Origin of the sequence: Segatella copri, from assembly GCF_019127135.1 — a bacterium.
Classification (GTDB): Bacteria; Bacteroidota; Bacteroidia; order Bacteroidales; family Bacteroidaceae; genus Prevotella.
Genome location: NZ_JAHOEA010000024.1, coordinates 1 through 57,671, shown reverse-complemented (window position 1 = coordinate 57,671; position 57,671 = coordinate 1). Strand labels below are relative to the sequence as shown.

Below are 57,671 nucleotides of genomic sequence, written 5' to 3'. Positions count from 1 at the left end.
ACTTTATCTATTTCTAATATTCCAGATTTTCCTGTTGAGGACTTCTTTAAAGTACCATTCACACACCACTCTGCCATCATTAGTGGACCAAAAGAAACTTCGGCACGCTTTTATTATATTCACCGCACTGTAGAGGAACATCTTTCCGTAAAGAAACTCCGCCAACTTATAAAGGAGGATGCTTACCATAGCCAAGGACGCATGCCTAACAATTTTACCAGGACCATCAACAATCCTAGGGAAGCTCGACGTGCAGTAGAAATGTTCAAGGATGAATATCTACTTGACTTTATCAATGTAGAAGAGATTGGGGAACGCGAAAAAATAGATGTCGACGAACGAATTGTAGAACAAAGCATCGTTCAGAACATCAAGAATTTCATCATGACCTTTGGCAGAGACTTTGCTTTCATCGGCAACCAATACCATTTGGAAATCTATGGTGTTGAACAATTCCCAGACCTGCTGTTTTTCAATCGAGAATTGAACGCCATGGTTTGCATAGAGCTAAAACTTGGCGAGTTTAAAACCTCTTATCTTGGGCAACTTTTTGGCTATCTCCAAATTCTCGACGACAAGGTGCGTAAGCCACACGAGAATCCGTCTATTGGAATCATTCTTTGCCAATCAGCAAACTACTCTTATGCAGAATATGCTGTTCGAGACTACAGCAAGCCGATGGGAGTTGCTACCTACAAGACGTTGGATGACATGCCTGAAAGGTTACGCAAGGCTTTGCCTGATATGAAGAAAATGATGGACTTGCTAAAAAACAAGGAAGAATAATATCCCCCTAAACATTTGGAGATTATTAGAAGATTAAAGAATAACATTCAATAGGCGACTCTCAATTCCGGGAGCCGCCTATTTTCTTTTTCTCCTCCCCCTTTTCAAGTATTTTTTCCCTAAAACCTTGGAAGTTACGAGGAAAAGTCGTATCTTTGCATAAGAAAAGCTATAAAAAAGAAATTATGGGACATCAAGAAGATATTGTAAAAACTGAAAGTAAAATCATTGTCATCAGGGATACGCAAGTCATCCTTGACAGAGATGTTGCTGAATTGTATGGCGTAACAACCAAGGTGGTTAACCAAGCCATAAGAAACAATCCAGATAAGTTTCCTTCTGGATATGTTATCGAACTGACTAACAGCGAGAAAGAGCATGTGGTCAAAAATTTTGACCACCACGACAGCCACCGCCATTGCCATCATTGATACTTTCACTCAACTTCGCAAGTTGGCAAGAACCATAGACAAGGTGAATGAGGATGCAAAGGAGCAGGGCATTTTACCAGACAAAGCAACAGAAGGTAAGATACAAGCTGCTATGAACGAAGTCTTCGCAGATAAACATTTCAAAGAGTTAGAAAACATTCCTTTCCCAAAAGTGGAAATAGTAGGTATTGATGACTTTTTGAAATATCTCAAGAAATAATTTTATCAGGATTTAGCGTTTATTGCCTAGTTGTGGAAGAGTATTCTGCCGAGGAATAAGTTTGCTGTTAACCGGAAATAGTGTACAGGCGAATGAAGAACAGCTAACTAGCCGTACGGTTGCCAGTAGGCTGTTCTACTGGAACAGCTAGCGTAAATGCCTGTATAATTGTTGTAAGTAAGGAATAAGAAAAAACTCTTCACTCTTCACCTTTCCTTCGGAATCCCAAGTGTTTATCGGCATTCCAAGGGGTGAAGAGTTCTTGGGCACTCTTCACCCACTCTTCACCACTCTTCACCCTGGCTGGTTCAGCGGAGGATGTGTCATAAGTTTATGATTCACCCTCTTCTTGTTGTTGAAAGAGATAGGATATGTTGTTGAGACAGTCAGTATCTTCGGTCGCACAACAGCTGTTGTGCGCTTGCATAGCAGCAGATATGCGCATGCACAACAGGTGATGTGCATGCGGTGGCCAACTGTTATGCACCCAGCTGTTATCCAGACTTATGACGCACCCTCCTCAGGGATGCCTAGCGGTTTTGCGCTGCAATTTACGCCTGTTGGTCTTTGGAATCGGTGAAGAGTGGTGAAGAGTGGGTGAAGAGTCGCTGTAAACTCTTCACCACTCGGAATGCCGATAAACACAGGGGGGGGGGCGAAGGAAAGGTGAAGAGTGAAGAGTAAAAGCGTGTTCGCTTGCTGAACAAAAAAATGGGGCGCAAACTGCTTCCATGAAAGGAATCGCCTGCGCCCCTGATATTTTTGCTTATGAGTAAATGAGCACCCTAAGATTAGAACTTGTAGATAGCACCAAATGAAATGTTGCTGGCATCTACACCAAGTCCGAACAAGGTAATTCCGAGAGTCGCCTATTTTTCGTTATCCCCATCCCTACATTTTTCCCTAAAACTTTGGAAGTTATGATAAGACTTAACATCGCTCCAACAAGGATGGTAGCCAATCTGCCATCGGTGAAGGACAACTCAACATTCCACAATTGTATTGTAGATTAAGGAAAGAGAACCGGATACGATGCTTAGGAGCATATTTTTCCTTATAGACAGACAAACTTCTTCCACTCACACAATTCTCCGCCTTTACTTCTATCGGAATAATCTCATCGTTCCATTGTATAACAAATTCAATCTCCGCCCTACTGTCAGGTGACCAATAAAAGGGGACTTCCCTTCGAAGTATAGGCATGAGAGATTGTAAAATAGCATTTTCTGCCATTGCCCCTTTAAACTCTGTATAATTAGCCGTTGGACTAACAATAATACTACTCGGCAACTTGGCAAGACGGCGTAAGAGGCCACAATCGCAAGCATAAAGTTTGAATGCGCTCAAATCTTCGTATGCAGACAGAGGGAAGAGAGGTCTTGTTATGTTGTTGATACGATAAATCATACCTGCATCTTCCAACCAAAGCAGAGCATCCTCATAGTCTTTAGCTCTTGCCCCAGGCTTAACTACCTTATAAACAAACTTTCTATTTTCCTTTGCCAGTTGAGATGGTAAAGAATGCCAAATGGCATGAATTCGTGGTATTTCACGTGGCTCTGCATATTTGGCGAAATCAAGTTCGTACAAATCCAAAATATCCTGCAAGATGGCATCAACATTTTCCATACCTTGATTTTCCAACATTGCACATGCAGCATCAGGCATACCGCCACACACTAAATATCTTCGATACTCCAATTTTAATTTGTTTAGGATAATCTCCGGAAGTTTCTCTATGGCAGTTAGTTGTTCAATATATTCATAGGTATGGATATCGCTTGCACGCAAAAACTCCTTAAAAGAAAGAGGATACATGCGTACAACTCTTACTTTACCTACAGGAACTGTCATCCTTCGCTTTTTGACAGCAACCCCCAAGAGAGAACCTGCTGCCATGATATGATACTCAGGCGCATCCTCACAAAAATATTTCAAACAATTAAGTGCCTCCTCGCATTCTTGGATTTCATCAAAGATTATCAAAGTTTTTCCCGCAATGATGGGTACATCACAAAAAAGCGCTAATTCCTTGATGATTCTTTCTGGCATTTTGGTGTTTTGAAATACAGACTTCAGTTCTTCTTGCCTATCAAAATCAAACTTAGCGCAGTATTCAAAACTCTCCTTGCCAAAAGTTTCCATTGCCCATGTCTTACCTATTTGTCTTGCTCCTTGCAAAAGAATAGGCTTTCTCATTGGAGCGTCTTTCCACTCCTTAAATGTACTGATTATGTCTCTACTGATTCTCATAAATTACATTATTTAGTGCAGTTTTGTGTGATGCTAACACACTTTTCCGCACTTACCTGTGCAAATTGTTGCTTTTGAGGGCAAAGATACAAAAAAATATCGAAAATCATAAGCTCTTAATGTTTTTTTAAAAAAATCACATGATTTTCTTTGATTTTTAGGACAATCCAAATATAAAAGATGAGGAAAACGAGGATTTAGTCACAGCAACCATTCAAGATATATGTTGATGGCTGCAAAGCTATAGTAACCTTATTTGATAATATGATAACGTCTTGCACAAGATCTATTATCCAGAACAGAGGTGGAGATGCCTTTTGGGCTGTGTTATGCTGAATACATAGAGCTAATTCTTTATCACCCTCTCAACATTTTTCCGAAAAATTCTGCTAAAATATGCCGAATAGCTAAAAATGAGCGATTTACAAGTGTTTCACCTCAATAGAGGTAATGACTTGGTAATAGTTTTAACTTCTGTATTATACATAAGTTTGCATTACTTGTCAAACAACTCTTTTCGGTGACAAAGGTACAACATTTATGTGGATTGATGAAAATCATATCCATTTTTTAGATTTTATTTTCAGTTGCTGCCATATACGTAACTACTCAACACCCCTTGGATGTGTCAAATCCGCAAAATATTGATGATTTTGGCTATATTTATGCTACAAAATAGGCTATTATGTCAAATGAGTACTTGAAATTCATTTTTAGGGGCTGAGTAGTAACAAGAACATCTGAGACCTACAGAGAATGACTGCCAATCTGTGGGTAGGGATAAATTGAAAAATGCTTCCATACTGCGAAAGTACGGAAGCATTTGTATGGGGGAAAAGACAAAAGATTATTGCAGACTCTTGTCAAGGATTTCAAGAAGAATGGTAGGGTCCTCGTGGATTTGCTCAGCAGTGAGTCCTCTCTTTTCCACTTCTTCAGCGACGGCAGGATAGTCCTTGAATTTATCCTTTATCTTTTTCAACAGTTTCTTTTGAGAGTATTTTTCTCTTTTGGAATTAATTTTTTTACTTTCAAATAAGTTCCAATAGTAAACATGCTTGCCGCTATCAACCATATAGTGATATGCCCTACAGTCTAAATAAACGGTAATATTTGTCCATATACCAGTAAACGACCTGCTGTGGGTGGAATTGTCAAAAGCAAATGGTTCCATATAGCCAGTGACATGTTTTCCCTTGAAAACTTCAGTTGCCAAAAATGGAAATTTAGGGTTGTCATCTATAAGGATGAAAGTGCGTTTCTTGCCATCCTGGAGAGCATTATCCACCTCAAGGGATTTAATGTCCACGATTTTGTATTTTACATCCTTACCATTTTGTGTTTCACTGAAATAGATGTTTTTTTTCATGAAGTGGATGTCGTTCTGCAAATAGCCGTTGAGCACAGTACCGTCTTTAAGAGTCAGCACTGCCTTAGGCCATGAAACTTTCTCTTTAGGTTTCTTTGCGTTTGCTATTGTCGCAAACGAGAACACCATTAAAAAGATGATAAAAAGTAACTTTTTCATATGTACGTTTATTTAATGTTTCGATAGATATTTTTAACACTACAAAAATTTGATTACAAAAACTTTGTCATAAATCATAATCAAGAAAGTTATTCCAAAACTTCATCAAGTTTTCTGACTAATATAGTAGGGTCTTTACGAATCTCTTTCATACTTAGACCTTTGAGTATTTCCTTTATCTGAGGATAACCTTTAAAATACATTTTTAGCACAGTCTTTTGACCAATTCCTGCAATACTATTATCCATCAAATAATAGCTTCTCGCAAAGTCCTCGTCCTTGGATTTGTAATAAAACATAATGCCAAATCCGTAAATACTGCCCGATTTCACATGAGTATTTGTTCTTATGTAGTGAACATACGCTGAAATGTTTTTCCCCTTATAAACAGGATGGAGAAATACGGGATTTTTGTAGAGCTTGGGGGCTTTCTTATAAGACATTCCCAATCCCATCTGGGCATACAGAGGAATCCAATTTGTTACTTCTTTTGCCTTTTTATCATAGAATTTTATTTCTTTTACATCAGCAGAAGTATAGTCGAACTTCTCACCACTCACTTCATTCTTTATTCTAACTTCGTGAGTATTATCTACATTAAAAGACAAACTTTGAATTTTTCCTTTCACAACTTTTCCGTTGTTTAAAATAATCTCAGAAGTCTGAGCTTGAACTATTCCACAAAGAAGAATAGCAAGAAACATAAAAATCAACTTTTTCATACGCATGACTATTTAATTTTGTTTCAATTTAAATTAATTGTTTTGCTTATAAAGATAGGATGCTTTTCTTTAACTGCCAAAGAAAAAGAATATTATTAACACAATTATATAGATATATAACAAAGTTTAGCATATGATGGCAGTAATTGCAGTTGGTATACTCATTTTCTGCGACCATCGGGAGCAAAAATTCTCCACCCTCATGGTGGAGCGAGGAGTTTTGGGCTTCCCGAAACATAACCTCGCTCCCTCCTCTAAGAACAAAAGACGAGATATTTGCCTTTCGGCTTTCCATGCCCAAGGTTGCAGACCTTAATTCTCTCAATTTGCGCCAAACATCAAAGCTGCCACATTGAAAGAACAAGGTCACAGACACAAGCTACTTTGTACATGGAGTTTGCAAAGGAAAAGGTGATATTTTCAGTGTGAAACATGCCAAGTGTTTCAGTTGTGTGTTGTTGATTTCCTTTGTGAACTATGCCGAGTGTGTTATGTGTGCTGTGTGTCCTCGGTATAGTCTGCATAAATCTAATGCCATGCTAAAACACTGCGGAGGTTCGCCCAAGTGGCTGGAGGCGCAAAGCCTCCAAGGAACGTTGCTGCAACCATTTCGGAGAATAGAGCGGTTGCCAATTAATCCACAAGCACATTTTACAGCGTACCAAGTGAGGGCATGTAAAACGTTGAATTGTTGAAGATAGGTGTTATCTTTATGAGAACCAACCACTTATACCCTCAACAAACTCTCAACAAATAGCTCTACACAACAAATTACTGGGCAAAAAAGAAAGAAAGGAATGGTGTTCATGGTTTTCTCTTTTCAACATTATCTTTCTTTTGTTGAGAGATTTGTTGAGAATATGTTGAGCCGTAAATACCTGATGTTCAATACTTCTTTCATCATATTCAACAATTCAACAAAAATAAGGGGTGTTTTGTCCGTCATTTTTATGAACAGAACTCATCCCCCTACAAGTAAGAATGTCATGCTTATGCTTCAGTACTTATTCACGACAGTACGACAGCGCCAAGCCAACAAACAAGCAAGAGGACATTCAACAAAAGGCGGTTGTTCTTCTATTGAGTTGTAGGATAATGACACTACTTTTCTCTTTTGCCCCATACAATCTCTTGAAGATGGTGGCACGAAACCGAGCTGCCCCGTATGAGTTTATACGGAAGCAAAGGGCAACAATCATCGGAAAGCCATACAACGTTTGCCAAATGCCATTGGAAGTTTCCTGTTTCTGTTGGACTTCCGACACCGTCAATAAACCATCCTTGTATATTGACCTTATCACAGCATGGAGTTTCATGGCGGTGACATGAAGCATATCAACCAATTCGCCCTCGCTCATCCACAAGTCTTTCAAGTTGGACGGAATGGAAAGTTCTCCATTTCCGTCCACGGTGATTACAGTCCTTTTCATGCCATTCCCCCCATTGTCGGCATATGCCCCTTGATTCGACTTTCAAAAGCTGATATGTCATGCTCCAATTTAGTACTTGTCACCTTTGCGTAAATTTGTGTTGTGGCGATGTCCGTATGTCCCAGTATCTTGCTTACACTCTCTATCGGCATACCGTAGTTTAAAGCCAAAACTGCGAACGAATGCCGGGCTGTATGAAATGAAATTCGCTTCTTGATGCCACACATTTTTGCCACTTTCTTTATACGCTTGTTTACCATGTCAAGTGAGCCAATATTAAACAAGTGCATATCTTTTCTCAATGGCTTGTAACGTTCAATTATCTGTATGGCTGCATCTATCAGTTTAATTTTGAATGGTACGCCTGTCTTTTGACGCTGAGAAACTATCCATGGAGACCCACTTATAATGGCAACATTGTCCTCTGTAAGATTCTTGATGTCAACGAAAGAGATACCTGTCCAACAACCAAACATAAACAAGTCTCTCGCAAAAGCAAAGTTGGGATTTTCCAACTCTATTCCTGCAAATATGTCCAATTCTTCCTCTGTCAAGAACTCACGCTCCTTGTGGTCTGGGTCAACGTGGTACATGGCAAACGGATTTCTCTGTATCTTGCCGTTGTAGTGTGCTGCCGTGACGATATGCTTCAATGGTATGGAGTATATCCAAATGGTAGATTGCGTGAGTCCAATGACATTCTTCAAATACAGACAAAAATCACGGATGAACTCCTCGGTAAGCTCATTCATGGACATATCGCTGCGCTTGTACTGAAATTTGATGAACTCGGCAACGTACTTTCTTACCGTCAGATACTTGCGGTAGGTTCGGACAGCTCGGTCTTTTCCCACGCGTTGGGCAAAGGCTGCGTTCTCCTTGTCAAAAGCTCTGAGTAATGTCTCATACTCCGTACCTATGCCTTGATATGCGTTTCTCACCATTTCAGCGGTAACGAACGCCTCACGGTCGGAAAGCCGTTGGTAATGCTTAGCGATTTGAGCCTTGATGTTATCAAGCGCAAAGTTCACCTCATTGGCTTCCTTGCTTCTGCCTTTGGCTCTGTTGCCCTTGGCATCCCATATCGCCTTGGTCACGCTCAGCTTGCAACTGAACTGTGCGATAGTTCCGTTGATTGTCACACGTCCCATGATAGGGACAATTCCGTTTCTCTCCTTGCTTCCGTTTACATAGAAGACTGTCTTGAATGTACTTCTCATAATTCCTTGCTTTTTGTTCTGTGCAAAATTAAATCATGAGAGTTGCATGGCAAATTCACAACCTGTGCAGAATTGAGAAGTAAAAACCGAAGCCGTTAAAAATGCTTATTAGAGCGTTTCTTTGAGGTAATGACTTGAAAGCGTTTCTACTTCTCAAATCCGCCATTTTCGCATTTCCTCACGAATGCCACAAAAAGCCAACGACTGCCACAACCACTTGAAACTCAAAACAAAAGCTCAAATCTGCTATTTTTTGCTTTTTTAGTCATTCTTTTTCCCTAAAACCTTGGAAGTTACGAGGAAAAGTCGTATCTTTGCCAACGAATAGCAATATTGCGTCCACGACCTTATAAAGCGTAAGCAGATGGCAAGATTTATAGACCCACGTGTCGATTGGGCTTTCAAGAGGATATTTGGAAGCGAAGACACGAAAGAATGTCTGATCACATTCCTCAACGGACTGTTTGAAGACGAGTTGGTAATCAAGGACGTGACGTTTGCTAAGACCGAAAAACTTGGCTTGCGCCCCGATGACCGCGGTGTGGTCTTCGATGTCTATTGCATCACAAACGAAGGCAAGCATGTCATCGTTGAGATGCAGAAGAAAGAGCAGGAATACTTTGCCGACAGGGCATTGTATTACACGGCACGTGCCATTGTGCAGCAAGGCATCCGTGGAATCTGGGACTACCACTTGGCTCCAGTCTATACGGTATGTTTCATGGATTTCGTGTCGGATAGTCCGGTGCTAAAGAAGTTTCGTACCGACTTGGTGCTTACCGACTTGCAGACACGCCAGCGAGTGTCCGACAGGATGCGTATTGTGTACCTCCAGTTGCCATTGTTCGACAAGCGCACGGAGGCAGAGTGTATGGATATATTTGATTGTTGGATTTATATAGTGAAGAATATGAACATGTTTGAACAGATGCCATTCAGCGAGAAGTATCCAGTCTTCCGCAAGTTGGCAGAAATAGGCGACCTCCGCAAGCTCTCCCGAGAGGAACTTGAGCTTTATGACGAGGACATCAAGAATATGCGTGATATATATGCCACCAGAAAATTCGATGAAAAGAAAGGAATAGAAATAGGTATGGCGAAAGGTCGTGCTGAAGGTATGGAAAAAGAAAAGCTAGCCACAGCTCGCCGCCTTTTGTCAATGGGCCTTTCTGAAGAGCAAGTATCAACTGCCACCGAACTTCCACTGGAGGAAATCCAGAAAATGAAGGAATAAGAAGAGATTACTAGGCGGTTCTCGAACATATCGGGAGCCGCCTTTTTTGTATGCCTTTACGTTATGCAAATCGTATTAAGCCTTCTGCACGTTTTCAAGATTTTTATGATCATATTCTTTAACAGACAATGGGATGGATTTTTGCACTTGCTTGTTGAATTCGCATTCTTTGTCTTCTATGAAAGATGATGCATATATATATAATAATGTGATAACTTGTATCTTTTGGTGTAAAATATTAGGTTTATTTATACTTTGATATATGTCATGTGATTATACGACATTTGTCATCCGGCCGTACGACAAGTGTCGTATAAACGCATGACAAATGTCACGCAATCGCAAGAAAGGCTTCCTTGCATCGTTATAATTGATTCCTTGCATCGTATAAGTTGCGGCATTGTTATCATCCATCTCACCATAGCCAAGCATCGGGACGTAATTTTCATTTCCTCAGTTGGCTATGATTCCTCCTCTCACCAGCCATTTCGCAAAGAAGCGGTCACTAACCAGATAGCCAGTCGGAGTCTTACTTACCAGCTGCTTATCTACCAATGCCTTTAATGCCGTTTTCACGCTGCTCGTAGCTGGAAGATGGTGGGTGCTGATAAACTGCTGGCTCAACGGCGAAGATACCAAATGCTCACGAGCTATCGCCCCCAAAAGCATCTGCTGGTTCTCGGTTAGCCAGGCACAATAGTTCTGATAAGTCATCGCCTGCTCCTCAATCAGCTCCAGAATCACCTCATCTACCAGAGACTTCGTAATCTCGGAAGAAGCATGCTCGTAGATGCCATGCAATATCGACTGCACATACCAGGTTACACGATCAGACTGCTGATAAATATAAGAAAAGGTAGATTCATCTATCGACCTGTGCTGAGATGCCAACAGGCGATTGGCAAACTCCCGATACACCTGCTCCCCGATGCAAGGCAAAGACAACACCAGCGAACTCTGGAAGAAAGGACGGTTTGCCGACAGAAACATCTCCTGCATCATGTGCTGCTGACTGCCCGAAAACACGAAATATACATTCGGCAAGAACTGGATATAAGAACGGATCATCGCCTCAACCCCATCCTCCGGATAACTTAATATCTGCTGAAACTCATCAATGGCAATGTAGCATCGCTTTCCCGATTGCTTCAAATACTCAAAGATTCGCTTCAAACTCTCCTTCCCTTCACTCGGTTTCAAGTCTAAAGAAAAAGAAGGAATGCCTGTCAATTCATCTATCGTCAGAGTAGGACGCCAGCAGCTGAAGAATTCCTGTACCTTCCGAAGGGCTGATTGGGAAACTGTATCCAGTTTTCCGATGATTTCAGAAGCCATCAGTTGCACCATCTGCTCCAGATTCTTGGTGGCAAAGATGTCGAGATAGAAACACTTCACTTCCGCGTATTGCTCCTCCATCTGATGGAATACATGATGAATTAATCCCGTCTTACCCATACGGCGTGGGGCAACCAACGTGATGTTACGTTCATTATGCAGCGAAGAAATCATTTTCTCCGTCTCTTTCTGGCGGTCACAGAAATACTCTGCGCCCTTATAGCCATATACCACAAAAGGATTGTTCAATCTTGCCATATCTTGTTATCATTCATTATACAAACGTTCATTGCGCTTTTTACGCAACGCAAATTACGCAATAAAAAACGAGACCGCCAAATGTTTTCCAGTTTTTTAATAATAATTATCTTCTAAAGCTACATATACCTTATTATATAATAGAAGAAAAGCGCACCGGAATGCAAACGTTTGCACAAGAAAATCGCTTGATTTGCATCAATTTTTGAACAAGCTAATGAAATAAATCGTAACTTTGCCAACGTATAACAATACAACTTGCAATTAAACATAAAATAATAATCACAAAATACAATGATAATTATGAAGAAGATATACTTTACACTCATCGCCTTACTGGCAAGCATGAACATGCTGGCACAAGGTTGGCCTGCCAACTACAATGGCGTCATGCTGCAAGGATTCTCATGGGATTCTTACGACTACTCCCAATGGACTGTTTTAGAGAAGCAAGCCGATGATATGAAAGGATTCATCGACCTGGTATGGCTTCCACAAAGCGGTAAATGCATCGAAACCACAAAGGTGATGGGCTATAAGCCATATTATTATTTCAACCAGAACTCCTCATTCGGAACTGAGGCTGAACTCAGAAGTCTGATTGCCAAGTTCAAAGCCAACGGCATAGGCGCAATAGCTGATGTTGTGGTCAATCATCGCAATACAGACGGCTGGTATACCTTCCCTGCAGAAACCTACAAGGGAGTGACCTACCAGATGTTGTCTACCGATATCTGCAAGAATGATGATGGTGGAAGTACGGCAACACAGGCAAAAAAAGACGGGGTTAGCCTCAGCAATAACTATGATGAGGGAACCGACTTTGGAGCATGCCGTGATATTGACCATAAGAGCGAGAACGTACAGAAGATTATCAAGGCATATCTGAAATTCCTGAAGGAGGATATAGGATATACCGGTTTCCGCTACGACATGGTAAAGGGATTCAGTGGTTCTCACGTAGCTGACTACAATGATGCAACAGGTGTAAAATTCTCTGTGGGTGAATATTGGGATGGAAACCCTTCTATCATCAACTGGATCAACAAAACCAACAAGAAGAGCGCTGCCTTCGACTTCCAGTTCCGTTATAATGTTCGTGACGCAATAGGCATAAAAGACAATAAGATTGTTTCATCGCCAAACTGGTCGAAGTTGAAGAGCGATTACAACCTGATGCATGATGCAACCTACCGTCAGTATGCCATCACATTCGTAGAGAATCACGACATGCAATACCGTTCTAAAGATGAGCCGCTGGATCCTCTTAAGCGAGATACGCTTGCAGCCAATGCCTATATGCTCGCCATGCCGGGAACTCCTTGCGTGTTCCAGCCACACTGGAGAGCCTACAAACAGGAAATCAAGAGCATGATTGAAGCCCGCAAACTTGCAGGCATCACCAACATGAGCAATTATACCAACAAGATGGCGCAGACCACATGCTTTGCCAATGAGACTACTGGCAACAAGGCTAAGCTCATCGTGGTTGTAGGAAACAACACCAAAGCATATACTCCAGGTGCCGACTATACACAGATTCTCGAAGGATACCACTACCGTTATTATCTTTCTAAATCTGCAGAAACCGCATGGTGCAACATTCCATCAGGCGAATATGAGGCAGGATTCAAGGCTAAGCTTACAGCTGTCAGTCAGAACAGCAATGCCAAACTGGTATACACTACTGACGGCACAGACCCTACAGCCAAGAGCAAGCAGGTGGCTACAGGTAACACCATCAACATAGATGAGACCTGCACCTTGAAGGTTGGCTTGCTCAGCAACGGAACCGTAACAGGAATCCGTACCTACAATTATACCGTCAAGGCATTCGAGCCATATACCATCACTATATATGCCAATGCCGACCAGGTAACCAACTGGGGTTCAGCCATGTATTTCTACGCATGGAATTCCAGCGAAACCTTTACACAAGGCTGGCCAGGTACAGCTGTTACAGCAACCAAAACGCTGAACGGAAAGAAGTGGTACTATATGGACTTCAAGATCAAAAGCAAGGATGCTATCGTAAACATCATCTTCAATCAGGGAAATGGAACAGGCAAGAAGCAGACCGTAGACTTGAATGCCGGCAACAGCACCAAGTATTATGAGATTACCACTACACAGAGTAATGGCAAATACACCTGCAAGGATGTTACCGCCATCTGGGCACCAACAGGCATCACGGGAACCCCAACCATAAGCAATACCACAACTACAGACAATGCATGGTATACGCTAAGCGGTATGAAAATGGGTAAGAAACCTGCAGAGCATGGTGTTTACATCCATCAGGGAAAGAAAGTGATTATCAGATAAGAATACGAAAATAGAGAATAGTTGATTTTATGTTTTTAGGTTTAGGTTTGTTTTAAAGGTAGTTTTAGTACATACAAGGTTACTAGTTAGTTGTTTTAGGTTAGGAAAAAGAGGTATACCCAAGATTCGTCTTCGGGATATACCTCTTTTCTTATTTTAATTATCTTTCTTATTCTAATTATCTTTCGCGCTGGTCAGCACCCCACATCAGTTTTTCTCTCAAGGTAGAGAAATAACGCTGGTTGCGCTGCTTCACAATCTTGATGCTATGAGGAGCCTTTCGGATGATAAGGCGGGTTTCCTCCGTCATACGCTCACTACGACCATCGATGGCTACCAGATAGTTATGGCTGCGACTCTCGATATCGAGCGTGATGACAGCCGTATCGTTGATGACGATAGGACGGATGTTCAGACTGTGAGGAGCCACCGGAGTAAGACAGATGCTACCACTCTGCGGAATGATGATAGGTCCGCCATTCGAGAGATTGTATGCCGTAGAACCTGTTGGCGTAGTAACAATCAGACCATCCGCCTGATAAGTGACGAGGAATTCGCCATCTACCTGCGTACGGATGGAAATCATCGAAGCATCATCACGCTTCAGCACGGCAATATCGTTGAGGGCGAACGGATTGCCGGCAAGTATGCCCCCTTCTGCCTCCACCTGAATCACCGCATGCTCCTCTATCAGGCATTCACCGGCATAAAGACTGTCCAGAGCCGACTCTATCTCGCTAGGCAGCACATCAGCAAGGAAGCCCAACCGGCCCATATTCACACCGATGATAGGTGTACCCTTGGCTCCCACCCGGCTCGCCGCCTTCAGGAAAGTACCGTCACCACCCATAGAGATGACATAATCCACATCAAAGTTATAATCCTCGAACACCCCAGCCGCCTTCACATTGAGATGCTGGTCGCGGGTAAGAAACTCATAATAAGCATTCTCCACATAAACTTCAGCCTCCTTCTTTTCAAGATAAAGAAGGATTTTCTCTATCGAAGCCGACTTCTTAGCCTGGTATTCATTACCAAATATTGCGAATTTTAAATGTTGCTGTGCCATTTATTTTGTTATTTCAATAATTATTCTTACTTTTGCAAAGGTAATCATATTATTTGAATAACAAGACAAAAAATAAATAAATTATGGCTAAGGTATATGAATTTCTTGCCAATGGCTTCGAGGAAATCGAAGGATTGGCTCCGGTTGACATCCTCCGCAGAGGTGGTGTAGACATCAAGACAGTAAGTGTAACGGGTACAGAATGGGTAGAAACATCACATGGTGTAACCATCAAGGCTGACCTGAAGTTTGAGGATATTGCCAGCTTTGAAGATGCTGACATGCTGATGATTCCAGGCGGAATGCCAGGAAGTACAAATCTCAACAAGCACGAAGGTGTACGCCAGGCGCTCATCGCCCAGCACAAGGCTGGCAAGCGAATCGGTGCCATCTGCGCAGCCCCAATGGTTCTGGCAAGCACAGGCATTCTCGAAGGAAAGAAGGCTACCTGTTATCCTGGTTTCGAGCAATATTTCGGCGAGAACACCGAATATACCGCCACCCTCTTCCAGGAAGACGGCAACGTGATTACGGGCGAAGGTCCTGCCGCAACTCTCCCATACGCTTATAAGATATTGAGCTATTTCGTAAGCAAGGAAACTGTGGCTGCCCTGCAGGATGGCATGATGTATGATCATCTCATGAAAAGCAAATAATAACAATGAGTGAAGAAAGGCAGGATTAGAATTCTTCACTCTTCACTTTTAACTCTTCACTTAAAAAATGGATTACGTAATCATAGTAGCCGGAGGCAAGGGCCTCCGCATGGGAAGTGAGATTCCCAAACAGTTCTTGCCGGTAGCGGGCAAGCCTATCCTGATGCGCACCATAGAGCGTTTTCATGAATACGACCCTGCATTGAACATCATCCTGGTTCTGCCGGAGAGTCAGCAGGCATACTGGCACCAGCTCTGCGAGGAGCAACATTTTGATATCAAACACCAGATAGCCAATGGTGGCGACACCCGTTTCCAGTCATCCAAAAACGGACTGGCTCTCATTCCTGATGATGAAGATGGCGTAGTGGGCATTCACGATGGTGTGCGCCCATTCGTATCTAAAGAAGTCATCGAGGAATGTTTCGAGACGGCTCGCGAAGAATATGCAGCTATCCCTGTATATGCCGTAACCGACACCCTGCGCTATATTGACCAGCACGGAGGCGGAAAGAACGTGCTGCGCAGCGATTACCGCGTGGTGCAGACTCCCCAAACCTTCGACATCGGTCTGGCAAAGCAGGCTTTCAACCAGGAATACAAGGAACAGTTTACCGATGATGCTTCGGTGGTAGAAAGTCTCGGCTGCCAGGTTGCGATGGTAGAGGGTAATCGTGAGAACATCAAGATTACTACCCCATTCGACATCAAGATAGCTGAAGCTTTGCTGGGGTAAAGCGAAACAACAAGGCATAAAAAAACAAGCAGGAGATTCCTCACGGAGTCCCCTGCCTTTTTTTTATAACTATAATAAACCTATTTTAAATTATCATTAACCTAAAGTGCAAATCTCTATTTCGGGTCTACCAATAACATCTCTCAAACTCCTTCAGAAGAGTTTATACTGCTACGGCTGCACGCAACTTCAACATGCCACGATGTACCAGGTTGCGTACACTATGATAGTTCATCTGCATGATGTCGCAGATGTCCTCATATTTGCGCTGCTCTATATAATATAAGGTGAACACCTGGCGCTGGCGTGGTGTCAGCTCATTCATCAGAATCTGAACCTTACGAACATTATTGAGCGAACTTTCATCAAGGATATAAGAGTTTTCCACATCTTCTACAGTTGTAGAGATACGGATATCCTCCACCGCAGTCTCCGTCATATAGTTCTTGCGGCGAAACTCATCCAACAATCTGTTGCGGAGAGAAATGAGCAGGTAAGAGGTTACCTTTGTAACTTGTAAATCCTGGCTTTTAGAGATGAGTTTGATAAACACATCTTGTACACAATCTTTTACAAGTTCTTTGTCTGATGTAATACACAGACCATAATTGAGCAACATTTCCGCGTACATATCATATAAAGACATGAAAGCGTTCTGGTCGCCTTGGCGATAGGCAGCGAGCAACGTCTGTGCTGCTTCCTCTCTTTCTCGGATGCTATTGTAGTTTGTTTTCATCTTAGGTGTACTTTTGTTTGTTGATGGTGCAAAAGTAGCCTAAATACGGCAAACTCTAAGGAAAAATCAGGTAAATGAATGGGAAAAATTGGTATTCAGTGTATTTTTCCTCCCATTTTAAGGGTACAAATGGCTTTTTATGCGATTTTTCAGTTCTTCTATGTCTGTTTCAGACAACAAGCCCGAAATCTCGTCAAGATGAAGAAGAACATATTTTGCCTGCTCTATTTCGGCAGGAAGATACATTTTCTCAAACTTTCGAGAAGATGCCGGCCTCCCAGAGTTGGCATCCGGTTCTACGATAGGAGAACCGAATACCGACTCCAGGAAGTCGGTATTCAATAAAAGATTTCTTACAGATTCTGTTATCATCATTATTTTCATCTTCTCTACTTTTATGATATTCTACTTATTACTTCACATTCGGGCAAGAGCCGCCGGCATCCATCACCGCCTTGCCATTCTCGGGTGCCGAAGCCCCACTGTAAATGACAACCTTCTCAGGATAAGTCTGACGATACTCGCTCACACTCTTGAAGACATCATCATAGGTAACCTTGCCCGGACGAAGGCGACGCTGATACTGGCGAGGTGCCAGATTCTTGCCTCCTTCAGGAGCATAAAGTCCCTTCTGGGTATAATACCACTGTTCAATATGAATGATGTCAACCACCTTTTTCAACTCCGGATCCTGGAGGATGGCATCCTGCACATCCTTGTTGCACGACAAAGCCACCCAGACATGCTTGCCCGTCTTAGCCTCCCATTCGGCAACGGTCTGCAACCAGAACTTCGTAAAATGATAAGGGCCCGTATATTCCTCGCCAATCGACTGAATCACGTTCGGCTCATCAGCAAAGGCATCCAGCATCTTCATGATATACTGCTTATGCAGCTGGCGCATCACCGGATTATCTATATTATAGAAGTATTCAGCCATCCATACACGCTTATCACCGGCAAAAGGAACAGGTTCAGGGAACACCGTACCATTGATATTGTTGACCGGGCGCCATGGACAATCTACCCAATGGGCACCTGCCTCCAGGATATTATGCTGGAAATAGTGCTGGTTGATAACCAGCAAACCATTCTTGGCTCCCTTTTCTGCCATTTCCTTAATGCGGCTGATGTACCACGGATTCAACTTTGTAAGGTCATACTTACTCAGTCCGTCCCAAGCCGTGCCCTGTCCGCTTCTGGCAAAAGGCTGTTCATAGAACGGAGCCCAGACATCTCCATCACGGCGGCGCACACGTTCATGGTCATCACGGCGGCGGTCATACCACAAGCCGTAGTTCTGATTGAAGAGCACCACATGCTTATCACGAAGATGAGCCACCACACTATCCACACGGGTGGTAGTGCCCTGTCCCTCCATTCCCGGCACAAAACGGGTCACGGCATCGGCAATCTTAGGGAAAGCCGAGTAACGAACACGTCCGTTCCACCAAGGGGTATTCATTCTTGCACCCTTCAACAGCGTATCAGCCACCATGATCTTACCCTCCTTTATCGCGAAGACAGGCTTCCCGGCATGGGCAAGATCCGCCTTTTTCTTAGAACGTTCCTTGATTTTATCCACATCCATAGCCCTAACAGGAGAAACAGAAGCCATGAACCGGGCGCTGTCTGCTATCCACATCTGCATGGTGATGCGAGGTTTGCGAGCCTCCTCTACCATCTTCTGTGCCACATCATAGGTAGGATTGTTGCTCACATTGTTGCGTTCTCTCTCCAGTACACGACATTGGGCAGAGACATCCCTACCCAGTCGTTTCCCCAGAAGAGAGGCAAAGCGGCTCCATGGTTTGGCATGATTGTTACATTGCTGGAAATCACCAGAGCCGTTAAACTGCGCCCAACAGGCAAACACATGGTTGTTGCTGCCATCAGGAATGCTGTCGGCAAAGATTCCGGCAGCCGTACATTGGTAAGCGAGGCTGTTGGCTGTATTCCATCCGATACCGTAGCCTTCGAGACCGAGATTGCAGAACTTGATGTCGTTGCCATCGATATTCACATTATCGAAGAGCAATCCTGTACACCAAGGTCCCACTGCACCACTATAACCCAGCGATTCATAACCATCACATTGTACGAAGGCATTAGGACCCGCTGCACAGAGACCAGCCACAAAATCGTGCATGCCCTGTTCAGAATAGCAACGCTGGAACAGACATTGTTCGCCCATACAGAGGAAGGTGCGACGACGGTAGCCACCGATTTCTGAGACAGGAGCCTGAGAAATGCAATCCTCTACCGTGATACGGGAAGCATCACGCTGGGTTACTACAGCCGAACCAGCCAGATGGCGGAAATTCACCATTCTCACCCAACCATCTTTCACCTTATTAATATATACACCCTCCCAGGCATGGTTTTCATCCTTCGGATTGGTAGTATCATATTCAGAATCTATCGTGAGATTTTCTACACCCACATTCTTCAAGCGCCAGTCATTACCGGCGATGCGCTGAACGAAGCATTCCGCATCATCCTGACCGAGCGACATGGATAAAGGAGCATCCAACTGCAATCCTCCCTTTCCATCAGAAACCACACTACGGGTCCAGCGCACATCGATTTCTCCCGGATGCCAGCCCCAATAGCCCAGATCCTTGCCTGCACCGAAGTCAGCACAGCCCATCTTCTGAATCCATTCCTTGGTAGAAGGTCGGACAATCAGGATCTCATCGCCCATCTTGCAGCCGGCAGGCAGCGTCACCTTCCGCTCTCCCAACTTCCAGGGAGCAGACAGTTTCATGGGTTCGCCCAGCGTCTGCATCTGCTTTTCGCTTTCCAGATACACCACCGCCCCACGGTCTACACCTTTTTTATATAGCACCGTCTGATTGCGGTCAGTACCTCTCAGCACCACGCCCGAAGTCTGGATGCGAAGTGGCTGTGAGAGTTCGAATACGCCCTTGTCGAGCAAGACTGCACCACGAAGTCCCGTCTTCTTATCCACTTTTCTGGCAGAAACAAAGTCGATAGCTTTCTGGATGCGAGCGCTTTGGTCGCCTTCTTTCCTTTTCACGAAGACCACAACGTCCGCATTCGGAATCTCCTTTTCGCTCTGCTGGTAGCCCACGTAGCTAAAATCAAACGCGAAGGGTTGCGCAAAGATTTGCACAACCCCTACTAACGTAAATATCCATATAGAAAATAATCTTTTCATACCTCTTGTTTCATCAGAGTTTTTATAACCTTACGGAAACTGTTTATTTTTTCTTTGCCGCTTCAATACGCTTATACCAACCCTCGCGCTCCGCCTTCAGGTCATAGCCCCGTTTAGTGAGCCAGTTATTGATGCGTCCCTTGTATTTTCCGAACCAGCCATGTTTAGCCTTGGAATTTTCAGCATCAATGGCAAACTCGCGAGCTTCTTTCAACCAATTGAGAATTTGGAGTTTCTCGTTTTCTTTCAGAGAAGGAATCATCTCCAGATGAGCCTGATAGGTTTTCGGAACGACACCGAAGGTCATACCATCCTTCACCTGCTCTACCTGCTTCTCTGAGAGATAGTTTTCCAGATTGGCAGCAAATTCAAAGTGGTGCTTATAGAGTTCCGCATCACGCTCAGCCTTATTCTTGCCGAACTTCTCATAGATATCGTTCAGCAGGAAATAACGGTTACAGATGATGTGGAGCACATTCTGCTTGCTGCTTTTATCAGTCAGTTGCAGCGCATCCACGATTTTCTGCGAACGGGCGATGATGTTGCTCACATACTTGGCATCACGCCCCACGCTGTCGAGCTGTACCTGTGCTCCTGCTCCCAAAGGAAGCAAGAGCAGACAGGCTGCGCCTAACAACTTATTTCTCAAAAGTTTTTTCATATTCATGTCATGCATTAAGAAATGAGTCCGGAGAAACAACTCCGGGCATTCATTCCTGTTTTACAGGAGTTTTCCCTTCTCTGCCAAAGTATCGTGATTGTTCTTCATGTCAGTCCAATCCACCTTTTCCTTGGTGCTGATACCGTTGATATACTTCTCAATATTGGTATATCCGTCACCTGTGCAATCCTTGTTGGCATCGCTAGGATCGTTAGGATTCAGTCCGTTGGCAATCTCCCACTCATCAGGCATACCGTCGCCATCTGTATCTACATAAGGCTTTGCCTTCTTATATTTAGGGAATCCGCCAACCTGGCAGATGTCTGTGATGATACCCAACTTATAGGATTCCTTGTCCAGACGGCGGTACTTAAAACTGCCATCTTCAGCCTTCGACTTGTCAGCCAATCCCCAGAAGTCACCGTATGGATTCTTCTTAGGCAGTTTCTTTACATAGTAAGCCTGACCGGTACGAACCTCTTCTACGATGCGCTGGTCCACGATATCGCGGGAAGGAATGGTTGCACCCACACTCTCAAGCACCTTATCAAAAGTCTGATCCTTAGGAATAATGGTCATGTGTGGCATGACGAATGGTTCGTTAGAACGCATCAGCGCCTTAACATCTGCAGGTATTCCATTTGGAAGATCCTTATCAGCAATCTGAATACCGCCGTTCCAGTTGTCCTTGGTTACAGCCTCGTTGCCTTCTACGATATTTCCTTCAGCATAAATACGACCATACTGAGCCCAAGGGAAGAGTTTGTTGCTTCGGCTTTCGCTCTTCACGATACGGTAGCTGATGGCACCCTTCGGAGTAAGAGGTCCTGGCTTATAATAGTTGTTGATGAAGTTACTCATGGTTGAGAACTCACCACCATCTGCCGTACGATGTACCCAGTTGTAAACGATGTTGTTCACGAAATTGAACACACCACCCCATCCGATAGATGGGTTACGGCCTGTATTATCCGCCCAGAGGTTACGCATGAAGGTAGAATTCTCTCCACCGATTGTACTACCAAAGGCATGGTTCCATGTATCGAGTGCCTTGGCAGAGATGGTATTCTGGATGGTTACATTCACCGTAGGCACCTTGCGTTTTGGCTTACCGTCGTGCAAATCGAACATATGGCGGTAGAAAGAGATATTCTCATCCAGACCAAACTCGCAAGAGCAGTGGTCAATCATGATGTTACCTACCGGATTACCACCGAAAGAATCCTCACGATACCATACATGGGTATTACCACGGCGGAAACGCATGTGGCGAACGATAACATCATGGGTATCAACCTGGAAAGATTCACCAGAAATCATGACGCCTTCACCCGGAGCTGTCTGTCCGGCAATGGTGATATAAGGAGCACGGACGATGATTGGAGTCTTCAATACAATATTTCCCGATACGTTGAAGACGATGATGCGGGCACCACCCTGTTCGCAAGCCCAACGGAAAGAACCAGGACCAGCATCATTGAGATTGGTCACAGTCAGCACCTTGCCACCACGGCCACCGAAGGTAAACATACCGCCACCCTCAGCACCTGGGAATGCAGGAATCTTAGCCTGGCGCAAATCGTATGGACGGGAAGCCCATGGCACATAAGGACGTCCTGCCATTGCCTCTTGTTTTACAATAGGGAAAGCCACAGCCCAAGCAGAATCTGAATGGGCTGTCCATGCAGCTTGCATAGAATCAATCTTCGCCTGAGCTTCCTTTGTGATAGTAGGATACTGAGCGAAAGTTGCTGCTGGCAAGATGGTCAATGCCATCGCAGCGAAAATCTTCTTACTTCTTTGCATTGTTTTAATATTGTTTGTTCATTATATCCTAAAGACGTCTTTCCCTGCCTTTTGTCCTCAATGAACATGCGCATTTTTTCGGGAACAGGTGGCGACATTTCATCTGCAGGAACGTCTTACACCTATATATAATATAAACGAAAGTTACTTATCTATTATTTTATTGAAACAAGAAACATAAAATTTAAAAATGATGAACAGAAGATACCTACCTTTAGTTGCCGCTTCGCTGATGGCGCTTTCAAGCCAGGCGCAGCAGGTTGACTTCAACATAGCCAGCAGAAAGGCTGCTGAAGTTACTGCCCTCAATTTCACTCCCGTTGGCGTGAAGCAGGGCAATACATACCAGTTTGCTCTGGGTGGACTGGAGATTACACTCGATACTCCCGTAAAAGACCAGATTATCAAATCCAACTGGTTTAAACAGGGCATACAGTTGGGCGACCGGCTCACCAGCGATGGTATCGTAGTATATCCGTCAAAAGGCGATAATGCCCAACTCCGCATCACCATCCGAGGTCTGAAACCAGGTCATCACTCTCTCCTTGCCTATCACAACATCGTAGACGGACTTACCGGCAATATTCCTTCTATCCAGGTTTCCAGAGAGAAGGAACAGATAATCACCGTGAAGAAGGGCAAGAAGCGTATCCAGCAGAAGAGCATGACGCAGGAGATTCTGGCACAGGATATTAAGCAGACCGTAAGAGAGATGAAGGCATCGCAGAGCGGCCAGTCGTACATTGAATTTGATGTAACCAACGACCAGCCTGTAGTTATCCACTATCAGCTGCAAGGTGTTGATAACGCAAACAACACGCTCACCATCAATGGTTTGGTATTCGACAAAGCCAACCCGAAAGCCACCGCTCTCAACCCTTATCCTGCCGATGACGATCTTCATGTCAATGCAGAAGGAGGCAAGGTTGTTCTTCGCTGGCAAGCCGGCGAAGGTGCCAAGCAACACCTTATTTATATGGGACAGCGCGCCGACCAGTTGAAGAAAGTTGCCACCACGAATACTGCTTCTTACGAAGCCACCGGTCTCAGCAGCGCCAACGATTATTACTGGCGTGTAGACGAGGTAGATGCCAACGGCAAGGTTTCAGAGGGCGAAGTATGGAACTTCCGTCCACGCCGTCTCGCCTTCCCAGGTGCCGAGGGATATGGAAGATTTGCCATCGGCGGTCGTGGCGGTTCGGTTTATCATGTTACCTCTTTAGAAGATAACCCTGAGAATCCGCAGCCAGGCTCTCTCCGATACGGAATCACAAAGGTTAAGGGGCCTCGTACCATCGTCTTCGATGTTGCCGGCATCATCGACCTGAAAGACCGTCTGGTTTGTTCCGACCCATTCATCACGGTAGCCGGACAGACTGCACCCGGCAAGGGAATCCTTCTCCGTGAGCATCCTTTCGGTTTCGGATCAGAAGGCATCTTCCGCTTCATCCGTCTCCGACTGGGAAAATATCTCGATAAAAACGGCAAGACCATTACCCTCGACGGACTGGGTGCTGCAGGCTGCGACAATACCATCATCGACCACTGTTCGGTAGGCTGGACCATCGACGAGGCTTTCTCCAGCCGCAACGGCAAGAACATCTCTTTCCAGCACAACCTCATCTCCGAAGCACTCAACCAGGCTGGCCATCAGAATTATGTCAATGCCAAACATGGTTATGCCGCAACCATCGGAGGTAATGTAGGCTCGTTCCACCACAACCTGCTTGCCAACAACGAAGGAAGAAACTGGAGTATGGGTGGCGGACTGGATGGAGCCGGATATTATGCCGGAAGGCTCGACCTCTTTAATAATGTAGTATACAACTGGGGCAACCGTGCCTGCGACGGAGGAGCCCACGAAGTAAACTTCGTGGGCAACTATTACAAGATGGGACCAGCCACCAGCATGAAATATATCCTCAATGCCCAGCTGGAAGGTACCGGCCAGGGAAGTCAGGCTTACTACATGCACGATAATATCCGCCAGAACTATGTGGGCGATATGAAACAGAATGCAGGAGCTGTGGCAGGAAAGCATGGAGAACTGGTCAGCGACAAGGAAGGCGAAACCTACAAATATACCACTTCTCACGGACAGGTAGTCAACTGGAAGGTATTTACCGACAAACCATTCTTCCCATCCTATGCCAAGGTAGAAAGTGCCCGCGCTGCCTTCAAGAACGTATTGAGCGATGTGGGAGCCAACCAGCCTTGCATCGACCAGCACGACCAGCGCATGGTAGAAGAAACCTTGAACGGAACCTATAAATATGTTGGTTCCAAGACCGGCAAGAAGGGACTGATAGATGACAACCAGGATGCCGGCAACGATGCCTGGAAGGAGTTTGAAGCACTCACCGACCGTCGCCCTTCCAACTGGGATACCGACCAGGATGGAATGCCAGACTGGTGGGAGAAGCTGGCTGGTACCAACCCGTCAGCTGCCGACAACAACGAGCTGACCGATGGCGAATATACCCAGTTGGAGCGCTATCTCAACTGGCTTGCAGAACCACATTTCATCACCTCTGCAGGCAATAAGCTGACCATCGACCTGAAGCAGTATTTCGCCGGTTACAACCAGCAGCCAGTCTTCACCCTGGAGAACAGCATCCAGCCACAGGAAGGCAAGATGAAACTCAACAAGAAGGGAATCCTCACCATCAGCCTCAACAAAAAGGCTGCCGACTGCCTCATCGACATCAAGGTGAAGGCAACCGACAAAGACCAGGTAGCTTCCCTGCAACGTACTTTCCACATCGCTATTACCCAGTAGCGGTGTGGAAACACAAAAGATGATACACCAAACAATATCTAATCCCGAAGAATCAATAAAAATGAAATAAAACAACTTTCAAACTTAAGGTAAAACATGAAAAGACAAGTATTATTCTCGATGGCTTTAGTCTCAGCATTGACAGCATCGGCACAGAGAATCGACTTCAATCTGACAGGTCGTTCAGAAGCACAGGTCAATGAACCCGAGTACACAGCATGGGCAGTAAACACCTGCGAAACAGAATCGAAGGAAGTAGAAGATGCTGACGGAAATCCTATCACCATCACGCTGGCTAATGATGCCTCTTATGCAGGCAGAAGACTGAAATCATGCTGGTTTAAGAACGGACTCAGCAGTTCCAAGCTCATCGCCGACGGTTTTGCCATCTATGGTTACGAAGACGGTAACACCCCACAGATAACCGAAGGTGCCGTCCGCCTCAACATCACCCTCAAGGGGCTGAGCGCCGGCAAGCACTCTCTGATGGCTTATCATAACAACAACGATGGTTTCAATGCTCCGAAACTCGATGTATACGTCAACGGCACCAGGCAGCAGGAAGGCATCGCACAGACCAACAGAGCCCTGACTCCATCAGCCTGCGGCATGTCGTACGTAACTTTTGTAGCAGAAAAGGGAAAGGATGTCGTCATCTCTTACGTTACCACACCGGGTGCCAGCGATGACAAGAGCGGCAATTATACCACCTCGCTCACCATCAACGCCCTCATCTTCGACCGTCCGAATCCACAGACAGCAGCTACAGATCCTTATCCAGAGAACAGAGATTATCATGCCGATGCCGATAACGGATCGCTCACCATCTCCTGGACTTCAGCCGAAAAAGCCGTCAAGCACCATGTTCTGATGGGTACAGATGCCAACAGTCTTACAGAAGTAGCTACAACTACCGAGGCAAAATATACGCTCAACCAGACATCCAACCTCAACACCTATTACTGGCGAATCGACGAGGAAGATGCTGCCGGTAATGTATACGAAGGCGATGTCTGGAGTTTCCGTCCCCGTCATCTTGCCTTCCCTGGTGCAGAAGGATATGGTAAGTATGCTACGGGCGGCAGAGGTGGAAGCGTTTATCACGTAACCACACTCGAAGATAATGGCGATGATGAGAATCCGATAGAGGGTTCCTTCCGTTACGGCATCAAGAAAGCTACCGGACCGCGCACCATCGTCTTTGATGTGGCGGGCGTCATCGACCTGAAAAAACGACTCACCTGCAGCGACGAATATGTTACCATCGCCGGACAGACGGCTCCAGGCAACGGTATCATGCTCCGCGGCTGTCCTTTCGGTATGGCAAGCGAAGGCATCACCCGTTTCCTCCGCATGCGTCTGGGACATAAGGAGACCAACGGCGGTACTATCAGCGATGAAGATAAGGTGAACGGACTCGACGGTATGGGAATGGCAGGCAACGACAATGCCATCATGGACCATTGCTCTATCTCCTGGACCATCGATGAGGCATTCTCAAGCCGCAACGCCAAGAGTCTTACCCTTCAGCGCACCCTGATTTCCGAAGCGCTCAATGTGGCAGGTCATCCTAACTATAGTGCGGGTACAGCCCACGGATATGCAGCAACCATCGGCGGCGGCGAAATGTCGGCAACACTCAAGGTAGGTTCTTATCACCACAACCTGCTGGCTCATTGCGAAGGAAGAAACTGGAGTTTGAGCGGCGGACTGGATGGTGTAGGAGCTTACGATGGTCATCACGATGTATTTAATAATGTGGTTTACAACTGGGGTGGCCGTGCTACGGATGGTGGCAGCCACGAGGTGAACTTCGTGAACAACTATTATAAGATGGGACCAGCTACCACCCAGAAGAAACTGTTCCGCCTTCAGCTTGAAGGCACCGGAAGCGGTACACAGAGTGCATACGTTCATGGCAATATCCGTCAGGCTGCAGGCAATGGAGCCCTGACAGAAGATAAACTCAAAGATACCTATGTTGTCGAAACATCAAATGGTCAGGTCGTAAACTGGGAGCCATTCGTTTCGAAACCATTCTTCGATTCTCTGGCAGCTATCGAGAGTGCCAAGGCAGCCTATAAGAATGTGCTCTGCGATGTGGGAGCCAACCAGCCTTTCCTGGATAATCACGATACCCGAATGGTGAACGAGACGTTAGCCGGAACTACCACGACAGTAGGCAGTCAGAGTGGCAAGAAGGGACTTATCGACAGCGAGGAAGATAAGGGATGCGAAGGTTTCAAGGGCTTGAATATCACAGAAGCAAAGCGAGACGCCAACTGGGATACCGACCAGGACGGAATGCCAGACTGGTGGGAGGAAGTAAAAGGCGTAAGTGATGGAAATGCCGATGAAAACGCAGATGGCTACACCAATCTCGAAGAATATCTCAACTGGCTTGCCGAGCCTCACTTCACCCTCAAGCAGAGCGAAAGCGTAACCATCGACATGAAGAAATACTTTGCCGGCTACACCAACAATCCTCAGTTTGAATGCGAGGCTAAGGGTGATGCGATGAGCAAGATGAGTCATGATACGGGTGCCAACGAGGGTGAATATATCTTCACCGCCAACGAAGATTGTGGAAAGGCGCTCGTAGATTATACTGTCAAGGTAAGCGATGATGACAACATCAGCACCTATACCCGCACCTTCCATTTCTATCTGACAGATGGTTCTGCAACAGGCATTCAAAACATTCAGACCTCAACCGCAGCCGATAGCTACGAGGTATACAATGCTGCAGGTATCAAGGTGAGAAAAGGCAAGAATCTCGATTCTCTCCCATCAGGTGTTTATATCATCAAGGCATTGAAGGATGGCAAGGTAATCAGTTCGAAGAAAACTTGCATACAATAAGGCAATCTGCACCTTAGAAAGTGTATTTTTCATATAACTCAGCATCCTGAGAGATGCCCAAAAAGGGAGCGCAACCATTAGTGATGCGCTCCCTTTTATGAACGTTTCTTTTATCTTAAAATTCTAACCGAATCACATCAGATTACTTCTGAACGAACTTCTTGCCATTCTCGATAACGAGACCCTTATAAGAAGCATTCACCTGCTGGCCAGCCATATTGTAGCGAACAGACTTCTTGGCAGAAGTTGAGGTATTGATGTTGACGATGCCATTGGTTTCACCAGGTGTGAACTCAAAGCCACTGAAACCAATCTGGGTATTTTTGTTGAATATATAGTAAGTTTCGCCAGCAGTTGCTGAGAAGGTCAAATATACCCAAACTGGACGTTTACCGGCAGCTATCACATAAGCATCAGTACCCTCTGTACCCTTGGTAGCAATTTCTTTCTGATACAGCATATAACCATAAAGAGGACTATCCTCTGCTACATCATTATTGGTAGCCTGAACATAACCACTGATTTTCACATCAGAGCCAAAAGCTAAGGCTTTGGCGTCACTACCTTTTGCAACATAGACATCACGGTTACCCTTATTAGCCCAAATGCCAACCTTAAAAGTACCAGCCACCTTTGGGGTCAGAGTAATATATGTACCATTCTTAGGAAGACCTGCTGTTCCATCTGGAGTATAGTAAGAGGCGTCCCATTTGGCACGGTAGTTACCTGTAGGTTCACCATCTGTCATAATCTCTTCAAACTCAACCTTATCCAAGTTCACAGGATTACCCTTACCTTGAACATAGTAGAAAGGTGCAACAGATCCATCCTTGCTCAATGCCTGACTCTTGATACCATTCCAAGTATTGTCAACTTTTGGCGTCAACTTGCCATTTTCGAGTGCGCCGTCATTATAGCCGGCAACAGGACCTGAGGTATGAGTACCCTCCACGTTGGCAGTTGAGAACTTAACAACAGACATCGCACTGGCATCAGCATTAGCAACATAGTCGGCCTTTAATGTACCATCCTCATTGTTAACATACCAACTCTCTGTCTGAGCATTAATACTCATGGCAACAAGTGCCATAGAAATCAAAGTAAAAAATTTCTTCATAACCTTGTTTAGTTTAAATTAATACTTTTAAGTTTGTCTTTATAGTTGTTTATCCATAAGACGCAAAAGCCAGACTTTTGCACCCACGTGTTCTCATCTTTTTACCAGAAAAACAAATGAACGAGATATGAGGTAATCGAAAACGGGGTGCATTCTCTATCAAGAGAACACACCCCGCAACCTTAATATATTATGTTATGACAATATCGTCATTCCTCTTTTGACATTACTCAGCCAATGGGTCGAATTTACCATTGGCACCACCATTGTTGTAATCACCCCAACCGATGGTCTGAGGCAAAGCCTTGTTGGCGATAGATGCACTAGAAGAGAAGCCTAAGAAGTAATACTTAGGACGGAAGTTCATGTAGAGGAGATTCTTGTTAGAATCGTAACCGTCACCCTTCTGTACCTTCAACTTCAAGTTGTCCTTATACCATGTAGACAAGTTCTCGAGCTGAGTATTCAAATCATCCTCACGGAGATCAACACCCTTAGGGCGCTCTATACCAGCCTTCAACAATGGGTCAGAATTGAAGGTAGTACCACCTACACCATACTTATCAGCAACACGATACTGGATATTCTCACGACGCTGGCCGTTCAAAGCCTTGAAACCAAGCCATGTGCAGGTATTACCACCCCAACCGGTCAATGTCCATGTAGAAGGAGCACCCTCTACCTTGCCAGTACCACCATCGAAGAGCATCCAACGGCGGAGGTCATCGAAACGCTTACCCTCGTAAGCAAACTCAATCTGGCGCTCATAGAGAATCTGAGAGATACAGGTAGCCTGATCATTGTAAGCTGCAGGTGTGATACCATCATCCTCAGAATTTGCAGCTGAATAACCAGCACGCTCACGAATCTGCTTAACATATTTTACAGCCTCATCCAGATGACCAGCACCTGCTGCAACCTCAGCAAGGTTCAGGAGAACCTCAGCATAACGGAGTTCAATCAACGGAGCAGCAGAATAGAATGGAGCAGCACCCTTGGTATCAAGAGCTACGTACTTATAAAGAGGAGAAGAATTGACATCCAAATCATCACTCTTCTTACGGACATACACACCCTGACGGCTCTTCAACAGGTTGTCTGCACCATAAGAATCACCACTCTCAGGGTTACCGGCATCATTCATGCTGGTATACCATACGTAGTTCCAAAGCACATAGTTGGCACCATCAGAAGGGTTGTTCGCATCACGCTCTGACGCATTACCACTGTAAGCCCAACGGAAGCCAGGGAAAGCGAATGTACGATAGAAGCGCTTGTCACGATTCAGGAATGGAGTCTCGCTATCCAAAGTCTTCTCAGAACGTGCCAACTTGGTATAAGTATCGCAACTCTCAGGAAGTTTACCATCTGACATTGGGAACATATTAATCAGCATCTGAGAAGCATTCTTACCGCTACCACCTGTATTAGCTGGACGAATCTGACGCTCCCAGTTGTTGTTCTTCTGATTATCGAGACCATCACCTGTTACATTATTGTATAAGGTAACGAACACAGCCTCTGGATTATTACCGCCATCGGTAAACATCTTGGCAAAGGTAGAACCATTCTTATTGTCATTGTCTGTATACAAGTGATAACCACACTTGTTGATACGCTCCAAATCAGCCTTCATGGTTTCATAAGCAGTCTTCCAACGGTTTTCATCGTTAGTACGGTTGAAGAGAGGGCTACACCACAAAAGCATCAAACGACCCTTCAAAGCCAAGGCTGTACCAGTAGTTACACGGCCTTTCTCCGACCATCCAGAACCATTTTCTGTCTTGGCAGCCAACATATCAGCAGCCTTGTTCAAATCATCGAGAATAAACTCGTAAGTCTCCTTAGATGTAGCACGAGGAGTAACAGAACTTTCTAAAGGATCCTGTGTTTCCTTAACCAGAGGCACACCGCCATACCACTTGAACAAGTTGTAATAGCACCATGCACGGAAGAAATATACCTGACCGAGCAATTCATTCTTCTGTTCCTCAGAAAGAGTGCTGCCGCTGATACCCTGGATTACATCATTGACATTACGGATTCTACCATATACAGATGCCTGGATATTAGACTGGTCGCCCATGAAGAAATCAGGAACCGAATTTGTGGAACTGGTAGAGCTCAGCTCAACCTGTGGGTCTACAAAAGAGCTGAGACCACTGTATTCCTCAGTAGACTTACCTGCCTCATCCGCATTACCCATAGAAGGATATTTCCAGTTCAAATCGTTGGTTGTTGGCAAACACCAACTGTAGATATCGTTTAGACGACCATTACATCCTTCATAATAGTTGTAGATGTCTTTATTTACATTGTCGTAGTTCTTCTTTTCCTCCAGGAAGCTATCACTACAAGAGCTGAAAGCCAAGGCTGAAACCAAACCAAGACTGAATAATTTTATTGTCGTTTTCATTGTTCTTTTCTTTTTTAAGAATTATAAATCTGTCTCATTAGAATGAGAGGTTCACACCCACTGTCCACTTACGGAGGTTAGGATAGCTTCCGTATGATCCTGACATAGGATTCATGAAGTTGTCTGGATATGGATTGTAGAAATTGATGAGGTTCTGACCGGTAATATTGATACGGCAGCTGTTGATGCCGATGCTACCCAACCAGCTCTTTGGCAAAGTATAAGCCAAGGTCATGCGGTTCAGAGCCACACGTGCTGTACTTACTCTCCAGAAACTAGACGCAACTGCATTCACAGATGAATAATTCAAGTTAGGATAGTAAGCCTCACGATTCTTCTTTACTACGAGATTACCAGAGCCATCATATACATCCTCGTAAGCAAACATGTTATCTGGATTCCAGAATGAAGGCATGTTGCAATACTCCAGATTACCTGTTGGCTTCAATGCTGCACCAGGAAGTGTGGTATAACCACCCCAGCTTGCACCAATCTGAGCACTCAGAGAAAGTCCCTTCCAGTCTGCACCCAAATTCATGGTCAAACCATAGAGGTTGCTGCTGCGGTGTCCCAACTCAACCTGATCGTTGTCTACATCTACAATACCATCAGGTCCGGCATAAGTACCGGTCTCAGGATCATAAGCACCACGAACATCCTTATACATCAACATACCAGGGCGAACCTGGTCTTTGGTCATACCCATATAAGTAGAGATGTTGTACTTCGTGAAGTATTCCTCAATATCCTGGAAGCTGCGGAACATACCGATGCATTGCATACCCCAGAGACCTACGTCTGTACGGTGACCAGGAGTAATCTGGCGGTAGAGATAGTCTGTAACCCAGTCCATATTCAGCACCTTGTTATCAGACCAGCCTGTATTGATACCTATACGATACTTGAAGTCCTTACCAATCTTATCCTTCCATGTAACAGAGAGCTCACCGCCCCATGAATCCATCTCACCGATGTTGGATGCAGCACTCTGAGTACCTACGGTAGAAGGAACGGTCTGCTTGATGTTCATCAGCATCTCGCGGTTCTTCTCATAATAGTAATCGAAGGTTACAGCCAAGCGGTTGTTGAGGAACTGTGCATCGATACCTACGTTAGTCTTGTAGTCCTTATCCCAATGAACATCTGAATTTACGGCAGAATTGTTCTTGTTGATGGTGATACGGTTGCCTGATTCCTTACCGGTCTCGAATACGGTACCACGGTTGGCATCCTGTGCATAAACCTGCATCCACTGCCATGCCGCAGTATTGTCTCGACCGGTCATACCCCAAGAAGCACGGAGCTTCAGGAAGTCAACACCCTTTACCTTGTTGCGGAACCAGCTCTCTTCAGAGATTACCCAACCGGCAGAGAATGCAGGGAATGTTCCCCAATAGTTCTTTGGTGCAAACTTGGTAGATGCATCTGAACGAACCAGAGCCTCGAAGAGATACTTGTTGGCGTAGGCATAGTTGATACGGCCGATATATGAAAGGGTACCGCTCTCACTACGGGTAAACATAGTAGTCATCTCACCTGTTGCAGAGTTATACTGACCTGTAGTGAAAGGATATGGGGTCAAACGCTGTCCCTGCAAGTACTCACTCTCAGCCTCAGACTTCTCAATAGAGAACAGACCACCCAGATGATGCTGACCGAAATCGCGCTGATACTGGGCTGTGAAGTTCATCTGATAGTTATCAGTACGAACCATGGTACGAGCCAGATAATCACCATTGGCGGTTGTCACACCATTGAAGTTAGACGCTGCCAGATAATCGAAATCTGCATTATCACCGCTGGTAGGAGTATAAAGGTGGTTACCGCTACCATAGCGAGTCAACATCTGATAGAGGGTGAAGTTTGAACCATACTCATTACCCTTATCGGTATTGATACTCTTGGAATAAGAGAAGCGCAACTTCAATCCTTTCAATATCTTGCTCCAACCGAAATCATAATCAAGGCTTCCGCTGACATTCAGGTTAGAATTCATGTTCTTGCGATAGTCACCATTGTTCTGCAGAGTAGCAAAGTTGTACTGCTGATTCTGATTCTTCTGTGTATTGCTAGGACCATAAGCTAAGATATCATAGCCATTTACAGATTCTGGAATATAAGTAGGACGGGTCAAGAGGAGGTTATAGTCCTTCTCATCGCCAGATCCACCCACCTTTACCAATGGCTTTTCCTTTGTAGCATAGTCACCGCTAACAGTCAGGTTAGCACCCAACCATTTGCTTACCTTTACATCCACACCAGCACGGTAGTTCCAACGGTTATAGTTGAGTTTACCGAGGTTACCATCCTGATCAAAGTAAGAGATACCTGCAAAATAGTTCACCTTATCGGTTGCACCACTTACGTTCACGCTGTGCTTCTGGGTCATACCGGTTTCCCAATACTTATCGAGCAAATCATAGTTCAGACTCTTCATTGCTTCCAACTCATCTGCCTGGAAAAGCGCAGTAGTCGCATTAAGAGAAGTATTGGTTGGGTCGGCAGCAATAACAGCATTGTACAAGCGGCCATACTGGTAAGCATTCAGCATCTTAGGACGAGAAACCTCATCTGTGAAACCGAAAGAACCGCTATAAGAAATGCGAGGTGCACCCATCTTACCCTTCTTGGTAGTTACGAGGATAACACCATTGGCTGCACGGGCACCATAAACGGCAGCAGAAGCATCCTTCAAAACAGAGATACTTTCTACCTCTGAGGCATCCAGGTTATTGAAAGCCTCAGCACCGAGGTTCTGGTAAGTGTTACCAACCTTTACATCATTAGGATAGATATAACCATCGATAACGAAGAGAGGCTGCTGGGCTGTAGAACCAACTTCGCCCAATGAGTTGGTATCACGAATCATGATACGGGCATTCTCACCTGGACGGCTCTCACCACCACTTACGCTCAAACCATTAACCAGACCGCCCAAAGAAGAAGCCAAGCCACCATTAGCGAGGTCCTGGATTTCATCTGTTGGGATGTTGGCTACAGAACCGGTCAGGTGAGCCTTCTTCTGGGTACCGTAACCTACGACTACCACCTCCTGAAGAGTCTTGTCGTCAGCAACCAGTTTGATGGTACCACCATTGGTAGTAGCATCCTTAAAACCAATATAAGAAACGGTAACCTTGCCACCCTTAGGAACTGACAACTTATAGTTACCATCCATATCGGTAATCACAGCAGTCTTGGTACCGGCAACCTTTACGGTAGCACCGATAACAGGTTCACCGAGGTCATCGAGTACAGTACCCTGCACTACTTTATTTTGAGCCATTGCAGGCACAGCACAGGTAAGTGCCATACCAAAGGCCAATGTCTTTATATATTTACGTTTCATCTTGTTTCGAGATTAGATAGTTTAAATTATTTTCTCCAACGTGGATCACCGATTGTACTTGAAATTGCACCGGTAGCCTTGAAATTAATTCCATAGTTAGACTGGGTGAAGTCGAGTTCCTTAAATGTTTCTGAGGAAAAACCTGGATCATCCTCTGTAACCCATTTAGCCTTATCTGTTCCACTAATAGTCTTTGTTCCACCCCAAGTATTAAGCTCTTGATGATAAGTAAAAGAACAGTTATTTTGGAAGAGTTTCTCCAATCTCATACAATCATAGAACACATTGTTATCATAGGTAATCTTGTACTTAGAATTATTTGGAGTTCTATCCGCCCAATTCTTGCCATCAAAGACCTTACATATTGTGTTATCCAACATTGTCACAGAGCCACTAGCTGTAGGGAAAATTGCATCAATATCTTTATTATTAAAACGCATAAAATAGTTTTTGCTATTGCTCTTTATATTATAGATTGTACTATTTTTAATCGTAAGATTCTTTATGCATCCACCACTCCACCATGTACCACCAGAAGGTGCCACATAATTGGCAGAATAAGCACTAATTAAAGAACCATTAGAATTCTTTTTACCATCATTATCCAACTGTACCACGCAATTCAAGATTCTAAAATCTGCAATTCCCCATGTACAATTGCCTACGGCATAAAGGCAACTAGGTACATTCTTGAAGGCACACTCTGACAGTATAATAGGATCTTGAAGAATGTAGCAATCAGCGAATTTACTACTATTTCCACCTTTACCATAAACAATATTTTGCGATTCCGCAGAACAAGAAACAGGAGGATTTGTAGACATTTCTATAACGCCCCACTTGTTTTTCATTGCTGTACAATCGAAGTTCAAGTACTTCACCTTCAACTGAGCAGAAGTACGGATTACACCTTTCTCACCCATGATAACAATAGCATGATTGAGTTTATTTCCACGAAGAGTCATTTTGTTTCCTTGGAAATCTACTTCATCATTGCAAGTATACGTAGCACCAGCTTCCAATTCGAAAGCCTGCTCCTTGTCTGAGTTCTGCAAGTTTTCCTTGATAAACTCAGCAATGTCTCTATCAACTGGAATAGTCGTAGCTGGCACCAATGTATTATAAGACATCTCCGTAGCCTGGTCAGCCTCTGTATTATTCTGCTTTACATTTCCCAAAGTACGAACTGAGAACTTGTATTTAGTATCCTCAGCTAACTTAAATTGGAAAGAAGTACCATCCATGATAGTATCAACGATTACCTCTGGATTAGTTGGATCATCAACTTTATAAGCCTTACACTCATAACCACCTGCGCCATAGACTACCTTCCATGACACCTGTAATTTATCAGAGCCATCCGATGCTACTACCGTTTTTAGTGCTAGTTCTGGAGACTCTAGCTTGACGCCGGACACACCATTGTCAAACTTCTCTTTGTCATCAAAACCATCAACGGCACACGAACCCAAGAACATCGCTCCTACAGCAGCAAGTGCCAGAGAGAAGAGTCCTTTCCGCGCAATGAAATGATTTTTCTTCATAATTGTCTTTTTTAGGTTTAACTATATTTTTATTTATTTCTTTTCTAACACGATTTACACTTTTCTAATCATAAAAAAGTAGTTTTCCAGTTATTCCCCGAAACTGTTACCGCTCTTGAAATACCTGTTTTAAGTAAGCGATGTTTCTACCGAAATTATATTTCACGTCTCTTACCCTCTTTACATCACGGCTCCGCTCTACCACCAGCCAGCCGCTCCATTTCATCTTGTCAAGCGTCTTCCTGATTTTCGGAAGGTTAATTTCCGGGTCTTCCTGGAGATTTACGCTATCTGTATTGGAAGCATGTATCTGGACGATACGCTGGGCACCCAACTTCCGGAGTTCCTTGCAGATATCACGATGATGATCGGCTGCATCCTGGAAATTGTAGTAGACCTTAATCTGACTGCTGCCTACTTTCTTCAGCAGTTTCTTATCAAACTTAGCATCCATACCTGTTCTGATACCGATGGTGATACCCTCCTGCTTTGCCATCTCACCAGCTGTGCGAAGGCGAGAAACCATCTGCAGATATGCTGCACAGCCTTCCTGCTTCCAGTCTTTTCCGCTACCTCCGAGTGGAAGAAAAGCCACCTTGCTGCCAAAGAGTTTCATCGTCAGGAAACAATCTTTCAAAAGGTCTTGATAATTATCACGAGTCAGGAAACTCTGAGCGAAGAAACCACTCATCGCCATAGAAGGAACAGCTACGCCATACTGACGGGCTGCAGCCTGAAACTTTTCTGCCTGTTGTGGTTCTCTAAGCTGGTTATCAAATAACACGCGTTTACCCAATCCGCCCATGTCAACCTCAACGCCATCTGCTCCTAATTCATGAGCCAGTTTAAACTCGCCCAGCTTCTGTCGTTTCAGCATCATCCAGTCGCAAGCAGCTATCCTGTACCTAGGAGTTGCCGCCTGTGAGCATATTGGTAAAGTGTTCAACAACGTAAATAACAGAACCAATACAAACCTACTATGATAAGACACTTGTTTCATTTGCCTTTTAGGTAAAAATCGATTAGCCAACATTTAATTTGTTTGTTTCAACTGCCTAAAAGACGCACATTGGTTCACGCTGTAATCACCTTTTTTGAGATTTTTTATAAAAAACTTTATTTTTTTATTTCACTCTCCTGCTGCTGCGCGACATACTCTCTTGGCGACATGCCATATTTCTTACGGAAGCACTTGCCGAAATAGCCTACATCGGTGAAGCCGCAACTGTAGGCTACATCTGTGATACTCTGGCCGGAATGCTTCAGCAATTCTACGGCATGACTCAGTTTGAAATCCTTCACCATATCGCTTGGCGAACAGCCCATCACAGCCTTCGTCTTCTTGAAGAAGGCTGAACGGCTCATGCCCAATTCCTGTGCCAGCATATCTATCTCGAAATCGGCATTAGTCAAGTTGGCTTCCATAAACCGGCGCACCTTGTCGGCAAACTGCTTATCCTGCTGTTCGGCATTAAACTTGCGTTTATACTCTGCCAGCTGGTTCTGGATGTAGATATTGTTCTTCAGCCGAATCTGATACTTCGCATAGCGGAAAGCATAGTAGCTGGCTACGGATATCAGAATGATGTAGATGAGATAAGCCCACCACGTAGCCCACCAGGGTGGGAGAATGGTGATGGTCAGCTCTCTCGTGCTGTGAGAATCAGGATTGGTGGCATCCATTACCTCTACGATAAACTGATAGGTTCCCGACGGCACATTGGTATAGGAAGCCAGACGGTTCTTGCCGGCATAATGCCAGTCATGGTCGTAACCCTTCAGCTGGTAACGGTAGCTGATGCGCTCCGGATTGCAGAAATTCAGGGCAGCAAACTCCAGAGTGAACATCGACTGAGAATGACGCAGGGTGAGATGATCGGTATAAACCATCGATTTCTCCAGGATGGCTGGCTGATTGTAACTGCGGATATCGCGGTTGTTCACCTCTCCACCTATTATATATATAGGATATTGCAGACGGGTGGTATGGATACGTTCCGGCTGATAAGCAAGGATTCCTTCCTTGCACCCCAGCCATATCTCCCCATTCTGGATCAAAGCCGCAGAAGATTCCTCAAGCTGAACATCAGGGAAACCGTCGGAATTGTCGAAATGCTGGATGCGGTCTGATTGATAATCATAGCACGACAAGCCATCGGCATTTACCAGCCAAAGGCGGCCCATCTTATCCTCTAAAATCGAAATGATGACATCATTATGCAAACCTTCCTTTGCTCCCAAAGAAGTAAGGATAGGCAGATGCGTCACTTCATCAAAACCATCCAGACGACTCAGACCTCCACCAAAGGTACACATCCAAACCTGCCTGTTGTTATCCTTGTAAAGTCCGTAGATATCACTATTGGCACGGGTATTGATATCGGTATTGCGATAAGTCTCGAAGCGCAGGTCGCCTACCGATTTGAAATCTGTCTTGAAAGACATCAGTCCGTCCATCGTTCCTACCCACATTCTCTGATGACTGTCCTCTACCAGGTTGCGGGCATCCATGTAGAGTCCGTAACCGGGATAGTTTTTCATACCATGATATTTATTATAGAAGCGCACCTTTCCGCCCTGTTCCTGCAGCAGATTGAGACCTCCATCCAGCGTAGCCACCCAGATGCGATGGTGGGAATCCTGATAGGTCATATAAACATTGTTGCCGCTGATGGAATAAGAATCCCGGGCATCATGACGGTAATGATCGATGCGATACCCTATTGGTCTGGAGGCATCGGGAGTCAGTTTTACCAATCCGTCTCCCTTGGTAGAGAGCCAGAGATTCTGCCTGTCATCATACATGGCATGATAAATGCTGCCGATTTGATGATGGGCATAATCGAACACCTGCTTCACCCTGCCCTGCATATCCAACAGATAAACATTCTTGCTGCGGGCACCCACCAGCACATCACCATTCTTCAACTGGCAGATGGCTTTCACTCCACTCTTATCACCATCCGGCAAAGGGATGACACGGAACTGGTTGGGGGTGAAACTGACACGGTAAATGCCATTATCAGCAGAAGTGAGCCACAACAGTCCGTCCTTGTCCAGGTTCATGTGCAGGAAGTGGCTGTCTGACTTATGGTCTTGGAACTTAGGAAGGAAAGCCAGGTTAACGCCTTCCATCGTCTGCGGATCAATATAGATAATTTCGCCAGCACCGGAAAGATAGAAGTAACCATGATGAGAGGTAGCGATGAACTTAGGCTCCACCACCTTACCTACGCCCGAAACCGGATAACGGCGTTCCCATCCGGTCTTCGGATTACGGCACACCAGGGCGGTATGCGACTCATCCAACTGCCACACACATCCGTTCGGGGTATGATAAACAAAATGTTCCTTCGATTTACGGGCGAAATACTGCTGCCACATGCCGAGCGTCCACTTCCTGTTTTTCGCAGTAACAGGAACGGAATAAATCTGATAATCCTTTCCTACATAGTTGGCACGCGAAGCCTTCAGCTGTACCACATCCTGGCGCAACTGATAATTGAACGTATTGATATACTTCCGGGCATCTACCAGCGTCTGGATACGGATGTTTCCATCCTTTAATGTTTCTGCAAGAAGCAGGTTCTTGTCTTTGGTGAGCAGGAGAATCTTGCCGGTACCATCTGCCTGAATCTTGATGACCTGCAGATTACGGGCATAAGGTTTCAGTTCTTCATAGACATCTTCGAAACGTTCGGTCTGCTTGAAGAAGACGCTGAGTTTCCAGTCGAGCGTCTTGATCCAGAGATTGCCCAGAGCATCTTCTGCCAACCATTCTACCTTACGGGGTGGCTGGTCGGAAGAAGAGTTGTAAGCATCAGAATAATTGGCAAAACGGGAACCGTCGAAACGGGATAAGCCGAACCAGGTTCCAAACCACAGGAAACTGTCTTTCGACTTCAGAGAACAGTATACGATGTCGTGAAGTAACCCTTCCTTCGTAGAATAATGGGCTACCTGCATATTGTTCTGCGCCATACCCAACAAGGCATAAAGCGAACAGAGAAGTATGGTAAAATATCGTTTCACGTATGCAAAAGTACAAAAAAAGTCTTGAAATCTCCAATAAACTTTCTGTTTTTTGAAGATTTCAAGACGATAACGATTACGTAAACGGAATCTTCTGCATAGAACACTCCGGTTACGCATTATTAATTATTGATACCGAAATCAGCCTGCTGGTCTTCTACCTCTTTCAGCATCTTTGCCTTCTGCTCGGGTGTAAACTCATGAGAAGAAGAAGTGGCAGAAGAAGTATTCTGAACAGATGATGAAGTGGCAGACTTGGCAGTCTTTGTACCCATCATCATGGTTCCCTGATAAGCTACGCTCTCTATCTCCAGGTCGGCAGGAGTAGGAGCATGAGTACCCGGGAACTGAACCTCGGCATGAATCTTAATCTTGCCCGGCTTCATCGTGCTGCGCACCAGGATAGGAGCACTACCCCATTCTACGGCTCTCGGATTGGCATTGATGCTGGCATCGCCAATGATTTCGCCCTCACCCTCCAGGGTAAAGCGGATATTCTCTTTAGCCAGACGGCGAACATGACCGTTATCATCGGTCACTTCGGCTACCACAACCACAAAGTCGCTGCCATCAGCCACCAGCGGTTTGCCCATCTCATCAACATAAAGACGGAGTTTGGTGCTGCGGCGGGAAGGCATGCGCTGGTCGGTACAAACCACCTTGCCATCCTTGTATCCCTCTGCTACCATCACTACCATCTGAGGAGATTTCTTCTTATAACTGTATTCGCGAGCCTCCCAGAAATCCCAGGCATTCTTGAATACCACAGGGGCATTAAAGGCGGCTGCCATAGGATGAAGAACTGGCAAAGTATAGGTATGGGCACCCTGATAGGTGGTAAGACGAACGCTGTCACAATTAGAGAATACCGTCACATCGGCATCGCTGAACTGGGTCATCTCGTGAGCGATATGCACAAATGGCTGGTCGCTGCGCTGTGACTCAAACATATAATAAGCAGTCTTCTTCTGTCGGAATGCATCATAGATACCGCCCCAGTAAGGATCTGGATGATAGCCACGCTGATGATCGAAAGGATGCCATTGGCAACCACCGATAAACTGTCCCGGTGTGTGCATCTCCTCGGTAGTCTTTGCCAGAGAATAAGCCTGGGTCAGCATCGGTTTCTCACCCCAGCTGCGGCTGGCACGGTTCAGGTTGTTATGCGCATACCAGTCATCCACATACTCACCAAACTCTCGGGTAAAGACACACTGGCTGATGCCGCTCATATCCATATCCGGCCATCCGTAAACCACATCATAATTCTCCTTGACACCTGCCGAATTCCAGTCGGCAACAGCCACAGGACGATATGGATAAGGATACTCATCCTTGGTCAACTGCAGCGACTTCAGGGCGAAATCCTTAGGATAGCGGGTCTCATTCAGGATAGGCTCCCACATCAGAACCGAAGGATGGTTGCGGTCACGACGGATGATTTCACGGGTATTCTGGAACACACGCTCAGCAAATTGAGGGTCCTTGTTCCAATACTGCCAGCCCGGTGTAGCCACGATGATGAAGATTCCGAGTTCATCGCAGGCATCCATGAACGACGGATCCTGAGGATAGTGGGCAGTACGGATGATGTTGAAACCTGCATTCTTCAGACGGAGCACATCTCTCCATTGCTGACTGTTGGGAAGGGCATTGCCCACATAAGCAAAATCCTGATGACGGTTGGCACCGATAAACTGACGGTATTTCTTGCCGTTGAGCCAGAAACCTTCCTTGCCACGGAACTCGAAGCTGCGGATACCCAACTTGGTTTTTCCGCCGTCCAATACCTGCTTACCGTCCTTGATGCGGGTAACCACACTATATAAATAAGGTGTCTCCGGCGACCAGAGATGCGGATTCCTGACAGAGAACATCTGTCTGACGGTCTGATGTGCATCGCCTGCTGCCAGGAGCACATTCTGCGAAACGGTTTTGAGCACCTTGCCCGAAGCATCCAGCAGACTCTGCTCCACCTTCACCTTGCGTGCCTTTCCGCCCACATTCTGCAAGTCGACATCAACAAACACCTTCGCCTGCTTCTCTGAAATATCCGAGAAATGAACGAAGATGCCGGCATCACGGCGGTCGGCTTCAATCACGTTGGTGATAGAAACCTCCTTCTTATTAATAAGCCATACATCGCGATAGATACCACCATGATAAGCAAAGTCGAGTGTATACTGCGGTTTGCCAGGAGGATAACTCTTGTCATTAGAGTTGTCAGCCATCACAGCCACCACACACTTATCGCCCTTCTTCAGTCCCTGCTCTTTCAGGTTGACGATAACAGGCAGGTAACCTCCGAAGTGCTCCTTAGCCAGTTTGCCGTTCACATAAATCTTCTGCTTGCCCATTATCGCCTCGAAATAGATTTCAGAGCGATTGCCCGGCACGATAAAGGTTTTGCGATACCAGGCTATACCCTGATAGTTGCGGCAACCCGAAGCCTCAGCTGGTTCCAGTTTCACACTATGAGGGGTAGAAACTACCCCCCAGCTTGTATCATCATAGTCGGCACGTTCTGCGCCCAGCACATCACCCAGATGGAACCGCCAGTTGGGATTGAAATTCCACACCTCGCGTCCCTGGTTGCTGACAGGAAACAAACCCGCCACCGATGTATCATCGTAAGCCGATGCCTTTGCCGAACCTGTGCCCAGCAAAAGCATCATAGCCATCAATATGTAATATCTCATCTATAAACTATTTACTATAAACTATTACTTCACTTCCCAATCATCAGTACGGAAAGAGCTGACAGGCAGACCATCGTGGAAAAGATCGCCCACAACCCAGTTTTTGAACGCATAGCGCACAGCCACAGGCTTCTTCACTTCCTCACTCTTTACATAAACCTTGTTGCGTGAAATCCAAGCCTGTGCCTTGTGGAATACCTGGTCTTCGCCGGCAATCTCGAAGTTGTCGCTCTTAGGATCATTGTTGAAGTAAACCCACTCCTTGCTGCGGTCGAAGCTGACTACAGCGGTATCGCCCTTGAACTCAACACTCTTGTAGACAGCGAAATCAGGCAATCCCTTCTGACCATAAGTATTGGCAAGAGAAAGCAGAGCCAGACGCTCGCCCACCTCCTTCTTCTTACGTGGATGGATGCCATACTCCAGACCGGCATCAAGCAATACAGCCATACGGCAGTTGCTGATGCGCTTCTCTGCCTCCATCTGCTTTTCACGAAGCAGGGCACTGTTGTTTTTCCATTTTATCAGACTATAATCGTAGGGTGCAATCTGACAATAATAGAACGGAAAAATCCCCTGCTTCCATTCCTTACGCCAACTGTTTACCAGGGTCTGCATCTGGTCGGCATAAGTTGCATAGCGATTGCAGTTATCCTCACCCTGATACCAGATAACACCCTTCATGGTGTAACCGATGAGCGGATGGAGCATACCATTATAGAGAGCCGAAGGACAGCGCTGCTGATATTTCTTCACATCAGCCTCATTCCAAGGTGTATGAAGTTTAGGGAATGCCTTGAGCCAATCGCTCTTGATGAGATTGCCATTGATCCATGCCTCACAGGCACTACCGCCCCAGGAAGTAACAATCAGACCTACTGGTACACCCAGCGATTGGCGCAACGTCTTACCATAATAATAAGCAGCAGCGCTAAACTCACGAACGCTTGCAGCATCAGCTTCCTTCCAGTCGCCAGCCACCGTATCAACAGGATGCAACTGGGCATTGCGCTGAACCGTAAAGAGGCGCAACTGCTGGTCTTTACACAGCATCAGTTCTTCAGGAGTGCCCGCAACAGGCTGTGCCTTGAATCCCTTCATCGGCATCTCCATGTTACTCTGACCCGAACAGATCCAGACCTCACCAATCAGGATATTGTGAAGTTTCAGTTCCTTTCCATCGCTCAGACTCAGTTCATAAGGACCGCCAGCCTGAGGCGTTTCTATCTTCATCGCCCATTTTCCCTGGGCATCGGCTTGAGTCTTATAGGTCTTGCCGTTCCAGGAAGCACGCACTTTTACCACCTTGTTGGCATCAGCAGTACCCCAGAGGTTGCATTCCGTCTGCTGTTGCAATACCATATTGTCGCCAAAGATTTTTGGCAGTTTCACTTCTGCCTGCGCTGCCAGAGTCATGGCAAGCAGCAGAGCTGAACATAACAGTTTCTTCATTTTATTCAATGTTAAGCGTTAAGTGTTGAGTGTTGAATGTTAAGTGTTAAATGTTAAATGAGCAGTCTTGCTATCAACTATTAATTATAAACTATCAACTATTAACTATCAACTATTAACTAATACACGATGTTAATCGTGGAGAGTAATCCGGCAGGCAGAAGCGCCTTGCTCTTGGTGCGATATTTGGCATTGGTCCAGATTCCCTTAAACGGAGCCTTTCCCTCGCCAGCACCCTGCAGCGCATTGTGCCAGGTATTGGCTACAACAATCTGTATTTCGTTGCTGCCATTCTTCAGGTCGCGCTTCGGAACATACACCTCGTAAGGAGCTGTCCAGGCATAACCATATTGCTTGCCGTTGACCAGCACACGTGCCACATCACCAATCTTGCCCAACTGGATTTTGATGAATCCGTCATTAGAAGGAGCCGTCTTCGTTTTCTCGGCTGGAACTTCCATTTTCTCTTCTGCTGAAACCGGAATAGAATCGCCCCATTCAAAAGAAGAGGTAAAGGTAACGTGACCGCTGTAGTACTTCATCTTCTCATCTGCCGACTTCGACCAGTCGAAAGGAAGCGTTACGGTGGTATCTTTGCAGATATCATCGAAATGAACCTTCCACTTATCGGCTACAGCCAGCACAGAAGGATAGTTTTCTGTAAAACCTGCACCTTCTTCTTCAACCAGTTTATGACCTGTCTGACTGATAACCTGCATGTCTTCCTTGTTCGAGAGAATAACGAAAGCGGAACCATAAGCTGGCAGACTCAATTTCACAACCTGGCGGATTTTGGAAGTCCTGGTACGGAAGGTTGCCGTAATCTGGCGTTCCTTATCTTCCTGGTTGGTCAGGAAATAGATGTCCTTCCTGCCTGTTGCCTCCAACACACAGCGGTGAGCATAATCCATATTCTCGGGCAGAACGACATCCGGTTCGATGCCATACTGAGAGAAGTCCTTTGCCTGATAAGGCTTGTCGATGATAATGATGCCTTCCTCGCGCAACTCCTCTATCTTCGCCTTTACCTCGGCAGACAGGGTATTTGCCGACTGCGGAACCACCAGGATGCGGTAATCCTGATTTCCAGGCAACTTGCCCTTCGGACTGTATTCGAAATTCCATTTCAGCAAGGCATCCTTGTTCATCGAATCATATTTGTAGCCATGCAGGGCATTGCACCAGTCTTTCAGATCGAGAATATTCGCCGAATGAGTTACTCCCACAGGCGATTCTTCCATCGGAATGCCCACATTAGCCATACGCTTCTGTTCACTAGCCACCCGTTCTGCACCAAACACACCCGGAAGCATCGGAACGAGTTTATCCGGAGTTAGCGAACGGCTCGGAATCTCTTCGCCTGTAAACACGGCGATGTCTACCACCGGTCTGCCCTGCTGCAGATAATTCTGACACAGGGTGATGTAATCCACAAAACCACGTGCCTCAGGATACCAGGTATTGTCGCGCTGGAAGAAGAGACCGATGCCATCAAGCGTCATACCAGGCTTGCGGTCCATCCAAGGATTATGGGCAGTTACATGGAAGAAGAGTTTGTTCATGCCAAGCGCCAGATTGCGGTCAAGCATCGGCTTGAGCATGGCTGGTGTCTCATTCCATACACCACGAACCTCGGTAAATCCCTCTGCCTGAACGATGTTCTTATTATAAATATGTGCACCGCTCACGGCATCGAGCATGTCGTTGGGTTTATCGTGAGTAGGCGAATTGAGCCAGTATTCTCCCATTGGATTGTCGGCATACTGATAATGCTGCAGACCATCGGCAGGGAAGGTTGGTGCAATACTCTCGTGAGATACTTCTATATCCTGTTCATGAGCCAGATCGGTAAAGGTCTTGAAGAACTTCTCGTTTATCAGGTCATTGATGGTGAGACGGATATCCTTCAGTACCTGTTCGTATCTGGAAGCCGACTCCATCGGAACACCTGCCATAATCGGGAGGTATGGGATGAGGTCGTAACCGCAGCGTACCTTGAACTCCTCGGCAAACTGATAGCCCCAGTTCTGACTGCCACACTCCCAGGAGTCGATGTGCAGATACTTCACCACATCGCTGTGCGGACGGTTCAGGAACAATGCATACCAGGAATTGAAAAGCTTCCTGACGGCTGCCGGTGAGAACTTATCCACTTCGAGTCCCTTACCGGTTCCGGCTGTCGCATTGGTCTGTCCTGTTGAGGTATGTCCCATTCGCAACAGGCGCCAGGTGCCCTTAGGCAACTTATTCATCAGGTTGCCGTTCACCATGACACCCATCACCATTCCATTTTCCAGTTTCAAAGGCAGTACATCTGCCATCGCCACGGTCTCGCTCTTAGCTGCCGCATCGGTTTCGATACGCCATACGGCACCCGATTTTCCCTCATACTGGTTAATCATCGGCTGGTTGCTCAAGAGGATATTCTCCAGTTTCAGCAGCGGTTTCCATTTGGCTGCATCCAGGTCTTCTGCTCCCGGCTCTGTACCTTCCGGAGTCCATGAGAATCGGAAATAGCGGGCGGTGGTAGTCGGCAAACTGAAGGTATAATCACACATCGTGTTCTGCCAACCCTGACGGGGAGGCACCAACTGCTTGATATCTCTGAAGTTGATACCGTCATCAGAAGCCTGCACCAGGAGGCGCTGCGACTGGATGTTGTTGCCGTTAGGCACCACCCGCATGCTGCGCACCGTGACGGGTTTATGAAACGAATAGGTGATAGAGGCTGGTTTCGCTGCCAGATAATAGCCCTTGGCGGTAGAAACAGCCTCGGTATATTCTATCTTCTCCGGTTTGAAGAGTTGGGGTTTCTCCTTGCATCGGATGGCAAAGGCAGCGATATCCTGATAATATCCACCCTCGCTTCCGGCAGGCTGCAACTTCCCGTCCTTATAACTTTCGGGTTGCCACATCTGCATGCCTTCTATCTTCTTACCGCCCCCCACAATGGTATCGGTCCATACCACCTTCTGCATCGATTCGGCAGGAAGGATAGACGGATTGCCTGCCAGGGCGAAACCGTCGCAGATATGAATGCCCATGTCAAGACCCAGGGAGTCGGCTTGCTGGAAAGAGTAATCCACCATCTCCCAGAACTTAGGTGACAACTGTGCCGCCTCGCCCTGATACTCCGGACGTTCGCTGACACCACGGATTGGCATCAGATAGGTACCGCCCAAACCAACATTCTTCATACCGACCAGATCGGCATGAATACCTGCCTTGGAAACGGCGCCATACATCCAGTACCAGAAGGTCCAGGGCTTAGCCTCGTCATTATGAGCCATTGTCGACGCTACCAGAAGCGCCGACAATGCCATCACCGTATATCGTTTTTTCTTATTCATAACAGTTCATAACAGTTAAAAGTTAACAGCTTAAAGTTAACAGTTCAAAGCTCAAAGTTCAAAGTAAACACAGCCTTACCCTTACCGTTCAGCCATTTTGGCTGGGCTGAAGGTCCGTTGAGGTCGGTGGTATTTACCTTATTTCTTACTGAAGGTATCACCTTGAAGACTGCCAGACCGGTTTGTGGCAAGGTATAGAGCAGACCATCACGACCATCACGAGGGGTATAAACACCCATGTGCTCATCGGCAGTCAGACCAGAGAAGCCGATCTTTCCTTCATCAGTCTTGAACTGCATCCACTTCACGTTGGCAAAGTAGCCTTTAAACTCTGGATAATCCCAGCTTTCGGCTGGAATCGGGTCATTATAGTCGTTCTGCCAATAGCCGTATTGCGGACCCTGTTCGCGATTTTGCCAAACTCGGTAAGGACCATTGCCCACCCAAGCCTTGCTGCGGACCTTGCTTTCCGGATAGTCGAAAGCCATGCCCATCATATCTACCACACCACCGAAATTGTAATGACAGGTTACAGCCACCGAACCGTCAGAAAGGAACTGCCAGTCTACCTCACCGAGTGATCCATGCTGGTATTTAGCCACCAGCTTTGCCTCCGCTTTCTTCCATTCGAAACCGGCAAAAGCGCCCTGGTCAACAAACTCGGTATAGAGTGTCTTTTTCTTCTCAGCCTCTTTATCGTCGTGATTATAGAACTGGTCCAGACTGCGGTCGCTTCTTCTGGCAGCCATGAACCGAGGTCCATTGCTCAGCGAGATTGCCTTGCTGCCAACCTCAACACCCATCAGTCTGCCATCTTTCTTGGCAAAGCGATAAGTTCTTCCACCCGCCTTCACTTCTACAGCATCAGCCTGGTCAGCATAAGCAGCAGCTGAAGCACTTGAAATACTTGGAGCACTTGAATTTTTCACTCTTCGTTCTTCACTCTTCACTCCCCTGCTCCATGTCATGATTTCCTCACCTTCATGGTTCACAGCCTTGATTTCTACCGCATCAGCATTCGCCATCATCGGTATCTTCACCTGGGCTTCCTTGCTCGGAGCTACATCCGGAGAAGAGATATTGCCCTGCTTCAATACCTTGACCTGAGTGCTGCCCATCGCTGGCATCTGCAACAGACGATAAGAGAAGCGGCAATCCTTCAGATTCACGAAGTTATACTGATTAGATAAGGTGAGTTCACCTTTCTCCATATCATTCCAAGTCAACTGTACCGGGCACCATACCTCTTTAATCGTATAGTAAGAGCCTTCCTTCTCGGCATGAGGACCCACGATACCATCGGCTCCGAAGTTACCCATACAGTCTACATAATTGTTCTTGTCGGTACGCACCACGCCCTGGTCCATCAGATCCCAGAGGAATCCGCCGGCACAGCGAGGGTTCGCCATCATCATGTCCCAGTAATCCTTCAGTCCTGCTCCGTGTCCGCCGTCATACAGACCATGCAGGAACTCGGTAGGCATGAAGATTTCTTTCTGTCGCATATACTCCTGAGTCTCGCCATAAGAGCGGTAATGCTTGGTTTCAAAGCCGTTGCGGTTAGCCCAAGGATAGAGTACCACGCGCTTCTGCTTGTCCCAGAGAGCGAAATCTGGTTCCAGTTCATAATTGAAACCACCCTCGTTACCGTTACTCCAGAAGATGATGCTAGGATGGTTCTCATCACGGGTAATCATCTCCTTCACCAGCTGCTTGCCCACGATGGTAGGATGCGCCCAATGCCAGCCACTCAACTCACATTCCACATAGAGACCGAGCGAATCGCATGCCTCCAGAAACTCAGGATCGGCAGGATAATGACTCAATCTCACGGCATTCATGTTCATGCTCTTGATGAGTTTCACATCTTCTATATTCTTCGCCTTGCTCAGCGTTCTACCGGTCTCCGGACGGAAGCTGTGACGGTTCACACCTTTGAAGATGACTTTCTGACCATTAATATAAACGCCATCGCTGGCACGGTATTCGATGGTGCGGAAGCCGAACTTCTGACGTTCTCTGTGGAGCGTCTTGCCTGCTGCATCCTGGAGTGTGAAGACGGCAGTATAGAGATGCGGAGTCTCAGCAGTCCACTGCTTAGGGGCTTTCGCCTGGAAGTCGACATGTGCCTCATCGCTGTTTCTGGCATCAGCCACGTTCGATGCTACCACCTTTCCTTTCTCATCCAGAATCTCGGTCTTCACCTTCGCCCCCTTGACGGCACGGTTCAGGTAGCAGTCTGCCATAAAATGACCATTCCCCTTGGCATCAATCGCCACACGGTCGATGTTCTGCGCAGGTTTCGCCACGATGAATACAGGACGGAAGATGCCGCCGAAGTTCCAGTAGTCAGCACGGCGCTCCGCCATGTTCACCTGACTGTTGCTACTCTCCTTGCTCACCTCCACTTCGAGTCGGTTCTTATGTTTTCCGAAGAAGATGCGGTCGCTCACATCGTAAGTAAAGCGATAGAAACCGCCCTGATGCAAACCGTTTCCCGCCTTTCTGCCGTTGATGGTTACCTTGGCATCGGTCATCACGGCTTCGAAGACGAGTTCTATCTGTTTGCCCTCCCACTCCTGTGGCAGCGTAAACTCATATTTATATTTTCCTTTTTCGTCAGCAATACCTTCTGGAGTAGCCTTTCCGTAGAATCGCATACCATACTGATAGGTACCGAATCCCTGGAGTTCCCAGCAGGAAGGCACCCCAATCTTCGTCCACTTGCCGGCATTTCTACCACCTGTGCAGTAGAAGTCCCAGTTCACCATATCATCACATCCATGTCCCGAGAGGTACTGGCGCTGTGTATCAATACTAGCCTGTGCGGCAGCAGTCATCGCCATCACCCCCAAAGCTATCGTTAAAAACGTTTGTTTTAGATACATATTGTTTATTCCGTATTTGTTTATATTCATTTTGTTATTCCCCAATAAAGACTCATAACCCTCGGTTTTGTAACTAGATAAGTAGATGATTTCATCTGGACTTTTTGGGTCTTGCTATTTTCCAAACAAATCATCCATGGTTAGCTTAACGATAATCTGGTCACTATACATACCTTTGGCAAGTCCGAATGTCGTAATCATGGTAGGTAAGATTGTACTCTTTGTTTGGGTTTCTTCTTCAAAAGCCTCTACTCTGTGATTTATCTTGAAGAACTCGTCCTTGTCAAGTTGGTATTCGTGGTCACAATACTTTACCTCACAAAGATTGATGGTATTGTCGGCACGGTCGATGATGATGTCTATTTGTGCGCCATCTGTCAGGGTCTTGCTTTTCCAAGAGTAATGCTCTGTTTTGACACTGGCGATGCCGAGGGCTTGCTTTATTTGTGGCAGATGTGCTTGGCAGACTCTCTCGTAGGCTAGCCCATACCAGCTTTTTACTTCCGAAGAAGTGGCATTTCTGCTCCAATAATGTTCCTCGGTGCTGTTTTTTGAGGCAAATGTGTTGTAAAAGATGGTATAGAAATCTACAAGTTGGTAGAGTGCCGAGTTCGTTTTTATCTTTTTGTCCCTTACATTATACTTGCGGATAAAATCGCAATAAATCAAGTCGGTAAGCATGTCTCCCAGTTTGCCGTTGTTGTCAACATTGAGGGCTTTGCTTATCTCTTCTCTTGTCATGCCGCTCGACTTCTTTGCCAAGACAGAGATGATGTCCTGATAAGGTTGGGCATTGCGAAAGAGAGAGTAGAACAGTCGGCGATATTCCTTTTGCAGTTCTGCGTTCTCGCTAAAGAACAAACGGTCTAGTCCGATGGCAGGGCTTTCTTCTGGCAGGAATAGGCTCATATAATAAGGTACACCGCCTACAGCCATATATACTTGCAGCAGACTCAAACGTTTCCATCTGAATCCATTTTCCTGGAAGTATTCTTCCGTTTCCGCTAAGGTGAAAGGATGGAGAGGCATCTCATGGGTTACTCTGTCGTGCAGCCCCCCATGGTCGTCTATGATATTGCGAACCATCCATGACGTAGCTGAACCACAAACGATGAGCATGATTTGGGATTGCCAATTTGCCCAACTGTTCCAGAAATGTCCCAAGGCATGAACAAAACCTGCCCTAGGTGTATCGAGACAAGGTAGTTCATCGATGAATATGACGCATCGTTTGCCATCTTGGAGTTTTTCCTCCAAGAGTTGGCGTAAGGCGAAGAATGCATCTAGCCAAGTGTTATTCTTCTTTCCTTTGTAGCCATAAGTCTTGAGTGCCATGTGGAAAGCAGTCATCTGCTCGTTCTTGTTACCCTCCAATACTCCTGTCATATCAAAAGAAAACTGATTTCTGAAGTATTGTCGAATCAGGAAAGTCTTGCCGATTCTGCGTCGCCCATACATAGCGATAAACTCCGCTTTCCCAGAGTTGTAATATTTTTCCAGGAGAGCCTTCTCTGAATGTCTTCCGATGATTTTCTCTGCCATATTATGATTCTTTAAGTGATGGTGCAAAGATACGATATTTTTCCGAAAATACGCCGATAAGCTGCGAAAATATATCAAAAATCATCAACTTTCGCAGATTATAGAGCTAAAGTTGTCGGAAAAGGGAGTGTAAAATGCCCTTTTCCTTGTTTTTGACAGAACAATCAGTATTCTATTTTACAAGAATTGTACTAGAAGTCTCCTAAGGTTCCATTTTGTCAATTCGTGTCACCTTCACTCTCTTCGGGATATTATTCACATCACATTCTATAGAATATTTATCAAAGCGAAATATCAGCTTCTTCGGAAGAGGTTGTCCTTTTGGCACACAGAACAAACGATACATATAATGAGCATCTTCTTCTTTGCTATAATATTCACCTCGTATGTTTTGCGTCATTGAATTTAATTCTTTTTGAAGTTTATCTATATTCAAACTGTAATTACAAGGAACCTCTTTATTTTCATAATTCAACCAAATAGTTCTGATAGAATCATCTTGACTCTTCGGAAAACACAAAACTTTCTCATCTAACGTTTTGCCTTTTTCATCATAGCCCTTTATTTGAATAACAGAATCAGAGATTCCACCAGGGTATGGCATGCATCCAAAATATAACTGCTTATTACAATGTGTCAATTTTAATGTCAGCAAATACATATTAGCATCATTTTCCCCCACCAGGCTCAACTTTTGCATTCCTGCAGAATCAACACGAAAATTCACATAGCGGAAAAAGCCAAACAAGATATACACCATAAACAATATGGTACATAAAAAACATAATATAAAAGCAATCTTCTTCATATGGTTTCGATTCTTCATTTTTTACGTTTTACAACAAATATTTTTTGTATTCCTCCAACAGAAGACTTGCAATCCAAACAAATAAGAATAATATGCTACTATTACTCATAGCATACTGTACTATATCTATATAGCTCAATGGTTACCTTTCGGATGATTCTTTCTGCCTCCACCTCTCTGTCGCAGAAGTACTCTGGCTTAATCTTGCCTGTGATAATAAAAGGATTCTCCATACTCTTTACCTAATTAAATCAGTAGTTATGGCGGCAAAGATAATAAGATTTCTCGAATTATGCAAATTAAATTATGCAAATTGCATAATGCAAAACAAATAATTCGAGATAAGCTGCGAAAATATATCAAAAAACATCAACTTTCGCAGATTATAGAGTAAAAATTGTCGGAAAAGGGCTTTTACACACCTTTTCCGACAAGTTATTAATTTGCCTCAAAACGGCATCCCTATACCTGATGCCTCACAGTATTCTCATCTTGAAATGCAGGGTATAAGTCTTGGTTTTGTCGATGGCATATTTCTTCAACACACCTGGTCCGCAACTGCTGTTACCCAGACCCAGAACGGCACAGTCGAGACTGAGACAGGTGTAGCGCAGGTTAGGATTACCAGACTGCTTCAATTCGAAATCGTGACGGGCGGCATAGAGGTCTGCCACGCTGTATGGCAAGGCAGAGAAACTCAAAGGTGTATCGCCGGCAGCGATAACCTGCAGGGCATTCTTGCCATTTTTATTGGTCAGTTCGATATACGAGCAGTCCTCGTGGTTGCCGTTGTCCTGCGGACGGGGATAGTGGGTAAACTGATTCTCCACGCTGCTCTCATACCATCCTATCGGACAAGACTGCTTGCGGTCTGGATAATTCTCCCAAGGTCCCCTGCCATACCATTTCACCTGGTCGTAAGCCACTCTTGGCAGCTCCAGCATCAGACCCAGACGAGGAAGTTCAGGCAGATTGCCCTCAAAACTATAGGTAGCCTTCACGTCGACAAAGCCGTCCTGCTGAGGAGATACCTCTAAACGGAGACGGATATTGCCGCCAGACTTAGCCGATGCCGAAGAACCAGCCTTATCTGATGCTCCATCCTCACCATAATGATATACATACTCCCCATCCTTCAACGGGATAGCGGAAAGTGTGCTGTCGAGATGAGTCTTCTTCCAATCCTTCGCTATCCAGTTGCCGAAACTCTTGTCGTTGTCGGTTGGCGCACGGAAGAACTGAGGAATCACGGAGAAATTGCGTGCCAGCAACTCGGCAGTTGACAGAGTTGCCAAACGGCGGGAAGACTTGTATCGCTTCATGGCATCCGCAGCCAGTTTCCTGCCAGCTTCATACAAGTCATCGCTGAGGGCTATCTGCTCCCTTCCTACCTCTACACCCTGTTGGGAAATGACTGAGAGATTCAATCGGGAATCCGTAGTTTTATACGTTTTAAAATCGTGCAAGCTGCATAACCTTGCACTATCACCCGGCTGTACTGATGGCATTTTCAGTTTTCCCTCCTGAACGAGAGCACCATTTTTCGTCACCTGATACTGGCAGCTGAAGTCCTCCAGCGAGAGATGGGAATGATGATTCTTCACCCAGATTTCATCCCCTTTCTGAGTTATCCACACCGGTGCATAAACATGCTTTACCTCCTGATACTTAGCCGATACCGAGCGGTCGGAGAAGACCACACCATTCAGACAGAAGGCTTTGAGATTAGGCTTATCACCGAAATCACCGCCATAGAGCACATGGTTGGTTCCCGGAGCATAGATGCCCTGGTCTACCCAGTCCCAGATAAAGCCGCCAGCCATACGGGGATGACTGTATATCTCCTCCCAATATTCCTTGAAATTACCCAGCGCATTACCCATACAATGGGCATATTCGCTGGTAAGCACAGGACGATTATCGTTCTTTCTCATCGCAATATCCAACAGATGCTCCCATCGGGCATTCTCCGCTCTCTCCTTGTCAGAACCTTCGGGAACACCCGGATTCAGATACTCTGCCTTCACACGGGGATAGAAACGGCTCATGACATCCACACAGGCTGGGTCGGTCTCATCAAAATTCTTCTCGCTCAGGCCCTTCGCTGGCTGATAAGGCGTCTGAGCACCTTCATAATGCACCAGTCTCGTTGGGTCGAAGGTATGAAGCCAGCCTGCCATAGCTGCATGATTGGCACCGAAACCGCTCTCGTTGCCCAAGCTCCAGAAGATGATGCTCGGATGGTTCTTGTCTCTCTCTGCCATTCTCACGGCTCTGTCCAGAAAGGCGGCATTCCAGTCGGGAGTAGAGGTGAGTGTACCACGGAGTCCGTGGGTCTCGCAATCTGCCTCGTCCATCACATAGATGCCGGCACTATCGCACAGTTCATACCAGCGGGAAACATTCGGATAATGACTGGTTCTGACGGCATTCACGTTCGCCTGCTTCATCAGCCGGATATCGCGCTGCATCATCTCCTCGGTCATCACTCGTGCCAACTTCGGATCATGCTCATGCCGGTTCACGCCACGCAGTTTGATAGGTTTTCCGTTCACCATCAACTGTCCGTTTTCTACTGAAACCCATCTGAATCCGATGCGCTGCTGTACCTGTTCCACCACACTTCCCTGCTTGTCGAGAAGTGCCAGTTTCAGGGTATATAAATAAGGTGTCTCAGCAGTCCAGGCATGCGGTTTCTCCACCACACCCTCCATGCGTTCAAATTTTCTTCCACCTCGCTGCGGATACCATTCGTTCATCAGGGCTGCCTTATGATTCAGGTCGAGAATATCATCGGCAGAAGCCTGCAGAGAAGCCTCCGGTCTGTCAGCTCCCGGCAGTTTCAGCATCACGCCTTTACCTTCTGCATCCTCCAGCCACGCCATCAGCCGGTAACCTTCTCCCTTCTCGCCTGCTGCCACCGCCAGTTGCGGATTAATCTGCAGGGTGAAATCACAAGGAGAGGATGTAGCGGAAGAGAGCTGCGGCAGGGTGCGGACGGCGAAATCACGGATGCGGACATTCGGAGTGGAATAGAGCCAAACATCACGGTGGATGCCACCGAAGCGCCAGAAGTCCTGATCTTCCAGATAACTGCCGTCGCTATACTTGTAAACCTCTACGGCTATCTCGTTTTTGCCTGCCTTCAGATAAGGAGTCACGTTAAATTCGCTCGGCTCCATCGACCCCTGCGAATATCCCACCTTCTCGCCATTTACCCATACATAGAAGGCGCTCATCACGCCCTCGAAGCGCAGGAAGGTCTGACGGTCCTGCCGGAACAGCAGCGAGTTTGCCTTCAGCTGGAAGCTACGTTTATACTGTCCGGTAGGATTGCGTTCCTCGTAGGTGGTCCAGTTCTTCTTGGGTGTAGTCATCACATAAGGAGGATTGATTTTAAAGGGATAACCTGCAGATATATAGATAGGTGTGCCATAGCCATTTACCTCCCAGTTGGCTGGTACTGCGAGCGTTTTCCAGTCCTTGCAGCTATAGTCAGTACGATAGAAATCCACGATTCTTTCCTCCGGCGTCTTCGTCCATCTGAACTTCCATTCTCCGTTGAGCGACATCTGGCTATCTCCCTTCTTTGCCTGATAAGGCATGAATGCAGCCCGTGCCGGTTCCCGGTTGATGGAAAGCACATGCTGGTCTTCCCAGTCATGGTGCTCTGCAGCAGCTGAAGCCTGAGGTGCAAGGATTGGCAAAACCATCCCAGCCATCATGATCATGATTTTCCGTTTGTTCATCATATTATTTATTTTTTAAACAGTTTACCAGTTTATCGTTTTTATCCATACAATAAAGACGCCCCACCCCATTTTTTGTAACTGAGAATGAGTACTTTTTAGATTTACCGTCGCTCTCACGCGCGCACACATAAGTGTTTTTCTCGAAAAAAGTCTCAAAGTCTCATTTTTCAGGAAATTTTTAGTTTATATATCTGATATATAAGTGTTTATAAGAATGATACTTTTCTAAAAATAGCCAGAGAAGTCTCATCGAAGTATCATAAAACAGGGAGAAGTATCATAAAAAACCGGCAAACATCATACAAAACAAGCGAAACAGCATACAAAACATGTCTTTTTGTAAATATGGTTGACTCCTAAAGTTTCAATTACATGAAAGAATCATTAGAAGCAACACTGAAAGATGTCGAACTTACCAAGGAAGTGTACCGTCTGTACACTCTTGAGCACCTAACACAACAAGAGATTTCAGTTAAATTGTGTATAGGTCGCTC

Annotated in this window: 35 protein-coding genes (1 of these 35 running past the window's edge); 9 read left to right on the top strand and 26 right to left on the bottom strand. The window is 45.7% G+C overall.

From position 1 onward, the window contains the following. From KSW37_RS08080 to KSW37_RS15990, 3 genes are all read left to right on the top strand, one after another. Positions 1-786, top strand: the 3' portion of a protein-coding gene (locus tag KSW37_RS08080; RefSeq protein ID WP_217313998.1) for a PDDEXK nuclease domain-containing protein. 381 nt of this gene lie to the left of the window's left edge; the window shows 786 of its 1,167 coding nt (coding positions 382-1,167); the start codon falls outside the window, past its left edge; its stop codon occupies positions 784-786. A 185-nt stretch (positions 787-971) separates the two neighbouring features. Continuing rightward, a complete protein-coding gene (locus tag KSW37_RS08075) occupies positions 972-1,217 on the top strand; it encodes an ORF6N domain-containing protein (protein ID WP_254368588.1) in 246 nt (81 codons plus the stop codon). Next, positions 1,165-1,437 (top strand): hypothetical protein, encoded by a 273-nt coding sequence (locus tag KSW37_RS15990; RefSeq protein WP_254368587.1) that lies wholly within the window; start codon positions 1,165-1,167, stop codon positions 1,435-1,437. Before KSW37_RS08075 ends, KSW37_RS15990 begins: the two co-directional genes overlap by 53 nt. Positions 1,438-2,367: 930 nt before the next feature. Here the strand turns inward: KSW37_RS15990 and KSW37_RS08070 are convergent. The 5 genes from KSW37_RS08070 to KSW37_RS08050 form a co-directional block, all read right to left on the bottom strand. After that, on the bottom strand, positions 2,368-3,690 hold the full coding sequence (locus tag KSW37_RS08070; RefSeq protein WP_217313997.1) for an ATP-binding protein: 1,323 nt from the start codon (positions 3,688-3,690) through the stop codon (positions 2,368-2,370). A gap of 847 nt (positions 3,691-4,537) precedes the next feature. Then, entirely contained in the window at positions 4,538-5,218 is a 681-nt protein-coding gene (locus KSW37_RS08065; protein ID WP_217313996.1) for a hypothetical protein, read from the bottom strand. Between the two features lie 89 nt (positions 5,219-5,307). Then, a complete protein-coding gene (locus KSW37_RS08060; RefSeq protein ID WP_217313995.1) occupies positions 5,308-5,940 on the bottom strand; it encodes a hypothetical protein in 633 nt (210 codons plus the stop codon). 1,055 nt (positions 5,941-6,995) lie between these two features. Beyond that, positions 6,996-7,370, bottom strand: a complete 375-nt coding sequence (locus tag KSW37_RS08055; RefSeq protein WP_217313994.1) for a hypothetical protein — start codon at positions 7,368-7,370, stop codon at positions 6,996-6,998. Continuing rightward, the gene (locus KSW37_RS08050; protein WP_217313993.1) at positions 7,367-8,590 is read right to left on the bottom strand and encodes a site-specific integrase; all 1,224 of its coding nucleotides are present in this window, start codon (positions 8,588-8,590) and stop codon (positions 7,367-7,369) included. Before KSW37_RS08050 ends, KSW37_RS08055 begins: the two co-directional genes overlap by 4 nt. A 364-nt stretch (positions 8,591-8,954) precedes the next feature. Here KSW37_RS08050 and KSW37_RS08045 point away from each other — a divergent pair, with 364 nt between their 5' ends. Further along, positions 8,955-9,824 (top strand): Rpn family recombination-promoting nuclease/putative transposase, encoded by an 870-nt coding sequence (locus KSW37_RS08045; RefSeq protein ID WP_217313992.1) that lies wholly within the window; start codon positions 8,955-8,957, stop codon positions 9,822-9,824. A gap of 453 nt (positions 9,825-10,277) precedes the next feature. On the opposite strand, the gene KSW37_RS08040 is transcribed toward KSW37_RS08045, so the two are convergent. Further along, complete coding sequence (locus KSW37_RS08040) at positions 10,278-11,417, bottom strand: AAA family ATPase (RefSeq protein ID WP_217313991.1); 1,140 nt, start codon at positions 11,415-11,417, stop codon at positions 10,278-10,280. Positions 11,418-11,720: 303 nt separating this feature from the next. Between KSW37_RS08040 and KSW37_RS08035 the strand changes: the two genes are divergently transcribed. Beyond that, positions 11,721-13,742 (top strand): alpha-amylase family glycosyl hydrolase, encoded by a 2,022-nt coding sequence (locus KSW37_RS08035; protein WP_217313990.1) that lies wholly within the window; start codon positions 11,721-11,723, stop codon positions 13,740-13,742. Between the two features lie 178 nt (positions 13,743-13,920). Here the strand turns inward: KSW37_RS08035 and KSW37_RS08030 are convergent, their stop codons facing one another. Further along, the gene (locus tag KSW37_RS08030) at positions 13,921-14,811 is read right to left on the bottom strand and encodes an NAD kinase (RefSeq protein WP_217313989.1); all 891 of its coding nucleotides are present in this window, start codon (positions 14,809-14,811) and stop codon (positions 13,921-13,923) included. An 83-nt stretch (positions 14,812-14,894) separates the two neighbouring features. On the opposite strand from KSW37_RS08030, the gene KSW37_RS08025 reads away from it, so the two are divergent. After that, positions 14,895-15,467, top strand: a complete 573-nt coding sequence (locus KSW37_RS08025; protein ID WP_217313988.1) for a DJ-1 family glyoxalase III — start codon at positions 14,895-14,897, stop codon at positions 15,465-15,467. A gap of 67 nt (positions 15,468-15,534) precedes the next feature. Then, the gene (locus KSW37_RS08020) at positions 15,535-16,203 is read left to right on the top strand and encodes a 2-C-methyl-D-erythritol 4-phosphate cytidylyltransferase (RefSeq protein WP_217313987.1); all 669 of its coding nucleotides are present in this window, start codon (positions 15,535-15,537) and stop codon (positions 16,201-16,203) included. A gap of 163 nt (positions 16,204-16,366) precedes the next feature. On the opposite strand, the gene KSW37_RS08015 is transcribed toward KSW37_RS08020, so the two are convergent. The 5 genes from KSW37_RS08015 to KSW37_RS07995 all read right to left on the bottom strand — a co-directional run bounded on the left by KSW37_RS08015 (position 16,367) and on the right by KSW37_RS07995 (position 22,587). After that, entirely contained in the window at positions 16,367-16,939 is a 573-nt protein-coding gene (locus KSW37_RS08015; RefSeq protein ID WP_217313986.1) for an RNA polymerase sigma factor, read from the bottom strand. Positions 16,940-17,056: 117 nt separating this feature from the next. Next, positions 17,057-17,314 carry a hypothetical protein gene (locus KSW37_RS08010; protein ID WP_217313985.1) on the bottom strand — a complete coding sequence of 86 codons (258 nt, stop codon included), beginning with the start codon at positions 17,312-17,314 and terminating at the stop codon, positions 17,057-17,059. Positions 17,315-17,351: 37 nt separating this feature from the next. Beyond that, positions 17,352-20,120: a DUF6298 domain-containing protein gene (locus tag KSW37_RS08005; protein WP_217313984.1), complete on the bottom strand. Its 2,769-nt coding sequence runs from the start codon at positions 20,118-20,120 to the stop codon at positions 17,352-17,354. A 43-nt stretch (positions 20,121-20,163) separates the two neighbouring features. After that, complete coding sequence (locus KSW37_RS08000) at positions 20,164-20,781, bottom strand: DUF3826 domain-containing protein (protein ID WP_217313983.1); 618 nt, start codon at positions 20,779-20,781, stop codon at positions 20,164-20,166. 60 nt (positions 20,782-20,841) lie between these two features. Then, on the bottom strand, positions 20,842-22,587 hold the full coding sequence (locus KSW37_RS07995) for a polysaccharide lyase (RefSeq protein WP_217313982.1): 1,746 nt from the start codon (positions 22,585-22,587) through the stop codon (positions 20,842-20,844). Positions 22,588-22,777: 190 nt separating this feature from the next. Between KSW37_RS07995 and KSW37_RS07990 the strand changes: the two genes are divergently transcribed. Together KSW37_RS07990 and KSW37_RS07985 are read left to right on the top strand one after the other, a co-directional pair. Continuing rightward, positions 22,778-25,366 carry a hypothetical protein gene (locus tag KSW37_RS07990; RefSeq protein WP_217313981.1) on the top strand — a complete coding sequence of 863 codons (2,589 nt, stop codon included), beginning with the start codon at positions 22,778-22,780 and terminating at the stop codon, positions 25,364-25,366. Positions 25,367-25,462: 96 nt separating this feature from the next. After that, positions 25,463-28,228 (top strand): T9SS type A sorting domain-containing protein, encoded by a 2,766-nt coding sequence (locus KSW37_RS07985; protein ID WP_217313980.1) that lies wholly within the window; start codon positions 25,463-25,465, stop codon positions 28,226-28,228. A 142-nt stretch (positions 28,229-28,370) separates the two neighbouring features. Here the strand turns inward: KSW37_RS07985 and KSW37_RS07980 are convergent, their stop codons facing one another. The 14 genes from KSW37_RS07980 to KSW37_RS07920 all read right to left on the bottom strand — a co-directional run bounded on the left by KSW37_RS07980 (position 28,371) and on the right by KSW37_RS07920 (position 57,177). Beyond that, positions 28,371-29,345: a hypothetical protein gene (locus KSW37_RS07980; RefSeq protein ID WP_217313979.1), complete on the bottom strand. Its 975-nt coding sequence runs from the start codon at positions 29,343-29,345 to the stop codon at positions 28,371-28,373. A gap of 226 nt (positions 29,346-29,571) precedes the next feature. Beyond that, positions 29,572-31,761 (bottom strand): RagB/SusD family nutrient uptake outer membrane protein, encoded by a 2,190-nt coding sequence (locus KSW37_RS07975; protein ID WP_217313978.1) that lies wholly within the window; start codon positions 31,759-31,761, stop codon positions 29,572-29,574. Positions 31,762-31,798: 37 nt separating this feature from the next. Then, positions 31,799-35,110, bottom strand: coding sequence for a SusC/RagA family TonB-linked outer membrane protein (locus KSW37_RS07970; protein WP_217313977.1), 3,312 nt, complete (start codon positions 35,108-35,110; stop codon positions 31,799-31,801). A 26-nt stretch (positions 35,111-35,136) separates the two neighbouring features. Further along, a complete protein-coding gene (locus KSW37_RS07965) occupies positions 35,137-36,654 on the bottom strand; it encodes a DUF4992 family lipoprotein (protein ID WP_217313976.1) in 1,518 nt (505 codons plus the stop codon). A 106-nt stretch (positions 36,655-36,760) separates the two neighbouring features. Further along, positions 36,761-37,654, bottom strand: coding sequence for a sugar phosphate isomerase/epimerase family protein (locus KSW37_RS07960; RefSeq protein ID WP_217313975.1), 894 nt, complete (start codon positions 37,652-37,654; stop codon positions 36,761-36,763). Positions 37,655-37,770: 116 nt separating this feature from the next. Then, on the bottom strand, positions 37,771-40,686 hold the full coding sequence (locus KSW37_RS07955) for an AraC family transcriptional regulator (RefSeq protein ID WP_367397493.1): 2,916 nt from the start codon (positions 40,684-40,686) through the stop codon (positions 37,771-37,773). A gap of 122 nt (positions 40,687-40,808) precedes the next feature. Continuing rightward, positions 40,809-43,385, bottom strand: coding sequence for a glycoside hydrolase family 2 TIM barrel-domain containing protein (locus tag KSW37_RS07950; RefSeq protein ID WP_437183115.1), 2,577 nt, complete (start codon positions 43,383-43,385; stop codon positions 40,809-40,811). 24 nt (positions 43,386-43,409) lie between these two features. Continuing rightward, positions 43,410-44,837 (bottom strand): sialate O-acetylesterase, encoded by a 1,428-nt coding sequence (locus KSW37_RS07945; protein ID WP_217313974.1) that lies wholly within the window; start codon positions 44,835-44,837, stop codon positions 43,410-43,412. Between the two features lie 119 nt (positions 44,838-44,956). Beyond that, entirely contained in the window at positions 44,957-48,187 is a 3,231-nt protein-coding gene (locus tag KSW37_RS07940; RefSeq protein ID WP_254368586.1) for a glycosyl hydrolase, read from the bottom strand. Between the two features lie 44 nt (positions 48,188-48,231). Then, the gene (locus tag KSW37_RS07935; protein WP_217313973.1) at positions 48,232-51,075 is read right to left on the bottom strand and encodes a glycoside hydrolase family 2 protein; all 2,844 of its coding nucleotides are present in this window, start codon (positions 51,073-51,075) and stop codon (positions 48,232-48,234) included. 114 nt (positions 51,076-51,189) lie between these two features. Further along, entirely contained in the window at positions 51,190-52,617 is a 1,428-nt protein-coding gene (locus tag KSW37_RS07930; protein ID WP_217313972.1) for an AAA family ATPase, read from the bottom strand. Positions 52,618-52,819: 202 nt separating this feature from the next. Beyond that, positions 52,820-53,425: a hypothetical protein gene (locus KSW37_RS07925; RefSeq protein WP_217313971.1), complete on the bottom strand. Its 606-nt coding sequence runs from the start codon at positions 53,423-53,425 to the stop codon at positions 52,820-52,822. A 101-nt stretch (positions 53,426-53,526) separates the two neighbouring features. Then, entirely contained in the window at positions 53,527-53,658 is a 132-nt protein-coding gene (locus KSW37_RS16125; RefSeq protein ID WP_262897844.1) for a hypothetical protein, read from the bottom strand. Between the two features lie 243 nt (positions 53,659-53,901). Next, complete coding sequence (locus KSW37_RS07920; protein ID WP_437183114.1) at positions 53,902-57,177, bottom strand: glycoside hydrolase family 2 TIM barrel-domain containing protein; 3,276 nt, start codon at positions 57,175-57,177, stop codon at positions 53,902-53,904. Positions 57,178-57,671 lie beyond the last annotated feature (494 nt).

What these genes read in the sequence shown, in the direction of transcription:
- KSW37_RS08075 (WP_254368588.1), top strand. Translation starts at nt 972, where the DNA reads ATGGGACATCAAGAAGATATTGTAAAAACTGAAAGTAAAATCATTGTC.
- KSW37_RS15990 (WP_254368587.1), top strand. Translation starts at nt 1,165, where the DNA reads ATGTGGTCAAAAATTTTGACCACCACGACAGCCACCGCCATTGCCATC.
- KSW37_RS08070 (WP_217313997.1), bottom strand. Translation starts at nt 3,690, where the DNA reads ATGAGAATCAGTAGAGACATAATCAGTACATTTAAGGAGTGGAAAGAC.
- KSW37_RS08065 (WP_217313996.1), bottom strand. Translation starts at nt 5,218, where the DNA reads ATGAAAAAGTTACTTTTTATCATCTTTTTAATGGTGTTCTCGTTTGCG.
- KSW37_RS08060 (WP_217313995.1), bottom strand. Translation starts at nt 5,940, where the DNA reads ATGAAAAAGTTGATTTTTATGTTTCTTGCTATTCTTCTTTGTGGAATA.
- KSW37_RS08055 (WP_217313994.1), bottom strand. Translation starts at nt 7,370, where the DNA reads ATGAAAAGGACTGTAATCACCGTGGACGGAAATGGAGAACTTTCCATT.
- KSW37_RS08050 (WP_217313993.1), bottom strand. Translation starts at nt 8,590, where the DNA reads ATGAGAAGTACATTCAAGACAGTCTTCTATGTAAACGGAAGCAAGGAG.
- KSW37_RS08045 (WP_217313992.1), top strand. Translation starts at nt 8,955, where the DNA reads ATGGCAAGATTTATAGACCCACGTGTCGATTGGGCTTTCAAGAGGATA.
- KSW37_RS08040 (WP_217313991.1), bottom strand. Translation starts at nt 11,417, where the DNA reads ATGGCAAGATTGAACAATCCTTTTGTGGTATATGGCTATAAGGGCGCA.
- KSW37_RS08035 (WP_217313990.1), top strand. Translation starts at nt 11,721, where the DNA reads ATGAAGAAGATATACTTTACACTCATCGCCTTACTGGCAAGCATGAAC.
- KSW37_RS08030 (WP_217313989.1), bottom strand. Translation starts at nt 14,811, where the DNA reads ATGGCACAGCAACATTTAAAATTCGCAATATTTGGTAATGAATACCAG.
- KSW37_RS08025 (WP_217313988.1), top strand. Translation starts at nt 14,895, where the DNA reads ATGGCTAAGGTATATGAATTTCTTGCCAATGGCTTCGAGGAAATCGAA.
- KSW37_RS08020 (WP_217313987.1), top strand. Translation starts at nt 15,535, where the DNA reads ATGGATTACGTAATCATAGTAGCCGGAGGCAAGGGCCTCCGCATGGGA.
- KSW37_RS08015 (WP_217313986.1), bottom strand. Translation starts at nt 16,939, where the DNA reads ATGAAAACAAACTACAATAGCATCCGAGAAAGAGAGGAAGCAGCACAG.
- KSW37_RS08010 (WP_217313985.1), bottom strand. Translation starts at nt 17,314, where the DNA reads ATGATGATAACAGAATCTGTAAGAAATCTTTTATTGAATACCGACTTC.
- KSW37_RS08005 (WP_217313984.1), bottom strand. Translation starts at nt 20,120, where the DNA reads ATGAAAAGATTATTTTCTATATGGATATTTACGTTAGTAGGGGTTGTG.
- KSW37_RS08000 (WP_217313983.1), bottom strand. Translation starts at nt 20,781, where the DNA reads ATGAAAAAACTTTTGAGAAATAAGTTGTTAGGCGCAGCCTGTCTGCTC.
- KSW37_RS07995 (WP_217313982.1), bottom strand. Translation starts at nt 22,587, where the DNA reads ATGCAAAGAAGTAAGAAGATTTTCGCTGCGATGGCATTGACCATCTTG.
- KSW37_RS07990 (WP_217313981.1), top strand. Translation starts at nt 22,778, where the DNA reads ATGATGAACAGAAGATACCTACCTTTAGTTGCCGCTTCGCTGATGGCG.
- KSW37_RS07985 (WP_217313980.1), top strand. Translation starts at nt 25,463, where the DNA reads ATGAAAAGACAAGTATTATTCTCGATGGCTTTAGTCTCAGCATTGACA.
- KSW37_RS07980 (WP_217313979.1), bottom strand. Translation starts at nt 29,345, where the DNA reads ATGAAGAAATTTTTTACTTTGATTTCTATGGCACTTGTTGCCATGAGT.
- KSW37_RS07975 (WP_217313978.1), bottom strand. Translation starts at nt 31,761, where the DNA reads ATGAAAACGACAATAAAATTATTCAGTCTTGGTTTGGTTTCAGCCTTG.
- KSW37_RS07970 (WP_217313977.1), bottom strand. Translation starts at nt 35,110, where the DNA reads ATGAAACGTAAATATATAAAGACATTGGCCTTTGGTATGGCACTTACC.
- KSW37_RS07965 (WP_217313976.1), bottom strand. Translation starts at nt 36,654, where the DNA reads ATGAAGAAAAATCATTTCATTGCGCGGAAAGGACTCTTCTCTCTGGCA.
- KSW37_RS07960 (WP_217313975.1), bottom strand. Translation starts at nt 37,654, where the DNA reads ATGAAACAAGTGTCTTATCATAGTAGGTTTGTATTGGTTCTGTTATTT.
- KSW37_RS07950 (WP_437183115.1), bottom strand. Translation starts at nt 43,385, where the DNA reads ATGAGATATTACATATTGATGGCTATGATGCTTTTGCTGGGCACAGGT.
- KSW37_RS07945 (WP_217313974.1), bottom strand. Translation starts at nt 44,837, where the DNA reads ATGAAGAAACTGTTATGTTCAGCTCTGCTGCTTGCCATGACTCTGGCA.
- KSW37_RS07940 (WP_254368586.1), bottom strand. Translation starts at nt 48,187, where the DNA reads ATGAATAAGAAAAAACGATATACGGTGATGGCATTGTCGGCGCTTCTG.
- KSW37_RS07935 (WP_217313973.1), bottom strand. Translation starts at nt 51,075, where the DNA reads ATGTATCTAAAACAAACGTTTTTAACGATAGCTTTGGGGGTGATGGCG.
- KSW37_RS07930 (WP_217313972.1), bottom strand. Translation starts at nt 52,617, where the DNA reads ATGGCAGAGAAAATCATCGGAAGACATTCAGAGAAGGCTCTCCTGGAA.
- KSW37_RS07925 (WP_217313971.1), bottom strand. Translation starts at nt 53,425, where the DNA reads ATGAAGAAGATTGCTTTTATATTATGTTTTTTATGTACCATATTGTTT.
- KSW37_RS16125 (WP_262897844.1), bottom strand. Translation starts at nt 53,658, where the DNA reads ATGGAGAATCCTTTTATTATCACAGGCAAGATTAAGCCAGAGTACTTC.
- KSW37_RS07920 (WP_437183114.1), bottom strand. Translation starts at nt 57,177, where the DNA reads ATGATGAACAAACGGAAAATCATGATCATGATGGCTGGGATGGTTTTG.